The 57,671-nt window shown below is 31.5% G+C and carries 45 protein-coding genes and 1 pseudogene; 42 read left to right on the top strand and 4 right to left on the bottom strand.

Translation table 11 applies throughout. The annotated features are described in order from the left end of the window. Positions 1–291: 291 nt before the first annotated feature. The 19 genes from mutS to K324_RS0105545 all read left to right on the top strand — a co-directional run bounded on the left by mutS (position 292) and on the right by K324_RS0105545 (position 23,798). Positions 292–2,976: a DNA mismatch repair protein MutS gene (gene mutS / locus K324_RS0105635; RefSeq protein ID WP_026748297.1), complete on the top strand. Its 2,685-nt coding sequence runs from the start codon at positions 292–294 to the stop codon at positions 2,974–2,976. 24 nt (positions 2,977–3,000) lie between these two features. Next, positions 3,001–5,349, top strand: a complete 2,349-nt coding sequence (locus K324_RS0105630; protein ID WP_026748296.1) for an LptA/OstA family protein — start codon at positions 3,001–3,003, stop codon at positions 5,347–5,349. 105 nt (positions 5,350–5,454) lie between these two features. Continuing rightward, positions 5,455–6,231, top strand: coding sequence for a hypothetical protein (locus K324_RS15975; RefSeq protein WP_169720565.1), 777 nt, complete (start codon positions 5,455–5,457; stop codon positions 6,229–6,231). A gap of 126 nt (positions 6,232–6,357) precedes the next feature. Continuing rightward, entirely contained in the window at positions 6,358–7,092 is a 735-nt protein-coding gene (gene lptB / locus K324_RS0105620) for an LPS export ABC transporter ATP-binding protein (protein WP_026748294.1), read from the top strand. Positions 7,093–7,106: 14 nt separating this feature from the next. Next, positions 7,107–7,721 (top strand): Type 1 glutamine amidotransferase-like domain-containing protein, encoded by a 615-nt coding sequence (locus K324_RS0105615; RefSeq protein ID WP_026748293.1) that lies wholly within the window; start codon positions 7,107–7,109, stop codon positions 7,719–7,721. A gap of 49 nt (positions 7,722–7,770) precedes the next feature. Continuing rightward, on the top strand, positions 7,771–10,386 hold the full coding sequence (gene alaS, locus K324_RS0105610) for an alanine--tRNA ligase (protein ID WP_026748292.1): 2,616 nt from the start codon (positions 7,771–7,773) through the stop codon (positions 10,384–10,386). A 129-nt stretch (positions 10,387–10,515) separates the two neighbouring features. Further along, the gene (gene ruvX / locus K324_RS0105605; RefSeq protein WP_026748291.1) at positions 10,516–10,932 is read left to right on the top strand and encodes a Holliday junction resolvase RuvX; all 417 of its coding nucleotides are present in this window, start codon (positions 10,516–10,518) and stop codon (positions 10,930–10,932) included. A gap of 26 nt (positions 10,933–10,958) precedes the next feature. Beyond that, positions 10,959–12,173 carry a protein translocase subunit SecD gene (gene secD, locus K324_RS0105600; RefSeq protein ID WP_026748290.1) on the top strand — a complete coding sequence of 405 codons (1,215 nt, stop codon included), beginning with the start codon at positions 10,959–10,961 and terminating at the stop codon, positions 12,171–12,173. After that, positions 12,163–13,134 carry a protein translocase subunit SecF gene (secF, locus tag K324_RS0105595; RefSeq protein ID WP_026748289.1) on the top strand — a complete coding sequence of 324 codons (972 nt, stop codon included), beginning with the start codon at positions 12,163–12,165 and terminating at the stop codon, positions 13,132–13,134. Before secD ends, secF begins: the two co-directional genes overlap by 11 nt. Positions 13,135–13,208: 74 nt before the next feature. Further along, positions 13,209–14,312, top strand: coding sequence for an alanine racemase (alr, locus tag K324_RS0105590; protein ID WP_026748288.1), 1,104 nt, complete (start codon positions 13,209–13,211; stop codon positions 14,310–14,312). 5 nt (positions 14,313–14,317) lie between these two features. Beyond that, entirely contained in the window at positions 14,318–14,899 is a 582-nt protein-coding gene (locus tag K324_RS0105585; protein WP_026748287.1) for a CvpA family protein, read from the top strand. 89 nt (positions 14,900–14,988) lie between these two features. Further along, positions 14,989–16,086, top strand: a complete 1,098-nt coding sequence (locus K324_RS0105580) for an LptF/LptG family permease (RefSeq protein ID WP_026748286.1) — start codon at positions 14,989–14,991, stop codon at positions 16,084–16,086. Positions 16,087–16,099: 13 nt separating this feature from the next. Beyond that, a complete protein-coding gene (locus K324_RS0105575; RefSeq protein ID WP_026748285.1) occupies positions 16,100–17,176 on the top strand; it encodes an LptF/LptG family permease in 1,077 nt (358 codons plus the stop codon). A gap of 43 nt (positions 17,177–17,219) precedes the next feature. After that, positions 17,220–18,440: a M16 family metallopeptidase gene (locus tag K324_RS0105570; protein ID WP_026748284.1), complete on the top strand. Its 1,221-nt coding sequence runs from the start codon at positions 17,220–17,222 to the stop codon at positions 18,438–18,440. A gap of 131 nt (positions 18,441–18,571) precedes the next feature. Continuing rightward, positions 18,572–19,675 carry a rod shape-determining protein RodA gene (gene rodA / locus K324_RS0105565; RefSeq protein ID WP_026748283.1) on the top strand — a complete coding sequence of 368 codons (1,104 nt, stop codon included), beginning with the start codon at positions 18,572–18,574 and terminating at the stop codon, positions 19,673–19,675. A gap of 16 nt (positions 19,676–19,691) precedes the next feature. Continuing rightward, positions 19,692–20,648 (top strand): RluA family pseudouridine synthase, encoded by a 957-nt coding sequence (locus K324_RS0105560; RefSeq protein ID WP_026748282.1) that lies wholly within the window; start codon positions 19,692–19,694, stop codon positions 20,646–20,648. A gap of 97 nt (positions 20,649–20,745) precedes the next feature. Beyond that, positions 20,746–21,597, top strand: a complete 852-nt coding sequence (accD, locus tag K324_RS0105555; RefSeq protein ID WP_026748281.1) for an acetyl-CoA carboxylase, carboxyltransferase subunit beta — start codon at positions 20,746–20,748, stop codon at positions 21,595–21,597. A gap of 33 nt (positions 21,598–21,630) precedes the next feature. Next, on the top strand, positions 21,631–22,587 hold the full coding sequence (locus K324_RS0105550; protein WP_026748280.1) for an acetyl-CoA carboxylase carboxyltransferase subunit alpha: 957 nt from the start codon (positions 21,631–21,633) through the stop codon (positions 22,585–22,587). A 161-nt stretch (positions 22,588–22,748) separates the two neighbouring features. After that, complete coding sequence (locus tag K324_RS0105545; protein ID WP_084533563.1) at positions 22,749–23,798, top strand: 2,3-butanediol dehydrogenase; 1,050 nt, start codon at positions 22,749–22,751, stop codon at positions 23,796–23,798. Positions 23,799–23,874: 76 nt separating this feature from the next. Here the strand turns inward: K324_RS0105545 and K324_RS0105540 are convergent, their stop codons facing one another. Beyond that, complete coding sequence (locus tag K324_RS0105540; protein WP_026748278.1) at positions 23,875–24,522, bottom strand: hypothetical protein; 648 nt, start codon at positions 24,520–24,522, stop codon at positions 23,875–23,877. 122 nt (positions 24,523–24,644) lie between these two features. Here K324_RS0105540 and K324_RS0105535 point away from each other — a divergent pair, with 122 nt between their 5' ends. Both K324_RS0105535 and K324_RS14370 read left to right on the top strand, forming a co-directional pair. After that, the gene (locus K324_RS0105535) at positions 24,645–24,872 is read left to right on the top strand and encodes a DUF6290 family protein (RefSeq protein WP_026748277.1); all 228 of its coding nucleotides are present in this window, start codon (positions 24,645–24,647) and stop codon (positions 24,870–24,872) included. Further along, positions 24,872–25,195 carry a type II toxin-antitoxin system RelE family toxin gene (locus tag K324_RS14370; protein WP_084533561.1) on the top strand — a complete coding sequence of 108 codons (324 nt, stop codon included), beginning with the start codon at positions 24,872–24,874 and terminating at the stop codon, positions 25,193–25,195. Before K324_RS0105535 ends, K324_RS14370 begins: the two co-directional genes overlap by 1 nt. Positions 25,196–25,381: 186 nt before the next feature. Here the strand turns inward: K324_RS14370 and K324_RS16525 are convergent, their stop codons facing one another. The 3 genes and pseudogenes from K324_RS16525 to K324_RS0105520 form a co-directional block, all read right to left on the bottom strand. Further along, on the bottom strand, positions 25,382–25,507 hold the full coding sequence (locus K324_RS16525; RefSeq protein ID WP_269473198.1) for a winged helix-turn-helix transcriptional regulator: 126 nt from the start codon (positions 25,505–25,507) through the stop codon (positions 25,382–25,384). Between the two features lie 61 nt (positions 25,508–25,568). Then, positions 25,569–25,697: pseudogene (locus tag K324_RS16520) on the bottom strand (winged helix-turn-helix transcriptional regulator); the annotation flags it as partial. Positions 25,698–25,780: 83 nt separating this feature from the next. After that, positions 25,781–27,088 carry an MATE family efflux transporter gene (locus K324_RS0105520; protein ID WP_026748275.1) on the bottom strand — a complete coding sequence of 436 codons (1,308 nt, stop codon included), beginning with the start codon at positions 27,086–27,088 and terminating at the stop codon, positions 25,781–25,783. A 324-nt stretch (positions 27,089–27,412) separates the two neighbouring features. Between K324_RS0105520 and K324_RS0105515 the strand changes: the two genes are divergently transcribed. The 21 genes from K324_RS0105515 to K324_RS0105400 all read left to right on the top strand — a co-directional run bounded on the left by K324_RS0105515 (position 27,413) and on the right by K324_RS0105400 (position 57,296). After that, a complete protein-coding gene (locus K324_RS0105515) occupies positions 27,413–29,518 on the top strand; it encodes a glutamine synthetase III family protein (protein WP_026748274.1) in 2,106 nt (701 codons plus the stop codon). Positions 29,519–29,678: 160 nt separating this feature from the next. Further along, a complete protein-coding gene (locus K324_RS0105510; protein ID WP_026748273.1) occupies positions 29,679–30,641 on the top strand; it encodes an AEC family transporter in 963 nt (320 codons plus the stop codon). A 431-nt stretch (positions 30,642–31,072) separates the two neighbouring features. Next, positions 31,073–31,612 (top strand): hypothetical protein, encoded by a 540-nt coding sequence (locus tag K324_RS0105505; protein ID WP_026748272.1) that lies wholly within the window; start codon positions 31,073–31,075, stop codon positions 31,610–31,612. Positions 31,613–31,624: 12 nt separating this feature from the next. Continuing rightward, positions 31,625–32,497, top strand: coding sequence for a hypothetical protein (locus K324_RS0105500; RefSeq protein WP_026748271.1), 873 nt, complete (start codon positions 31,625–31,627; stop codon positions 32,495–32,497). Positions 32,498–32,756: 259 nt separating this feature from the next. Next, positions 32,757–33,620 carry an adenosylmethionine decarboxylase gene (gene speD / locus K324_RS0105495; protein WP_026748270.1) on the top strand — a complete coding sequence of 288 codons (864 nt, stop codon included), beginning with the start codon at positions 32,757–32,759 and terminating at the stop codon, positions 33,618–33,620. Positions 33,621–34,243: 623 nt separating this feature from the next. Then, positions 34,244–35,707 (top strand): aminotransferase class I/II-fold pyridoxal phosphate-dependent enzyme, encoded by a 1,464-nt coding sequence (locus K324_RS0105490; protein ID WP_026748269.1) that lies wholly within the window; start codon positions 34,244–34,246, stop codon positions 35,705–35,707. A gap of 70 nt (positions 35,708–35,777) precedes the next feature. Further along, entirely contained in the window at positions 35,778–36,308 is a 531-nt protein-coding gene (locus tag K324_RS0105485; RefSeq protein ID WP_026748268.1) for a glycoside hydrolase family 108 protein, read from the top strand. Positions 36,309–36,467: 159 nt separating this feature from the next. Continuing rightward, the gene (speE, locus tag K324_RS0105480; RefSeq protein WP_026748267.1) at positions 36,468–37,313 is read left to right on the top strand and encodes a polyamine aminopropyltransferase; all 846 of its coding nucleotides are present in this window, start codon (positions 36,468–36,470) and stop codon (positions 37,311–37,313) included. 28 nt (positions 37,314–37,341) lie between these two features. Further along, the gene (gene speB / locus K324_RS0105475) at positions 37,342–38,193 is read left to right on the top strand and encodes an agmatinase (protein ID WP_026748266.1); all 852 of its coding nucleotides are present in this window, start codon (positions 37,342–37,344) and stop codon (positions 38,191–38,193) included. 41 nt (positions 38,194–38,234) lie between these two features. Then, entirely contained in the window at positions 38,235–39,929 is a 1,695-nt protein-coding gene (locus tag K324_RS0105470) for an AAA family ATPase (protein ID WP_026748265.1), read from the top strand. 206 nt (positions 39,930–40,135) lie between these two features. Then, positions 40,136–42,727: a DUF2339 domain-containing protein gene (locus K324_RS0105465; protein WP_026748264.1), complete on the top strand. Its 2,592-nt coding sequence runs from the start codon at positions 40,136–40,138 to the stop codon at positions 42,725–42,727. Then, positions 42,711–43,883 carry a hypothetical protein gene (locus K324_RS0105460; RefSeq protein ID WP_026748263.1) on the top strand — a complete coding sequence of 391 codons (1,173 nt, stop codon included), beginning with the start codon at positions 42,711–42,713 and terminating at the stop codon, positions 43,881–43,883. Before K324_RS0105465 ends, K324_RS0105460 begins: the two co-directional genes overlap by 17 nt. Positions 43,884–43,899: 16 nt before the next feature. Further along, on the top strand, positions 43,900–44,466 hold the full coding sequence (locus K324_RS0105455; protein WP_026748262.1) for a LemA family protein: 567 nt from the start codon (positions 43,900–43,902) through the stop codon (positions 44,464–44,466). A 111-nt stretch (positions 44,467–44,577) separates the two neighbouring features. Further along, the gene (locus K324_RS0105450) at positions 44,578–45,621 is read left to right on the top strand and encodes a DUF2207 domain-containing protein (protein WP_026748261.1); all 1,044 of its coding nucleotides are present in this window, start codon (positions 44,578–44,580) and stop codon (positions 45,619–45,621) included. Between the two features lie 174 nt (positions 45,622–45,795). Next, entirely contained in the window at positions 45,796–47,748 is a 1,953-nt protein-coding gene (locus K324_RS0105440; protein WP_026748260.1) for a DUF2207 domain-containing protein, read from the top strand. 107 nt (positions 47,749–47,855) lie between these two features. Then, a complete protein-coding gene (locus K324_RS0105435) occupies positions 47,856–49,808 on the top strand; it encodes a DUF2207 domain-containing protein (protein WP_026748259.1) in 1,953 nt (650 codons plus the stop codon). A 109-nt stretch (positions 49,809–49,917) separates the two neighbouring features. Continuing rightward, a complete protein-coding gene (locus K324_RS0105430; protein ID WP_026748258.1) occupies positions 49,918–51,810 on the top strand; it encodes a DUF2207 domain-containing protein in 1,893 nt (630 codons plus the stop codon). Between the two features lie 593 nt (positions 51,811–52,403). Further along, positions 52,404–52,661 carry a SemiSWEET family transporter gene (locus K324_RS0105425; protein ID WP_026748257.1) on the top strand — a complete coding sequence of 86 codons (258 nt, stop codon included), beginning with the start codon at positions 52,404–52,406 and terminating at the stop codon, positions 52,659–52,661. Positions 52,662–52,853: 192 nt separating this feature from the next. Further along, positions 52,854–55,499, top strand: coding sequence for a valine--tRNA ligase (locus K324_RS0105420; RefSeq protein WP_026748256.1), 2,646 nt, complete (start codon positions 52,854–52,856; stop codon positions 55,497–55,499). Between the two features lie 428 nt (positions 55,500–55,927). Then, positions 55,928–56,353: an NfeD family protein gene (locus K324_RS0105405; protein WP_026748255.1), complete on the top strand. Its 426-nt coding sequence runs from the start codon at positions 55,928–55,930 to the stop codon at positions 56,351–56,353. Between the two features lie 28 nt (positions 56,354–56,381). Then, the gene (locus tag K324_RS0105400) at positions 56,382–57,296 is read left to right on the top strand and encodes an SPFH domain-containing protein (RefSeq protein WP_026748254.1); all 915 of its coding nucleotides are present in this window, start codon (positions 56,382–56,384) and stop codon (positions 57,294–57,296) included. Positions 57,297–57,671 lie beyond the last annotated feature (375 nt).

Genomic DNA, 57,671 nt, shown 5'->3' with positions numbered 1-57,671 from the left:
AATCGATTGTTTGAGCGAAGTTTTACGTAGCGAGTTTCGATTTTGTTTTCAAAAAATGCTTAGACGAGCGGGGATTGTAAAGGGGATGGCGATTGATCCCCTTTACGTATAGAAAAAGAAAAAAATATAAAATATAGAAAAAATGTTTATTAACAAAAATTTATTTTCAATAAATTTAATAAGAAATAAGTAGGGTATAATTTTTATTAATTTTTTAAAAAATTGAAAAAGAAAATAAACTATGATAAAATTTAAAGATAAAAAAATAAAGAGAACAGAGGTAAAATAACGATGGCAGATACACCGCTTATGAGGCAATATAAGGAGATAAAATCAAATTTTGAGGATTCTATATTGTTTTTTAGATTGGGTGATTTTTATGAAATGTTTTTTGAGGATGCGGTGAAGGCGTCACGGGAACTGGGGCTTACACTTACTTCGAGAAATAAGGAGAAGAATATGGATGTACCGCTTGCGGGGGTTCCGTTTCATTCGGCAGATTCATATATAACAAAACTTGTTTCAAAAGGGTATAAAGTTGCGATTTGTGAACAGACAGAAGATCCGAAGATGGCAAAGGGAATTGTAAAACGAGAAGTTGTGAAGATTATAACGCCTGGAACGGTTGTGGATGTGGAGGCACTTGATGCCAAGAGCAATAATTACTTGATGAGTATTTTGAAAATTGAAAATAAACTTGGAATTGCGTATATTGATATAACTACTGGAGAGTTTAAGGTAACGGAAGTTGAAAAGGATGATGATTTTGTAAAATTATTTAATGAGATTAATAAGATTGAGCCTAAGGAAGTGCTTGTTACAGAGGATTTTTACGGGGAAATAAAGGAAAAGTTAGATGATTTTTTACAAAAGAATGATTCGGTTGTAACTTTTGTGAGTAAAGTTCGGGACAGTGCGAAGTATCTTATGGACTATTTTGAGATTGTATCGCTGGAAAGTTATGGAATTAAGGATAAAAAGGGAATAATTGGGGCTGCTGCGATGGCGCTTGATTATGCAGCTACTATGCAGGTTGAACATGAGCTGACTGTAGAAAAGATTGAGTTTGTGAATATTTCCAATTACGCTGAAATAAATGCGATTACAAGCAGAAATCTGGAACTTTTGAAAAATCAGAGGGAAAAAACTGTTTATGGCTCGCTTCTGTGGGTGTTAGACGAGTGTAAAACTTCGATGGGAACACGGCTTTTAAAAAGATTTATAAATAATCCGCTTTTAAATGTTGATAAAATAAGAAAAAGACAGGAAGATGTACAGTATTTTATTGATAATATCTTAATTCGTGAAGATTTGAGGGAAAAACTTGAGGATATTTACGATTTAGAGCGGCTTTTGGGGAAAATAACCTTTGGGAGTGAAAATGGGAAAGATTTGACGGCATTGAAAAAGACGATAAAATCTGCTGTTGAAATAATGAAAATTTTGAAAAATACGGATTTTTTCCAGAATATTGATGTGAATATTTTGTTTGAATGTTATAAAATAATAGATGACAGTATAAATGAAGATGCACCGTTTTCAGTGCGTGAAGGCGGAATTATAAAATCTGGATACAATGCGGAACTGGATGAAATTAGAAATATTATGAATTCTGGGAAAGACTTTTTGCTGGATATTGAACAGCGGGAAAGGGAAGCAACTGGAATTCGAAATATGAAAATAAAGTTTAACAAGGTTTTTGGTTACTTCATCGAAATTACAAAAGCAAATCTGGATATGGTGCCAGAACATTACATAAGAAAACAGACTCTTTCAAATTCAGAGAGATACATTACGCCTGAGCTGAAAAAATATGAGGACACAATAATAAATTCCAAAGCGAAAATCGAAGATTTGGAGTACCATTTGTTTAAGGAAATTAGCGGGAAAATCAAGGAACATCGGAAAATTTTGTCAGAACTTGCGGAAAGACTGGCATACATTGATGTAATGGTATCTTTTGCTGTAAGTGCCATTGAAAATGATTACGTAAAACCTGAAATGAATGAGGAATATTCCTTTGAAATTGAGGGTGGAAGACATCCAGTTGTGGAAAAACTGATTGGAAGGACGGATTATGTTTCAAATGATACAGTTTTTACTGAAAAGGCAAGCTTTGTTGTGCTGACAGGGCCTAATATGTCGGGAAAATCAACGTATATGAAGCAAATTGCATTAATTTCCATAATGGCTCAGATTGGTTCGTTCGTGCCTGCCAGAAAGGCGAGTTTGTCGATTATAGATAAATATTTGACACGGATTGGGGCTTCTGATGATATTTTGACGGGACAAAGTACGTTTATGGTGGAAATGAGCGAAGTTTCCAACATTCTGAACAATGCAACTGAGAAAAGCTTGATAATACTGGATGAAGTTGGACGTGGAACTTCCACAACCGATGGAGTTTCCATTGCAACTGCTATTTCAATGTATATTCACGATAAAATCGGTGCTAAGACAGTTTTTGCAACACATTATCACGAGCTTACTGATTTGGAAAATAAATTTGCACATATTGTAAATTATCGGATAGAAGTGGATGAAAAGCAGGGAAAAGTGATGTTTTTACGGAATATTGTAAAAGGTGGGGCTGATAAGTCGTATGGGATTGAAGTGGCAAAATTGGCTGGACTTCCAAAGGAAATTTTGATTGAAAGTAAAAAAATATTGAAACGGCTGGAGCAGAAAAAAGAGCTGATTGAGAGAACTGTGGATGTTCACCAGCTTTCACTTTTTGGAGGAAATTTGGAATTTGAGAGTGATTTAGAAGAATTTGAAAATGAAACTGCAAATGATCTTGAAAATGCTGAAAATAATCAATTTTACGAGGAAAAGTTGGCACAAATTAAAGAAGAGAAGGAAAATTTGCAAGAAATTGTAAATAAAATAGAAAATTATGATATAAATAATATTACACCGATGGATGCAATGAAATTTTTGTTTGAACTTAAGGAAAATATGAAAAATGGGAATTAAAAACGGTAAAACAGGAGAAAAATAATGTGGAAAAAAATAGCTTATGGTGGGCTGGTATTAATATTGATATATTTCATATATGCGATATTCTTTAAAAAGATTCCAACACCGCTGGAACAGATGCAAAAGGATATGAAAGCCAAAAAAGTTGTGTATAGATTAAAGGATGATGCGATTATTTATGCGGATGAGCAGATTGGATCTGAGGGAGATGAAATTATCAGGTTCAAAAATGTAATCGTGGACTTGGTAAAGAAAAAGATGCTAATTTCTGGAAAAGAAGGGGAAGTTAATACCAAGACATCTGATGTTACGCTAATGAAAAAAGTTGTTGGAACAACAAAGGACAAAAAATGGGAAATTTACACAGAACGTGTTGAATATAAGAAGCAGGGAGATACGTTAATTTCACCAGTAAGGACAAAATTGATAAATACTGTTGATGATACAGTTTCTGAAGCGGACAGGGTTGAAACGACGACAAAATTTGAAACAATTGTGGCAATTGGGCATGCAAGCTATAATAATAAAAAAGATAAAAAGACTTTGACAGCAGATAAAATTACTTATAATGATCCAACGAAAGTATCATTTGCAGAAGGGCATACAGTTTACAAGGAAGAACAGACAAAAAGGGAACTGCGTGCAGACAAAATGCGTTATGATGACATAAATAAAATTGGAAATGCAGAAGGGAACGTAATTTATACGGATCCTGAAAATAAACTAACTGGTAATAAAGTTGACTATTATATGAAGGATGAGCGTATAGATGGGCAAGGAAATATTGTCTATACCGGTAAAAACAGCGTGATTTCAGCAGATACCGCTTCATACTTTGTAAAGAAAAAGCAAGTTGACGGAAGAGGACATGTAAAATATACGAGTCCAACGCTGATAGTAACAGGAGATCACGTATTCTACGATGAAATTGCCAGAATATTAAATGGTGATGGAAACGGGACTTATAACTATCTGCCAAGAAAAACGACAGGAACGTATCGAAGTGGAGTTTATGACTTAAAGACAGAAACACTCACAACAAATGACTACTATACTGCAAATTATGACGATTATAAAATGGATGGAACTGGACTTGTGTATGTATTTCCAACAGGAGATGCTACAATGAGTGGCCCATTTAACGTAAAAAAACAAAACTTTAATGTACATGGTGCAAATGGAACGATGAACACAATTTCAAAGGATATTTTTGCAAATAAAATGGAAATGACAAGTGTTCAGGGAGATAGAATTACATCTGACACAGGACGTGGAAGTTTTGAGAAAAAGGAATTTAGGTTTGATGGGCATGTTAAAGGTAAAATTCGTGGAAATGTAAAAGATCTTGTAAATGATCCAAGGCCGCTTGTGGAATCAGAAGCAGTAAACTTTATTGGAAATACTGCCAAAGTTTATTTCGTTTCGCATAAAAACGGAAGCAATATGAGTATTACACGTAGTGAAATTAAGGAAAATGTGCATATGACTTATAAGGAAGTTACGCTTGATTCCCAATATAATGAAATGGATTCGGCAAGAAACCTGATTCTGGCAAGAGATAAGGTTATGGTTGATTTCAAAAATAATACTAAAATGACTGCAAACTATTTGTATATGGATATGAACAAGGAAGAAGGATATGCCAGAAATAATGTAAAAATTGTAAGTACATTGCCACAATTCAGGGCGATTAACACAAGTGCGGATAAAGCTACAATTTATTTAAAGGATAAAAAAATAAAATTAAATGGAAATGTAGTAACTTATCAAGGGAAGACGCAAATTTCGTCTAAAAGTGCAATTTATGATATGGATAAGAGGATTCTTGAAAATGAAGGAAATATCCAGATGCAATATGAAATCCAGAATAACGAGGAACAGGGAAAATCTGATCCTAAAAATGCCGCAGCAACTCAGGAAGTAGTAGGCAAATTATCAATTCCTGAAGGGGAGGTAAGTACAAGAGGTGGAATTAACCTGCCAAAATCAATGACAGCCTCAAATGGAGTCCCAGTTACAATAAAATGGCGTTCCTCAAACTCAAGCCTGTTTTCAGTATCTGGAAGAATTAACAAACAGTTTTATGGTGGTGGAAGCAGAGGAGTAACATTAACTGCAATTGCAAAAGCTGGAATGGACACAGCTGAAAGAACCTTTAATGTAAGCGTTCCAACAGAATCGGCACACGAAATGCTCGTTAGAGCTGCAAGAAATATTTATGTTCCAGAAGACGGTGGAAATTTACCTTCATCAGTAAGAGTAAATGTAAGCAGGGGAACAATAGATGTACCAATTTCATGGAGCAAAAACGGAGATAGGAATGTGGCAACATTAAGATACGGTGGTGCATCTTACCAGAAACAATTTTAATAATACAAGAGAAAGTGGGTAGAGAATACTCACTTTTCTTTGCTATGAGAAACAGTATAAAAATTTTTGAAATTAAAATAGAGAGGATTATGGGATATTATGGATATGAAAGAGTTACAGGAAAAATTAACAGAAAAGAATTTAAATATTTTTCAGCAAATAAAATATACTTTTTTTGTTTTTAAAAGTTTACTTTTTGACAGGAATGGCGTGTGGTGGATATTATTTTTCTTTTTAATAGATTGTATTAGAATTATGGGAGGTTATCTTCTTCAGAATACTTCACTTTTTCCTGTGTTAAATTTATTTTCGATTTTTAACTTTTGTTATTATTTGGTACTTTTTTTGTTTTATCAAAAAGTAATTTTTAAAATAGAAGAAAAAAATTATTTAAGACTAGGACAGTCAGCTTCAAAATTTTTCTTTTTATATTTTATATACTATATAGTCAGTTATATTGGAAAATCTTTTTTCCCTTATCTAACGTTTTTTGATGAACTTCTTTTAATTTTTCTCGCAATATATTTGATAGCAATGGTAATTTTGTGGTTGTATATGTTTTATTTTATTCCGTTATTTTCTGCAAGGCCGTTTAATTTAAAGGAATCTTGGGATTATAATTTGCATTTGATGAAAAGAAACTGGCTGAAAATAATATTTTTCGTTATTACATATCTAATTTTTATTTTTTTTACTACAGAAAGTTTTTTAGGTTTAACATACCCAATGTTAGAAAGATTAAATGTTGGATATTTATTTTTTAGTACAATATTTGGTACAGTTTTTTTTGAATTTTTTGGAACTTTTATATTGATATTGTTTGTAATTTTACATTGTGTAATATATTTGAATGTGGAATATATGGATAGAAGAATAAAATAATAATCTGACTTTTTGCAAATTTTAAAAAAAAGTAGAAAAAAAAGTAAAAATGATTTATAATATAGCGAAGTGGTAACTTTCGATAAGTAAAGTTATTTGAATGATAATTTTAAAATGGGAGAAGATATGGCTAGAAAAATTAGTATAGAAGCCGATAGCTTGAAGAAAATATATAAAAACAGGGAAGTTGTAAAAAGTGTGAGCCTGTCGATGGAAAAGGGTGAAGTTGTGGGACTGCTTGGGCCTAATGGAGCTGGAAAAACGACTACCTTTTATATGATTACAGGAATTGTGAGGCCTAATCATGGCAGAGTTATGTACAATGGGGAGGAAATTACAAATTTGCCAATGTATAAGAGAGCTAGGCTTGGGCTTGGATATTTGCCTCAGGAGGCTTCTGTCTTTAGGAACTTGACTGTGGAGGAAAATATTGTATCGGTTCTTGAAATGCGAGGAGTTAATAAGAAAGAAAGAATTGCCACAATGGAAAATCTTATCGAGGAATTTAAATTGTCTCATGTAGCGAAAAGTTTGGGATATGCACTTTCTGGAGGGGAACGTAGACGTGTGGAAATTGCTAGAACTATTTCTACAAATCCAGATTTTATACTGCTGGATGAACCTTTTGCGGGAGTAGATCCGATTGCAGTTGAGGATATCCAGAATATAATAATGCAGTTAAAGGAACGTGGACTTGGAATACTAATTACCGATCATAACGTGCGTGAAACGTTGAGAATTACAGAAAGAGCATATATAATGGCGGAAGGCACAATTCTGATTGCAGGAACAGGACAGCAGATTGCAAATGATGAAACGGCTAGAAGAGTTTATCTAGGGGATAACTTCAAACTTGATTAGAGAGGATGATTTTTTTGAAAAATATGATTTTAACATCGTCTTTATACGAAAGCATAGAACTTGTAAAAAAATTTTTAGATAAAAATACTGAAAGTAAGAAAATATTATTTATTCCAACAGCAACTAATGTGGATGAATATAAAAAATACATACATCTTACACAGAAGGTATTTGAAGATTTTGGATATGAAGTGGAAAATTTTGATGTTTCTGTTTTTTCAGAAGAGATTGCAAAAGAAAAATTGTCAGAAGCAAAGATAATTTTTATTTCTGGCGGAAATACATTTTATTTATTGCAAGAATTAAAAAGAAAAAATTTAATACCTTATTTAAAGGAAAGAATAGAAAATGGACTGCTATATATTGGAGAATCAGCAGGTTCAGTAATAGCGGCTCCTGATATAGAGTATGCCTCTATAGTGGATGACAAGACATTGGCAACAGAATTAGATGATTATGCAGGATTAAATCTAGTAGATTTTTACATAGTTCCTCATTTTGAGGAAGAGCCTTTTGTGGAAGGTTCGAGAAATACTGTTGAACTGTATAAAGATAAATTGGATTTGAAACTGATTAATAATAAAGAAGCAATATTGGTTGAAAATAATAATTTTACAATAATAAAATAAAGATACAATAGGAAAGGAGCGGGATTGTTTCAACAATCTCAAACAAATAATGACAGGAAATGAAATAAGAAAAAGTTTTGTAGATTTTTTTAAATCAAAAGAGCATAAGCATTTTGAAAGTGCATCGCTTATACCAGATGATAAGAGTTTATTGCTGACTGTAGCAGGAATGGTACCGTTTAAACCGTTTTTCTTGGGAGAAAAGGAGGCACCATTTAAAAGAATTACTACTTATCAGAAATGTATTAGAACTAATGACTTGGAAAATGTAGGAAGAACGCCTAGACATCATACATTTTTTGAAATGTTAGGAAATTTCTCGTTTGGAGATTATTTTAAAAAGGAAGCTATTGAATGGTCTTGGGAGTATATAACGAAAGTATTGAAACTGGAAGAGGACAGACTTTGGGTGTCTGTGTATAAAACAGATGATGAGGCTTATGAAATTTGGAATAAGGAAATTGGAGTGCCGGCAGAAAGAATTGTTAAACTTGGAGAAGAGGACAACTGGTGGGCAGCAGGGCCTGTGGGATCTTGCGGGCCTTGCAGCGAGATTTATTACGATACTCAGAATATGGGGAAAAATAACGAAGAAGCTGACAGAAAGCCGGGAGACGATGGAGATAGATTTTTAGAAATCTGGAATCTGGTATTTACTGAATGGAACAGGCTTGAAGACGGTTCACTTGTGCCGCTTCCAGAAAAGAATATTGACACAGGGGCAGGACTTGAAAGAATTGCTTCTGTTGTGCAAAACAAGGATAACAACTTTGATACTGATTTGTTTACAAATATTATAAAAGGGATAAAATCTGTACTTGAAATTCAAGGAAATGAAAATGAGGAAGCAATAAAAATTATTGCCGATCACGTAAGAGCCTCAGTATTTTTGATTGGAGATGGAGTATTGCCGTCAAACGAAGGGCGTGGATATATTTTAAGAAAAATTATAAGACGTGCCTTTGGAGCTGGAAGTGCCGCAAAACAGAAGGTTTTTGAAAAAGAAGATATATTTCTTTATAAATTAGTACCTTATGTTCTTGAGACAATGAATGAAGCATATCCAGAGTTAGCTGAAAAGCAGGAATATATTGAAAAAGTTATAAGACTGGAAGAAGAAAGATTTGCAACAACTTTGAAAAATGGAACTGAAATGCTGGAAGAAGAAATTCAAAAATTAAAAGGGGCAAATCAGAAGGAATTGCCAGCTGAACTGACTTTCAAACTGTATGATACTTTTGGATTCCCATTTGAACTTACAAAATTAATCTTGGAAAATCAAGGATTTGAAGCATCAGAAGAAGAATTTGAGAAAAAACTGGCAGAACAGGTACAGCGTTCAAAAGACAGTAGAACAACAATTTCTGATATGATAAAAGATGAATTTATAGATGAATTTTTTGAAAAACATGGGAAAACAGAATTTACTGGATATTTAGAAAATTTTGAGGAAAAAAGCACGCTTTTACATATTGCCAAAAGTGAAGGAATTTCAGGATACGAGATGATTTTTGATAAAACGCCGTTTTATGCTGAATCTGGAGGGCAAGTTGCTGATACGGGAATTATTACTTCTGGAGAATTTGAAGGAAGAGTTGTAAATGTGGTTAAAAAACACGATGTCTTTATTCATCAGGTTGAAATTACAAGGGGAATTGCTCCAGCGGTAGGCGTAGAAGTGAAAATGCAAATTGATGTAAATCGTAGAAAAGATATTCAGAGAAATCATACAGCTACACATATTTTACACAAAGTTTTAAGAGAAAATCTTGGAACACACGTTGAGCAGTCTGGATCGCTTGTGGATGATGAAAAATTAAGATTTGACTTTTCACATTACGAGGCAATTAGTCCAGAAATGATTGAAAAAATTGAAAAAGGTGTAAATGACATTATTTTATCGAACTTACAGGTAAAAATTAATTATGAAAATATTGAAGATGCAAAGGCAAGAGGAGCAATGGCACTTTTCTCGGATAAATACGGAGATATAGTCCGTGTTGTTGAAATTGACGGATATTCCATTGAACTTTGCGGAGGAACGCACGTTAAATCGACTGGAGAAATCGGATTATTCAATATTGAATCTGAAAGCGGGATTGCTTCAGGAACACGTAGAATTACAGCCACAACAGGACACAAGAGTTTAAATTACGTAAATAGGCTTGAAGAAAAAATAAAGGAAATATCTGATATTTTCAGAACAGATGAAAAAAATGTTGTCGATATTATCGAAAAATATATTGGGGATATGAGAGCGGCAGTAAAAGTATACGAAGAAATGCAGACAAAACTTGTAAAATACGAAATCAATGAAATGCTTGAAAACGTTGAAACAGTAAATGGTGTGAAAGTGTTAAAAACATCATTTGAAAATAAAAATGTTGATGAATTGAAAGAGATTGTAGACAGAGGAAAAGAAAAAATGCAGTCTGGAATCATCATTTTGGGAACAAATAACAATGGAAAGGCAATTTTCGTAGTTGGAGTTACAAAAGACTTGATTTCAAAAGTGAAGGCTGGAGAAATAGTAAAAGTTGCAGCTCAAATCGCTGGTGGGAACGGTGGAGGACGTCCTGACTTTGCACAGGCTGGTGGAAAAGATGGAAGTGCTGTAAAAGAAGCTGTTGAAAAGGCATTTGAGTTTGTAACTGAAAAATTATAATAGTGGCTTATTTTGATTTAGTTGAAATTTTTAAAAAAATTGATTTGAATAATTTGCTTTGAAAATTGATTTTTTAAATTATAAAATATTAAACTTGTTGTGGAATATTTAAGAAATGAGAAATAAAAAATGAAAAAATTTATTGGATTAGATGTGGGAGATGTCAGAATTGGAGTTGCAAAATGTGATCCTTTGGGAATTTTAGCGACTGCTCTTGAAGTGATTGACAGGACAAAGACAAATCCCGTTGAAAGAATAAAGGAAATATTGGATGATGAAGGCACAAAAAAAGTTGTAGTGGGAATGCCAAAAAGCCTAGATGGCATGAAGAAACGTCAAGTGGAAAAAGTGGAAGAATTTGTGGAAGAATTAAAAAAAAGTATTCCAAATATTCAGATTATCTTTATGGATGAGCGTTACACTACGACAGAGGCTGAACATTATTTAAAAAACTATTCCAAAAAGAATGGAAAAGAACGTAGAAAAGTAGTAGATATGGTTGCAGCGTCAATCATTTTGCAAAAATATTTAGATACATTGAGTTAAAAAATAAAAAAAGAAAGGATGAAAAAATGCAGAATAAAAAATCACATTATGTTTGGTTACTTTTGGTAATTTTTGTTCCAGCTATTATTTTGTACTTTAACAAAGTAAAACTGGGACTTGATTTACGTGGTGGAACATCAGTTGTATTACAGGCACAGGGGAAAATTGAGCCTGATACAATGAGTAAGGTTAGAAATATTATTGAAAGACGGGTAAATAGTATTGGGGTAGCTGAGCCTGTTATTCAGCTTAGTGGAAATGATAAATTGATAGTGGAGCTTGCGGGGATAAAAGATCCTCAAAAGGCTATTGAACTGATTGGTACGACAGCAAAACTGGAATTTAGGATAAAAAACAAGGACGGTTCTTATGGGCCTGTTCTATTGGAAGGTTCCGCATTAAAATCAGCAGGAGTTTCAAGAGATCAGGTTGGGATGCCGTCTGTAAGTTTTGAGTTAAATTCACAAGGGGCAAATACTTTTGCCAAGATTACAAGGGAAAATATTGGGAAACAATTGGCAATAATGCTTGATAACAAGGAACAGTCAGCACCTACAATCAATAGTGAAATTAACGGTGGAAGTGGAATTATAACTGGAAGATTTTCAATGGAAGAAGCAAATAACCTTGCAAATCTATTAAAATCAGGGGCATTGCCTGTGGAAATTAAAATTGTTGAAAATAGAACAGTTGGAGCGACACTTGGTGTGGATTCGATAAGACAGACTGGAATTGCTGGATTAATTGCAATGGGTGTAATTTCAGTGTTTATGATTGCGATTTATAAACTGCCGGGAATTGTTGCAGATATTGCATTATTAATAAATGGAGTTCTAGTTTTAGGATTACTTAGTGGTATTGGTGCGGCTTTGACACTTCCGGGAATTGCTGGATTTATCTTGACGTTAGGAATGGCGGTTGACTCGAATGTAATTACTTATGAGAGAATAAAGGAGGAACTGCGGCTTGGAGAATCACTGCATGATGCCGTGGAAAAAGGATATGAAAATGCCTTTCCTGCGATAATTGATGGAAATATAACAACATTACTTGTTGCAACAGTGCTATTTTTCTTTGGAACTGGGCCAATTAAAGGATTTGCAGTAACATTGGCACTTGGGGTAGTCGCTACGGTAATTACAGGAGTATTTGTTTCAAAAGTAATATTAAAGTTACTTATAAAAACATTTAATATAAAAAGGGAACAACTGTTCTGGAAAGGAGCTTTGAATGAAGATTAATTTGAAAGTAATACAAAATAGAAAACTTTATTTGGGAATTTCAACAGTAATGGTTGTAATTTCGTTAATTTCACTGTTTGTATTAAAACTGAATCTAGGTGTGGATTTTAAAGGTGGAGAATTGTTGCAGCTAAAATATGAGAAAAAAATTGATCAGAATGCAGTAAATAGTACATTAGGAAGTCTAGTTGGAGAAATTCCCCAAATGAAAGCTAAAAGAGTGCAGTTTTCAGATACAGATAATACAGTTATCATAAGAACTGAACAATTAAATAATACACAAAAAGCAAAAGTAATGTCAGAATTGAGTCAAAAAACTGGAAAATACGAAGTTGTGAAAAATGAAACTGTAGGTGCAGTAATCGGTAAGGAATTGACGGCAAATGCAATTCAGGCATTGTTAATTGGAAGTATTTTAATTATTATTTATATTACGGTAAGATTTGAGTTTATTTATGCGGTGGCAGGAATTGTGGCATTAGTTCATGATGTTATTATTGCCTTTGGAGTTATTGCAATGCTCAGATATGAAATAGATACACCATTTATTGCGGCAATTCTTACAATTTTAGGATATTCCATTAACGATACAATCGTTGTATTTGATAGAATTCGTGAAAATATTAAAAAGAACAGGGAAGGCAGAAATAAAGTTACATTGTCGTTTGGAGAAGTAATAGAAAAATCTATAAATCAAGTATTTACAAGATCAATCTATACGTCAGTAACTACATTATTTTCTGTAATTGTATTGCTCATTCTTGGTGGAAGCACATTAAAGACATTTAGTATGACTCTATTTATAGGAATGCTTGTCGGAACTTATTCATCAGTATTTGTAGCAAGTCCTTTGGTTTATATAATGAAAAAAGGTAAAAATGAGCCAAAAGCTAAAGATGTTATAAAAAGTTCTGGTAAGACAGTAAATGGATATGATGAAAAAGATAAGGTTTTAGTTTAATTGAAAAAAGTGTATTGATGATACGTATATTAAAAAAATAAATAAAAAGATGAATTTAGAAGGTGAATTGAAAAATGCGATGCTGGGCAGAAATAAATATAAATAATTTATATGGCAATATTGATGAAATTGAAAAAATTGTGGCAAAGGATAAGATAATAGCAGTTATAAAGGCGGATGCCTATGGACATGGGATGCTTGAAATATGTGATGCCCTGATAAAAAAGGGAATTAAAAACTTCGCAGTTGCAACAAGTGATGAGGCACTTAAAATAAAAGAACTTCATGATGATATTATGGTGCTGATACTGGGGCCCGTGGAAAATGAGTACATGGATTTAATTGCAGATAAAAATATTTATTTTATGGTAACAGATTTTGAGGAAATAGAATATTTGGAAAAAACTGGGAAAGAAAAAGGGAAAACTACGGATGTGTTTATAAAGATAGATACTGGAATGGGGCGTGTAGGCTTCCAGGAAAGTGAAACTGAAAAACTGAATGAAATTCTTAAAAATTCCAGCCATATTAATCCAATAGGAATTTTCTCGCATTTTTCATCATCAGATAGCGACAAAGACTATACAAAATTGCAGGAAAGCAAATTTAAAGCAATGTGTGAAAAAATATCAAGTGAGATACAAACAATAAAATATAGACATCTGCACAACAGCTTTGGAACTCTGAAATTTCAGGATAGCATAGAGGATTTTGTAAGAGTGGGAATTATTCTTTATGGTGGAGTTACGGACGAAGAAACAGCTCCATATAAGTTTAAGCCGGTAATGTCCCTTTTGGCAAAGATAAGCTATATAAAAACATTGAAGGAAGATAGTTTTATAAGTTATGGAAATACGTATTTGGGAAAAGCCGGGAAAACTTATGCAACTGTTTCAATTGGTTATGCTGACGGGGTAAGACGTGATTTGTCAAATAAAGGCTATGTTTTTTACAAAGGGCATAAATGTGAAATTGTAGGGCGTATCTGTATGGATCAGCTTATGGTTTTGCTTCCTGAGGAATTGAAGAATATGGCTAAAAAAGGCGATGTTGTGGAATTTTTTGGAGAAAATATAAGTGTTGTGGAAGTTGCTGATCTGTGTAACACGATTTCATATGAAATTATGTGTGGAATAAGTCAAAGAGTGCCTAGAATTTATGTGGAAAAACAGGAGTAAGAAAAATGATATTGGATATTGGATTTATAGTGTTGTTAGTAATATTTATTATTCTTGGCTATAGAAGAGGTTTTTCTTTAGAATTTTTTAATATGTTTAAATATATTTTTATTATTTTTATAACAAATCATATTTATAAGTTTTTTTTAAACTCGAACAGGATTAATCCAAGAAATCAGTTAAAAATATTTATTATTATGGTTGTAATCCAATGTATTGTTTATTCTGCTATTCTAATAATTAATGGAAAATTTTTACAAAGTATAAAAATGAAAAAATTTGACAAATTTTATGGAATGATGTTTGGCATAATGAAAATATTTTTTGTTGCAATTATTGTGTATATAATCATTATTACAGGTTCTGGATATAGCAGAAGAATAAGGGAGTTAAGAGATAAAAGTTTTTCCATACAGTTTATGACAAAGCACGCATTAAAATTTGCAGATTCCTTTCCAAACTTCATAAAAAATGATGTGGAGGGGTATGTTATAAGTAAGAGGGAAAAACAGGTAATAAATGACGTATTGAGTAACTATGAGAATTTTAAGATGGATGAATTTGAAAAAAATAAAATTATTAATTAATATACAAAATTTATAGTAAAACTACTTTTAAACCAAACTTCAAAGTTTTGGTGAATAAAGGAAAAATAAAAAAAGGAAAATTGATAAGAATGAAAATAATTGACAGATATATTTACAATTCACTTATATTGCCGTCATTGTTTGGAATAAGCATATTTACATTCATTATGATGTTAAATGTGGTAATGGAAGTTATGGAGCGGCTGTTTGCAAGTGATTTGCCATTTATATCTATAATTGACTATTTGTTTTATGCAGTACCGGGTGTTCTTGTCCAGACAATTCCGATGGGGGCATTTTTAGGAGTAATGCTTGTTTATGGAGGGCTTTCGGAAACAAATGAGATTGTTGCGATGGAAGGTTCTGGGATAGGACTTTTTAGAATAATCCGTCCAGCATTTATCTTTGGAGTAATACTTACTCTTGTTGGGCTTGGACTTGAGCTTTATGTAAATCCACGTGCATTGAAAAATATAAATGCCCAGACAAAGCAAATTCTAGCTTCAAAGCCAAATTCATTGTCGGAGGAAAAAGTATTTTTGACAAATGAGGAAAAAGGATTTGGATTTTACATTGATGAAGTAAATAATGAAAAAGCCACGGCTAAAAACTTTCTGATTATAAATAAACGTGGAGATAATCAATATCCAATAATATTTCTTGCAGAAAATGCAAAATTTGATCCAGGAATCATAAGATTACGGAAAGTAAAGGGATATGCCTTTGATAAGGATGGTAACAGTCAAGTTTCAGCTGAGTATCAGGAGCAGGAAATACCGATCACTACTTTTTTCAGGGAGAATAAGCAGGAAGTGAAAAAAAGCCGTAAGGAAATGAACATAAAGGAATTAAAAGAATTTTACAGACAAAATATAAAAAATCCTGAAGAAAAAGAAACGGCATTAAAGGCACAGGTGGAAATTTACCAGAGGCTTATTGGGCCGCTTGCAAGTACGTTTTTATGTTGGCTGGGAGTATTGCTTTCGGTAGGGCATAGACGAAGCGGAAGAGGGATAAGCTTTGGGATAAGTTTAATCGTTATATTTGGTTATATAGGAATGGCAAGTTATGCAAAAATTATGGTGCTAAAAAATAATGTACCTGCAAACATTGCAATGTGGATTCCTAATTTTGTTTTATTTATATTGTGCATATATTATTCAATAAAAAAATATAAGGGAAATTAACGAGAGGAGGAGTATGAATAAATTAGACAAATATATAATTCTAAATTATGTAAAAAGTTTTATTTTAGGGATGATGATGTTTTTTTTGATATTTTTACTGGCTGAAAGTATAAGTCTTACAGGATGGCTTATGGATGGAAAACTTAAAGGACATGATGCCATAAAATATTTAAGATACGGGACACCTGAAATTATAACAAATACAGCTCCTCTTGGAGTTCTGCTTGGAAGCCTTCTATGTATAAGCAAGATGGCAAAGCAATTAGAAGTTGCGGCAATGAAGACAAGTGGAATCAGTTTCGCAAGAATAGCCCTATTTCCAATGATTTTTTCATTTCTTGTAAGTCTTGGTGTATTCTGGTTAAATTATGATACTTTAGGAAAATCAAATACTAAAAAGGAAAATTTAAAATCTTTAAAAATTGACAATAAGGAACCAGTCAAGTCGGAGAAAAAATTTATTTTTGTAAAAATTGACAAAAAAACAGTGCTTTTTAGTGAACATGCAAATAAAAATACTGGAACAATGGAGTTCATCGAAATATTAAAATTTGAAAAGGGATTTAAGGAAATAAGTAAAATATATACTTCCCCATTTGCAAAAATTAATCCTAAGACAAACGAATGGACTTTTAAGGACTTGAAGGAATATGATAACAAGACTAATTTAACAAAGCCTGCTGATACAAAAAAATTTAAGTTTGTTGCAAAAATGGAAGATGTTCTGGCAAGTCCAGTCAAGGCCAAAAATCTGACAATGCCTGAGCTGCGTGAAAAAGTAGTTTATTTTACAAGAGTTGGAGCAGATTCCTTAAATTTGAGAATTGAATTTTATTACAGAATATCGTTTGCGCTGGCTTCTTTCGTAATGTGCCTAATTGGGCTTTCGCTGGGGAGCAGATACGTAAGGGGAGGAGCGGCTGTAAATATCGGATTGTCCGTAATAATCGGTTATGCCTATTACGGTGTCAGTACGATTTTACGTTCAATGGCAGTAACTGGGGCAGTTCCAATTTATGCAGCTTGTTTTATTCCATTAATTATATTTTTGATAGTTGGAATAAAATTATTTAGGGATTCTGAATATTAATAAACATTTTTGATTTTTATAAAATGAAAAAGAAGGGAATGATATGATAGAGAAAATAAGGACAGATAGCAGAATAGAAGTTATTTTTGACAGACTTGAAAGCATTTCTACCTGTTCGGTTGGTGTGTTTGTAAAAACTGGCTCAAGGGATGAAAGTGATACGGAGGAAGGTATTTCACATGTGTTGGAGCATATGATTTTTAAAGGGACTCCTACTAGGAATTATTTTGAAATTTCTGATGAGATTGACTATCTTGGGGCAAATGTGAATGCACATACGACTAAGGAGGAAACGGTTTTTTATATTAACGCCTTGACACAGTTTCTAGGAAAATCTGTGGATATTTTGTTTGATATTGTTACAAATTCTACGATTGATGAAAAGGAACTGGAAAAAGAAAAAGATGTAATTGTGGAAGAAATTAAGATGTATAAGGACTCGCCAGATGATCTGGTTTTTGAAATGAATTATGCAGACAGTATAAATGGGCAGTATGGAAAGCCTATTATTGGGACAGAAGCCAGTGTGAAAGGCTTTACTGCTGATGAAATCAGAAAATATTACAAGGAAAGATATACAAAGGACAATATTTTGATTGTTGTTTCAGGGAATTTTGATAAAGAGGAAATTTTACAGAAAATTGATGAGTATTTTGGAAAATTGGCTGATACAAAGGTTAATAGACGTGAAAAAATTGATTTTTCGTTTAACAGCGGGAAAAAGACTGTTTCAAAGGAGATAAATCAGGTTAATATCTGTATTTCTCACCAAAGTGAAGATTATAACAGTAAAAATAAGATATATACAGATATTTTGGCAAATGTTATTGGCGGTTCAATGAGCTCGAGACTTTTTCAGGAAATCCGTGAGAAAAATGGACTAGCCTACTCTGTTTACACATACAATCAATACTATTTGTCAGGAGGCTTGACATCGACATACATTGGAACGAATCTGGAAAATTATGAAAAGGCAATAGAAATAACACTTTCAGAATTTAAGAAGTTACGGGAAAATGGAGTGACAGAAGTTGAACTTCAGAAGGCAAAAAATAAATATATGAGCAGAATTGCATTTGCAATGGAAAATCCACGTTCAAGAATGGGAATTCTGGGAAATTATTATATTAGAAAAAATGAAATTCTGGATGCGGAAAAAGTAAAAAATCAGGTAAATGCAGTAAAACTGGAAGATGTGAATAAATTTGCAAAAACTAGATATTTAACGGAAAATATTACGATTCTGGGAAATATTGATTTATAGTAAGACTGTTTTAAAACAAAATTCAAAAGTTGTGATCGTTTATTTAGTCACTTGATTTGTTTAGTTTTTATCAGTTTGAATTTAAAGGGGTTTGAGTATATTAAATAAAAAATAAAAATTAGGAGAAAAAAATGTTTCAAAGTCAAAGATTGATTGATCGTATAAAACATAGTGTCTTTCGGATGGATAAAATGATTTTATTAATAGTGTATGCCCTTGTAACAATTAGCACGGTATTCGTATACAGTGCGACAAGACAGAATGGAATGGTTATAAAAAATATCCTGTGGATTGGGATAGGTTCAGTATTGGTGTTTGTTCTGGCATCTATTGATTATAAAATTGTAAAAAGATATATTTGGCATATTTATGGGATTGGTGCAACTTTGTTGTTAATTGTGCGTTTTGCGGGGAAAAAGACGTTAGGGGCACAGCGATGGATTTCATTAGGGCCATTTCAGCTACAGCCGTCTGAATTTGTAAAAGTGTCAATTATTATGATTATAGCCTATTGGATTGTAACAAAATATAAAAATGGCATTAATAATTTAACAGAGATTGTTGGTGCGATTTTACCTGCGTTGCCGCTTATTTTATTAATTTTAATACAGCCTGATCTGGGAACAACATTAATAACAATTTGTGCATTTTTATTTATGATTTTTTTGTATGGTGCAAATATGAAGCCGATTTGGATAATAGGGATAGTAGTTATGTTGTCAGTTTATCCAGTTTACAGGTTTGTGCTGAGTGATTATCAGAGAACACGTGTGGAAACGTTTTTACATCCTGAAACTGATAGAAAAGGAAGCGGATGGCATGTAATCCAGTCAAAAATTTCTGTTGGGGCAGGAGGAGTAATGGGGAAGGGGGTATTGCAAGGTAGTCAAAGTAGATTGGAATTTCTTCCAGAAGCACAGACAGATTTTATTTTTTCAGTTTTATCTGAAGAATTGGGATTTGTAGGTTCTTCGTTGGTGTTACTTCTTTATTTTGGGTTGATTTACGAAATAATGCGGATAGCCCGGATTATACAGGATGACTTTGGAAAACTCATACTTTATGGACTCTCAGGAGTATTCTTTATGCATGTAATTGTAAATGTGGGAATGACAATCGGACTTGTACCTGTTACAGGAAAACCGCTATTGTTTATGAGTTATGGTGGAAGTTCCTTTTTAGCGTCATTTATAATGATTGGGATAATAGAAAGCATAAAAATTCATAGTAATTAAAAACAGGAGAAAATTTTTGGAAAAAAAGGAAATTGTTGTAGATTCTGAGCTGGAAGGGATGCGGCTGGACAGATATTTGAGAAAGAATTTTAAGGATGAACCCCTTAGCAGGATTTTTGGGGCAATAAGGGCTGGAGATGTGAAAGTTAATGGGAAAAAGTCGAAGGAAAACTACAGGCTCTTGCTAAATGATAAAATTCTTGTAAAAAATTTGTTTCAGTCAAATCTGGAACAGACGGAAGAAGCAAAGGATAAAGTAAAAAAATTTAAAATACAAAAAAATGAACTTGAAAAATATAAAAAAATGGTTATTTTTGAAAATGAAGATTTTTTTATTGTGAATAAACGGGAAAAAGTGCCAATGCATAAGGGGACAAGGCATAAATATGGACTTGCAGAAGTTTTTAAGGAAATTTATGTAAGTGAAAATATTAATTTTGCAAATAGACTGGATTTTGAAACATCGGGACTTGTTATTGGCTGTAAAAATTTAAAGTTTTTGAGGTATATTTCTCAGAAGATACGGAATAATGAGGTTCATAAAAAATATTTTGCGATTGTTCATAATAAAAATAAGATTGAAAATAATGAGAATTCTAATTTAAAAAATTTTACAATTGAAAACTATTTGACAACGATGGAAAGTAAAGTGGTAGTTTCTGAAAAAACAATTTCAAGAGAATCTAAAAAAAGCATTACGCATTTTGAACAGTTAAACTTTAATAAATTAAAAAATTCACAGCAAATATTAAATTTATTGGGAAAAAATAATAAAAATATTGTTCTCTTTGATATTGAACTGATAACAGGGCGAAAACACCAGATAAGAGCACAGTTGGCAAATCAAGGGCTTTTTATCGTGGGAGATAAAAAGTATGGAAAAAAAGATGGAAGTGACAGATTTTTCCTTTGCTGCTATTTCCTTTCTTTTGATAATTATAAGTTTTCAATTTTTGACAAGGCATTTTTTTAAAAGATATGTAATTAACAAAGTTATTTCTAATAGAAGTGAGGTATTATATAAAGTATTGTAATATCTGTTATTTAATTTTAAACACGAGGTGAATAAAATGGGATTATTTTCAAGTAGAAAATCGAAAAATAAATATGTAACGCTAACATCTAAATCAAAATTGACAGTTGATATTGTAGATGATAACAAGTGGAAAAAATGTAATCAATGTAACGAAATTATTTATAATGAGGATTTGAAAAATAATTTGAATATATGTCCAAAATGTGGGACTTATTTTAGATTGACAGCATTTGAGAGAATTGAGCTTTTAATTGATGAAGGTACATTTATAGAAGAGGATATGACTCTTAATTCTAAAAATGTATTAAATTTTCCTCAATATGAGGAAAAATTGGAAGTTGCACGTGAAAAGAGCAGAATGCTGGATGGAGTAATCAGTGGAACAGGGACAATTAACGGAATAGAAGTGAGCATTGCGGCAATGGAATTCAGCTTTATGGGTGGAAGTATGGGTTCTGTTGTCGGTGAGAGAATTACGAGGGCTTTGGAGCGAGGGCTTAAAAAGAAAATACCGGTTGTTGTTGTTTCCAGCTCTGGTGGTGCGAGAATGCAGGAAGGGATTTTGTCGCTTATGCAAATGGCAAAAACTTCAGGAGCGGTGAAAAGATTAAATGAAGCGGGAATACCATTTATCTCAGTTCCAGTTGATCCAACTACTGGGGGAGTGACTGCCTCCTTTGCAATGCTTGGAGATGTAATTATAACAGAGCCGAATACTTTAATTGCCTTTGCAGGGCCTAGAGTTATTGAACAGACTGTAAATCAGAAATTGCCAAAAGGTTTCCAGAGGGCAGAATTTTTATTGGAACACGGAATGATTGATATAATTTCAGAAAGAAAAGATTTGAAAACAACGATTTATAGAGTATTGGAAAAATTGGTGTAAATTTAAAAATTTTTCAAACGAAAGGATAAAAATATGAGTATAAAAGATGAAATTAAGGAATTGGAAGATAATATAGCCGAGTTAAAAAGATTTTCAGCTGAAAGAAACATTGATTTTTCTGCTCAAATAACAGAACTGGAAAAAAATCTGGAAGATAAATATAAAGATTTTGAAGAAAATGAAATGGATGCCTGGAATAGAATTCAAATTTCAAGAAATCCCAAAAGGCCGTATACTTTGGATTATATAAAGGCATTGACACAGGATTTTGTGGAGCTGCACGGGGATAGACTCTCAAAAGATGATAATGCCATTGTAGGCGGACTTGCGACAATTGATGGATATAAAATAATGATAATTGGACAGCAAAAAGGAAGAGATATTGATTCAAATATTTACAGAAACTTTGGTATGGCAAGCCCTGAAGGATATAGAAAGGCATTAAGATTAATGAGAATGGCAGAACGTTTTAAATTGCCGATTTTGACATTAATTGACACAGCTGGAGCATATCCTGGGATAGAAGCCGAAGAAAAAGGGCAAGGGGAAGCCATTGCTAAAAATCTGTCAGAAATGTTTGGATTCCGAGTGCCAATTGTAACAGTTGTAATTGGAGAAGGTGGAAGTGGAGGAGCCTTGGGAATTGGTGTGGCAGACTCAATTTTGATGCTTGAAAACAGTGTATATTCTGTTATTTCTCCGGAAGGATGTGCTTCAATCCTGTTTAACGACTCAACAAAAGCCGCAGAAGCAGCAAAAAGTCTGAAAATGGATGCAATTAGCCTAAAAAGTCTGGGAGTAATAGATGGAATTATAAAAGAGCCATTAGGTGGGGCTCATAGAAACTTTGAAGAAACAGCTAAAAACTTGAAAGAAGCAGTTGTAAAAGAATTTCAGAGAATAGATAAATATTCACTTCGTGAACTGTTAAAGAGAAGATATGAAAAATATAGAAAAATGGGAGATTTCTTTGAGGAAATTGAAGATTAGAACTAATTATTTTGGTAAGGCAAGAATTAACTTGTCTTATTTTTTTTCTAAATTTATAAATGAAAAATATTGCTTTTGAGAAAAAATGAGGTATACTATTAAAGTATCAAACAATAATTTTAAAAATATTATTAATAATTATAATTTTAGGAGGTAACAAAATGGCATTAATGAAAGCTGCAAGATGGCATAACAGAAAAGATGTGAGAGTGGAAGAAGTTGAAGTTCCTGAAATTACGAGGAAAAATCAAATCAAAATTGCAGTAAAATATGCAGGAATCTGTGGTAGTGATTTACACGAGTATTTGGGTGGACCAATCTTCATTCCTGCTACAACCCCTCATCCATATACAAATGAAAAAGCTCCTATCACAATGGGACATGAATTTTGTGGAGAAGTTGTAGAAATAGGAAGTGGAATTACAAAATTCAAAGTTGGAGATAGAGTTACAGTTGAACCAATTTTGGCAAAAAATGGATTAATTGGAAAATATAATTTGGATCCTAGCTTGAACTTTATCGGACTTGCTGGTGGAGGTGGAGGATTCTCTGAATTTGTAGTAGTAAATGAGGATCAGGCTCATAAATTGCCAGATGAAATTGACTATGAACAGGGAGCATTGACAGAACCTGCGGCAGTAGCAGTTTACGCAGTTAGACAAAGCAAATTCAATACAGGAGATACAGCGGCAGTCTTTGGTTGCGGGCCAATCGGGCTTCTTATCATCGACGCATTGAGAGCTTCTGGAGCAACAGAAATTTACGCTGTGGAAGTTTCACCTGAAAGACAGGAAATTGCTAAAAAATTAGGAGCAATAATCGTAGATCCTACAAAAGTAAATGCAGTTGAATTTATAAAAGAAAAAACAGATGGTGGAGTAAATGTTTCTTATGAAGTGACAGGTGTTCCCGCTGTATTGCAACAATCTTTGGAAGCCGCTGAAAAAGACGGAGAATTAATGGTTGTAAGTATCTGGGAAACAGAAGCCCCAATTCAGCCTAACGAAGTGGTAATTCAGGAAAGAACAATAAAAGGAGTTATCGCATACCGTGACGTATTCCCTAAAACACTAGAATTAATGAAACAGGGATACTTCTCAAAAGATTTATTAGTAACAAAAAGAATTAAACTTGAAAATATTGTAAATGAAGGATTTGACGCACTTGTAAAAGAAAAGAGCCAAGTTAAAATTTTAGTATCACCTAAATAATTGTAAAAAAGAGGGCTACCTGAAAATGGATAGCCCTTTTATAATAGAATTTCTATAATTTAGAGATTTTATTGAATTATTTTGTAATTTTATACATTTCCTTATAATTTTTCAACTTTTCGTCAAGTTCAGCAATCGCCCATTTTCCATTATCCTTTTCCAAGTAAATTGTTCCTTTTAAAGCCATATAGCTGTCTGTATTTTCGTACATTTTTTTCATATCCTTAAACATTTTTTTCATAAACTTATCCATAAATTCGTCTTCTGACATTTTTTCTAAATCGTTGTTAGTTAAAAAGTTAGTAATCATTGTTTGTGTATATTTTTGTAAATTTCCCGCTGTATTAGGCATCTTAAAATCTAAAGTAACCTCTACAATATCATTTGTGACATACCTGATTTTTTCAATATTAATCTTACTTTTCTTCATCATAGTATCAAATAAATCACTGTAAAACGCTTTCATTTTTATTTCAAATTTCTTATCAGATGAGTTTGGTAAAAGTTGTTGATTCAACATTCCTGAAATCATAGAATTTGCCCCTTGCATAGTAGCCTGCATAAGTAAATTATAATCCCTTTTAGCTGCAATCTCAATTTCACTGTTATTTTTTGCAATTTCCTGCTGTGATAAAGTAACACCTTTTTTGAGGACGACTTTGTAATTGGCTGAGAATAGCTGGATTGACAGTGTTAGTAAGAGAAAAGTTAGTAGTTTTTTCATGGGTAATCAACTCCTTTGGTAGTTTTGTTTGTGAATTTATTTTAACATATTTTTTATATATTGACAAATAGAATAAGAATTGATATAATTGTAATACAAATATTACAATTGGAGGAATAGAAATGCCAACATTGTCATTGAGAATAGAAAAAGAGGATCTAGAATTCCTGAAAGAGTATGCAAATATAAATCATCTTAATATGTCTTCTTTTGTCCGTAATTTGATTTTAGATAAAATATATGATGAAATAACTGAAGAAGATGAAAAAAGAATATTAAAAAGATGGGAAAATGCAAAATCTGAAAAAACTGCTTCTGCTGAAGAGGTTTTTAAAAGGTTAGAACTATAATGGAAAATCAAATTTATGAAGTTAAGTTTACTGAATCGGCAGAAAAGGATTTAAAAAAATTAAGTAAAACAAATAAAGCTATTGCTAAACTTATAAAAAAATGGATTTTAGAAAATTTAATAGGTACACAAAATCCAAAGCAAAGAGGAAAGGCATTAACTGGAAATTTAAAAGGATTATGGAGATACAGGGTAGGCTCTTATAGAATCGTGGCTGAAATAAAGGACGATGTTTTGCTAATATTAATTATAGAAATTTCAGATAGGAAAGAAACTTATAAAAATAAAAAGAGAAAAACATATAAAGATGGGAAAATAAAGTAAATATACAATCTGAATATAATTTTATTTATAAAAATAAGGTTATAAAGGAATTATTAAATAAAAAAAGCACATGAAAATATTCAAAGATTTGGAGTATATTTCATAAATAAAATTTATAGAAAAAGATGATATTAAATGGCCTAAACAACTAATTATTTATCATCTTTTTTGTATATAATCAAATTTTTATTTAGCATAATATTTTTTTCCATAACTTTGCATAAGTTCCAAAATAGGTAACAAATCTTTTCCCTTCTCTGTAAGAACATATTCTGTCTTTTTGGGATAAACATCGTATTCCTTTTTTTTCAATGAGTTTTTCTTCAATTAAATAGTTTAGGTGATTGATGATCATTTTTTCGTTGCTGCCTTTTATTTGATTTTTGAAATCTTTTGTTCTGACTTTTCCGTGTCTTAAAAGCCATAATATGATGACTGTCCATTTTTTTGATAATATTTTTTGAGTTAGTTCCAATGGACAAGTGTAAATTTTTCCTTCCATATAAATTTTCCTTTCAATGAAATTATTTGAAATTTTAAAAAATACCAAATAATCTTGATTTTACTATAATTTTTTTGTTTTTTCTATATTTTTTTAGAAATTTTTATAAAATACCATACTCGAATTAATAGTCCTCCTGTCCAGCCTATCGGTGCGGCGATCCAAATTCCGTTATAGCCTAACGATGTTTTGGAAAGTAAAATGGCTAGAGGTACTTGAAACATACAAAATGAAGTAATGGAGGCTATTAGTGGAACTAAGGATTTTCCGTAGCCTAGTAGTAATCCATTTAGTATTTGCATTGTGCAGAAAATTACGTAAAATGCTGAAATTATGCGTAAATATTGATTTCCTATAAAAATTACTTCAGGATTTCGGTTAAATATTGAAATAAAGAATGCTGGAAAGATAAAAATAATAATTGAGATTATGATGGAAAATGTGATTCCTAAAATTAGGCTATCTTTTCCACCTTTAATTATTCTATCCATTTTTTTTGCTCCATAATTTTGAGCTGTAAAAGTCATCAACGCCTGTCCTAAATTTATGGATGGCAATTCTGCGAAGGAATCAATTCGGGAAGCAGAAATAAAAGCTGCAATACAGTCTGTTCCAAATCCATTTACAAGAATTTGAATGACAATAAATCCTAGGCTGATTAAAACTTGCTGTAACATTGCTGGCATTCCAATAATCAGTATTTCTTTTAAAATATTAAAATTTAAGTTGAAATAATGTTTTTGAAAAATTAAATTTGGATATTTAAATTTTATGTAAAATAAGCAAAGAAAAAAAGAAACAAACTGTGAAATAACAGTTGCAATTGCAGCTCCTGCAACTCCAGAATTTAGTACTGCTACAAAAAATATATCTAGGATAATATTTAAAATCACTGCGGTAATTAAGATGTAAGTCGGCGTTTTTGAATCACCTACGCCTTTTAGCGTATTTGTGAGGGAGTTATAACCAAAAGTTGGTACAACTCCAATAAAAATAAATTTTAAATAGATATTTGCCTCCAGTAACAATTTTTGTGGGACATTAATTAAAATTAAGATATTGTTTGACAGTAAAAAACCTAATGTTGTAACAATAAGAGATAAAACTATGGAAAAAATAAATCCTGTATTTGCCGTGATTTTCAAATTTTCCATATCTTTTGCACCAAAATATTGGGAAATTAGAATGCTTGTACCTAATGAAATACCTATTATCAGCACATTAATCTGATAACTGGAACCTACAGCCGCAAGACTTTCCTTTCCTAAAAAATTTCCCACAATAATCGTATCTGAAATGTTATAAATTTGCTGAAATAGATTTCCTATCAAAATTGGTAAAGAAAAATAAATTATAGTTTTTAGTTCATTTCCTTTTGTTAAGTCTTTCATTTTTATTTTTTCTCCTTTTTTAGCTTCTTAATTAACATTTTAACATTTATTTTACTTGATATGAATAACATACTTTTTTGTGAGTATAGTCAATTCACTTAAAATAGAAGTAAAAATATGTAAAAATTAGATATAGATTAACCTCCTCCCTTCATTTTGAGCTAGAATTACTATATATTTTTTTATAAAAATGAAAAAAGTATAGGAAAAAATTTTTATTTGACTTATATTTTCCCACATTGTATAATAAAACATATTTAGAAAAATGGAGAGTGGAAAAACACTGTTCCATAATAAATTGATACGGAAAAGAGGTTAAAATTTATGGAAAACGCTATGAAAAGCTTTGGAGAAAATGTCTTTAGGGACAGTAATTTGAAAAAAAGAGTTTCCAAGGCTGTTTTTAAAGAGTTTAAGGCGTCGCAACTGGGTGAAACTGAATTGTCAAAGGAAGCTGCTGAAGTTATTGCAAATGCGATTAAGGACTGGGCGACTAAAAGAGGGGCTACTCACTTCTGTCACTGGTTTCAGCCATTAAATGACTTGACAGCGGAAAAGCATGATTCATTTTTGGAACCTACTGAGAATGAGGAACTTATTTACAAATTTTCTGGAAGCAACTTGATAAAAGGTGAATCTGATGCATCTTCATTTCCAAATGGAGGACTGCGTAGCACATTTGAAGCAAGAGGTTATACAATTTGGGATACAAGTTCATATCCATTTATAAGAGAAAATAAAAATGGAGTTACGTTGTATATTCCTACAGCCTTTATTTCATTTACTGGTGAAGCGTTGGACAAAAAAGTACCTTTATTAAGAACAATGAAATATATAAGTGAACAAGCATTAAGAGTTTTACGGGCTTTGGGAAATACTACGGCTAATCACGTATTTAACACTTTGGGAGTAGAGCAGGAATATTTTCTGGTAAAAAAAGATATGTTTGAAGCAAGAGATGATTTATTGCTTACAGGAAGAACATTATTTGGAGCTTCTGCACCTAAAGGACAGGAACTAAGTGATCACTATTACGGAAAAATTAAAGAAAAAGTAATTAATTTTATGAGTGATGTTGATGTTGAACTTTGGAAATTGGGGATTCCATCAAAAACAAGACATAATGAAGTGGCTCCTAACCAGTTTGAAGTAGCACCATTATTTTCAGTAGCAAATTTGGCATCGGATCAAAATCAGATAATAATGGAAACTATTGAAAAAACAGCATTAAGACACGATTTGGTGGCACTTCTTCACGAAAAGCCGTTCGCAGGGGTAAATGGTTCAGGGAAGCACAACAACTGGTCACTGGGAACTGATGACGGTAAAAACCTTTTCAGTCCTGGAAAAGATATGAAATCAAATACACAATTTTTAATCTTTGTGGCTGCGGTAATTGAAGCTGTTGACAGATATTACCCAATGTTAAGATACGCAACTGCAACTGCTACAAATGATCATAGACTTGGAGGACATGAAGCACCGCCTGCAATTATCTCAGTTTTCTTGGGAGATGAATTGACAACAGTTTTAAATAATATTGCATACAAAAAAGATGCACCTGTGTCAGAATCATCAAAAGTGAACTTATCAGTTGATGTATTGCCGACATTCAGTATGGACGCTGGAGATAGAAACAGAACTTCACCATTTGCATTTACTGGAAATAAATTTGAGTTTAGAATGCCGGGTTCAAGTTCTACACCTGCAACTTCTGCGGCCGTGATAAATGCGATGGTTGGAAAAGTGTTATCTGAATATGCAGATAAACTTGAAAAAGCAACTGAAAAATCTCTGTCAAAAGTAGCAAACGAAATTATTGCAAATGCTTATAAAAAACACCATAGAATAATTTTCAATGGAAACGGATACAGCGAAGAATGGGCAAAAGAAGCTAAAAAACGTGGACTTACAAACGAAGTGGCTTCAAATACAGCACTTAGAAAAATGATAGACAAAGATGTGCTTGAACTAACTCAGGAAATTGGAATGCTTTCTGAACAGGAATCAATTGCAAGATATAATGCCTACGCAGACAGGTATGTAACTCAGTTAAGCATAGAGTCAAGAACATTGATTGATATTGCGAATAAGAATATTTTGCCATCTGGATTAAAATATGCCAATTTATTAGCTGATCATATTGAAAAAAATTCAAAATATGGAAAGGCATTTATAAAAGAGCAGGAAGAAATATTAAAAGATGTGCTGGCAAATATTACAACTTTGAGAAAAGAAGTAAAATCGCTTGAAAAAGAAATAAATAGAGTAAGAAATGAAAAAGATTTAGGAAAACAGACTGATTTGGCAAAAGAAAAATTGGTAACAGGACTGGAAGCATTAAGAATCCCTTGTGATAACTTGGAAAAAGTTATTGATAAGGAATACTGGAGTTTCCCAACTTATACTGATTTGTTGTTTAAGTTATAATATGGATAAAGAGTGCAGGGACTTTAACGAGTCCTTGCTTTGTTTGTTTAAAAATAATATTTTTATAGTAAACTGTTTTAAAATCAAATTCAAAAATCACGAAATTATTAAGATTGATTTTGAAAGAGATGGAGTATAGTAAAGAAAGGAAAGTTTAGAAATGATTTTTTTGAAATCACTGGGAAGTATTTTCCCTATTATTGTTATGATTGCGATTGGATATATTTTGAAAAAAAGGCACTGGTTTCATCATACATTTAGTGAAAATGTGTCAAAACTTATTACAAATGTGGCTTTGCCTTGTTCGATATTTTATTCAGTCTTGAAATATTTGAATATGGATGCCTTGAAGGAAGTGTCAAATCGTTTGATTTTTACATTTGCTTCAGTTATTATTGGATATGTTGCAGCTTTTTTTGTAATAAAGCTGGTGAAGATGAGGGAAGGACGGCGTGGAGTCTTTTATAATGCAGTAGTCAATGCAAATACGATATTTATTGGACTGCCGTTAAATATGGCACTTTTTGGGGAAGCAGCTTCTAAATATTATTTAATGTATTATATCACAAATACTGTGTCAATCTGGACTTTAGGGTATATGCTTCTGGCAGGTGATTCACTGGATGGGAATGAGGATGAAAAAAGTGAATTTAATCTGAAAAAGTTGTTATCACCTCCACTTATTGCTTTTGTAATAGCCTTTATTGTACTTTTGTCAGGCATAAAAGTAATAACTCCGATTGTGGAAACTACAAAATATCTTGGAAGTGTTGTAACACCTCTTGCATTGCTTTATATTGGAATAGTGTTGGCAGATGCGGGACTTCACAGTATCCGGTTTGATTTGGATACGAACTTGGCTTTACTTGGAAGATTTGTATTTTCGTCAATTGTCATGATTGTGTTATTGAAAATTGCTGGACATTTTGTGCAGTTGAACGAGCTGGAAATAAAGACGTTTGTGATACAGTCGGCGGCGCCAGTGTTTGCAGCATTGCCAATTTTGACTAATGAAACTAATGGAGATATTGGATATTCCACAAATGTAGTTACAACAAGTACGATTTTATTTATATTAGTAGTACCTATCTTGATGAGTATTTTAAATATTATACATATATAAATCTGGAAAATCATTAATTTGATTTTCTTTTTTGTGTAAGAACTTAACTTTTTGTTATATCTTGAAATTAATAAAAAAATATGGTAAACTTTTATTGGTGATATATGTTAATAAAAATAAAAGAAAAAATAAAAGTTATAAAAATATTATTCTAATGAATTTAAAATGATTTTAAAATCGAAAAATATAAATTTGCAAATTAATTTATAAGTATATTTTTATAAAATATTTATATTAAATAAAACTATGAATAGGAAATTGTAAAGGTAAAGACTAAAAAATTGAATGATAATACTATTTATACACAAAAAAATGAGCTTTTTTTTCAGAAAGCAGAAAAAATAATAAAAATCAAAATTTAAGAATGCTGTATTAACAAAGTTTTATAGACTTTTACAAATGACTAGAAATTGTAAACATTAGGAGGAAAAGTGAAAAAATTAATAATATTACTTATTTTATTAGTATCAAATATTTCATTTTCAAAAACTTGCAATTGGATAAAAGAGCCGAATATATATGTAACTAAGGAAATTGAGCTGATAGGCCGTTCACGTCTGAAAGGGAATGTTTACTGTGATGTGGAACGTGATTTTATGACTTATTATGTCGGGATAGATAATCTTGAAGTGGGATTAGTTTATAATATGCGTGAAAGAAGAGAATTGACTTATGAAAATATTTTTAGAATATTAATTGATTTTGAAAATGATATTGCAAAATTAATTCCTACAAATATTCCAAAAAAAGATGAAAAGAAAAAACCAAGATATTATACTTTCAGACTTTATGCCTATGATGCAACTAAAAAAGATACTTTTATGCTATTTAAATATATTTTAGACACAAATAAGGTTGACGGGGACTGGAAAACGTATTATAACAATGAGATTTTCTCAAAAACAAGTGAGCAGATGCGGAAAACATTGAAGGATAGCGGATATAATCCGACTGAAGATATTGTGTATTAATTAAGGGGAAAAATGGAATTAATTTTAGAAGAAGATATTGTATACAGAACGAGAATAAATGACTTTGGCGTGGAACCAGTCAATAAACGTATTATAACGACTGGAGAAAAGCTGATATATTTTAATAAAAATAAATTTGAAAAGGAAAGTGGCGGGAAAGTAAAAAACTGTGAAATTATAAAATATATAAAAGAAAAAAATCAGTTATTTGTTTCAAGCATGTTTTTTGTTTCCACTCCGAATGGAAAAGTGTACAAGTGTGACGGGAATAAAAAGAAAATAGTTGAACTTGTATTTGATACGAACGATACTATAAAAGTAATGAATTTTATAACGAGCGGCAGGATTGTCTACATTGAAAAAAACTGCCTATTTTCCTATGATGTAGATACTGAGGAACTTATTTCAACAAGGCTTACAAGAACTAGAAAAAGTGGAAATTACAAAATTTTCACAAGTGGGGAAAATGTTATAATCAAATTCAGGGAAGACTATAAACATATAAACACCATAAGTATTTTTGAAAATAAATTAAAAAAAATATTTGAAGTGAAAACCGAAAATAATCACACTTATTCAAAAATAGTAGGACTCCAATATTTCGCAGGAACAGAAGATGGTGAAATCGAAATATGGAACATTCTGGATCAAGAACTTTATAATTCAATAAAAATTTCCGATAGAAAAGTAACATACATTGAAGAATTTGAAGGGAAATATTTTATTGGTTTGGAAAACGGAGAATTAGTAATTACGGATGGAAAATTCAATGTTTTAAAACAGGAAAAAATATTAAAGGAAAGAATTGTGAAAATTTGTGTGATTGAGGATGAAATTTATGTGATGGGGTGTGAGAATAGGATAGTGAAGTATAGGATGGTTTAAAATATTTTTGTTGTAATCACAGTTATTAATTTAGCTGTGATTTTTTTTGAAAATTCATTTTGCAATTTTAATTGTAAAAATTACGTATAAATGTTATAATTTGGCGAAAAAATAAATCCAAAAATGAATAAAAATATGGAAGAAATAAATAAATTTTTAAGACTGAAGCAGTAACATTTTAAAACTGAGTTCAAATCAAAGATTTATTTGGTTTTTAAAAGAATTTTTAGTGTAATATGAAGGAAAGGGAGAGGAAGTGATGAATGAGTTGGAAAACAATAAAATTAAGCTATATGGATTCAATAATTTAACAAAAACGTTAAGTTTTAATATTTATGATATTTGTTATGCAGAAACAGAGAGGGAGCAGAAGGATTATATTGCATATATTGATGAACAGTATAATTCAGAGAGACTTACAAAAATACTTATCCGTGTGGCAGAAATGATTGGAGCACAAGTCTTGAACATATCAAAGCAGGATTATGAACCACAGGGGGCATCTGTGAATGTTTTGATTGCGGAAGAAAGAATAAGCCCAGAAAATATTGATAAATCTTGTAATAGAGGAAAGCCATTTTTTGAGGAAATTGGGATGGATGAAAATAGTGTAAAAAAAAGTGGTGCAAGTCAGGATACTGATACAGTTCACGCTCATTTGGATAAGAGCCACATAACAGTGCATACTTTCCCAGAATACCATCCAGATAATTCAATTTCGACTTTCAGAGTAGACATTGACATCGCAACTTGTGGAGAAATTTCACCATTAAATACACTAAATTATCTGATAGACAGCTTTGATTCAGATATAATTACGATTGATTACAGAATACGTGGATTTACAAGGGATATTTCAGGAAAGAAATTTTTTACAGATCACAACATAACTTCAATTCAGGACTATATTGATCCTGAAAAGCTGAAAATATACGATGCTATTGATGTAAATGTATATCAGTCAAATATTTTTCATACAAAAATGCTTATAAAGGAAATTGAATTAAAAAATTATCTTTTTAATCAGGATGTCTATGAAATTGCACCAAAAAAAAGGCTGGAAATTACAGATAGGCTAAGGAAGGAAATGATTGAAATTTATAGCGGAATGAATATCTATTAAAATCATTCTACACTTAAATTAAATATCAAAAAAAATATTTTTTATATTTTGGTTTCTAAAGTATTTTGATTAATAATAGTTTTTTTCTTATTTTTATTTATATTAATTTTTTTAAAGCAGAGGTATCAAACGCCATACCTCTGCACTCCCGCTTCTCGAATTTCAATTTTACAGCAAAAGACAAAACTCGCTTTTAACAAAAGTTATTTTAATTTCATAAGGTTGTTATTTAATTTAAATATAACAGAAAAGCTCAAACATGTTGTCTTTTACTGAAAAATTAAAATCTCGGAAATTTATAAAAAATTTTTTATTATATTCATGAAAATAATAAGTAAAATAATTATTATAATTGAATCAGAAATGTCGTGATTTTTTGGAAATAAAAATTACTGTTTGAGCGAAGCAAGTTTAATTTTTGTTTTCAAAAAATGCTTAGACGAGCGGGGATTGCAAAGGGGATGGCGATTGTTCCCCTTTGCTTTAATAAAAAGAAAAAATATATAAATTATAAAAAAATAGTTACTAATCAAAATGTAAATGTAACTTGTCTAAATGTTTAATAAAAAATTTTGGAATTTAAAATTATAAATAAATTAAAAAATATGAAAGGAGTTGAAGAAATGGGGAAAAATATTGATAAAGATAGACAGAATAAGACAGTTCTTTTTGATGCGTTAAAAAATCATCTTTCTAACAGGGTTGTGAGATTTGATGTACCAGGGCATAAAGGAGGGCGTGGAAATAAGGAGTTTCGAGATTTTATTGGGCTGGATGCGATGCAGATGGATGTTAATTCGATGAAACCGCTTGATAATTTATGTCATCCAACTTCGGTTATTAAAGAGGCACAGGATATAGCGGCGGAGGCTTTTGGGGCAAAAGAGGCTTATTTTATGGTAAGTGGAACGACTGGGGCTGTGCAGGCTATGATTATGGCGACTTGTAAGGCTGGGGATAAAATCATTATTCCAAGAAATGTGCATAGAAGTGCTATTAATGCGATGGTAATCTGCGGGGCAATTCCAGTTTATATTAATCCTGGGCTTAACAAGAAACTGGGAATATCTCTTGGGATGTCAATTAATGATGTAAAAAAAGCAATTCATGAAAATCCTGACGCAAAAGCAATACTAGTGAATAATCCCACTTATTATGGGATTTGTTCGGATTTGAAATCTATTGTAAAATTGGCACATGAAAATAATATGCTTGTGTTAGTTGATGAGGCACATGGGGCACATTTTTACTTTGATGAAAATTTACCAATTTCAGCGATGGAAGCTGGAGCGGATATGGCGGCAATCAGTATGCACAAAACAGGCGGTTCTCTTACGCAAAGTTCGATTCTACTAAGTGGAGAGCGGATAAATGCTGATTATGTTCGGCAAGTTATAAACTTGACTCAAACTACGAGTGCATCGTACTTGCTTATGACTTCACTTGATGTGGCAAGAAAAAATTTGGCAATAAATGGAAGGGAACTTTTTGAAAAAACAGTTAAATTTGCAGAATATGCCAGAAATGAAATTAATAAACTAGGTGGATATTATGCGTATGGGAAGGAACTGATTGACGGGGATTCAGTTTATGACTTTGATACGACAAAGTTATCTGTGTATACAAAGGATATTGGGCTTGCTGGAATTGAAGTTTATGATATTTTGCGGGATGATTATGAAATTCAAATTGAATTTGGAGATTTGGGGAATATTTTGGCGATAATTTCGGCGGGGGACAGAGGTTTGGAAATAGAGCGGCTAATTTCTTCACTTGCTGAAATTAAAAGACTTTACTCAAAAGATTCAACGGGAATGTTTGATCACGAATATATAAATCCTGATGTTGTGCTTCCGCCGCAAAAAGCCTTTTATTCAGAAAAAGAAATGCTTCCTATAAAAGATAGTGCTGGTAAAATAAGCGGGGAATTTGTTATGGCTTATCCGCCAGGGATACCGATTTTGGCACCAGGAGAGCGAATTACAGAGGAAATTATAAGTTATATTGAATATGCAAAGGAAAAAGGATGTCTATTAACAGGAACTGAGGATATGCATGTTGAGAAGATAAATGTTGTTTTGGAGTGAAATTTTTGAAATAAAAATGCAGACATTGTCTGCGGAATCCACTTAAAATAAATGAAAGAAGGAAATAAAAATGGCTGACAGCAGATTTTTGAAATTTTTTAATTATATTTTACTAGTTGAAGGCAGTTACTCTAATGATGAAAATGATAGAGGCGGGGAAACAAAGTACGGAATTACGAAAGAGCGGGCAAGAGAATGTGGATATAAAGGGAATATGAGAGATTTGACAAAAGCGATGGCACAGAAAATTTATGAGGAAAAGTATTATAAGGCAAGAAAACTGGACAAAGTGAAAAATGATAAAATGGCACTCAGCATATTTGATTTTTCAGTAAATGCTGGAAGATATGGGATTAAAAAGGCTCAGGAAGCTGTGAATAAGGTTTATGGGAAAAATGTAATTAGTGTAGATGGAGCAGTTGGGCCTATGACATTGAAATACTTAAATGAAGTTAATTCTTCTAAATTTTTGACTGTTTATCATAATTTACAGCGTGAATATTACAAGTCTCTTGCTAAAAATAATGTAACTCAGAATGATTTTCTGACTGGATGGCTGAACAGGGTTAAGGTTAAGGAAAATTATTTGAGAAACGTTTAATGATTGTAAGAAAATAGAATAAAATTATAAACAATAAAAAATTTGAGGAATTTATAAAAAAAGCTTCAAAGAAAAAAACATTGAAATAAAATACTAGATATTTTTTATTGTAAGATTTTTATAAAAAATAGATAATACAAATCGAAAGGAGTATAGCAGATGGAATTATGGTATACAGAAGAGCATACGAAAAATGTTCGTTTTTCTATAAAAGTTGATAAACAGCTGGTTAGTACGAAAAGTGATTTTCAGAGAATTGATATTTTTGAGTCGCCAGAGTTTGGGCGGTTTTTGACATTGGATGGATTTATGATGCTGACAGAAAAGGATGAGTTTATTTACCATGAAATGATAACTCACGTTCCTATGGCTGTAAATCCGAAGGCTAAGAAAATATTGGTGATTGGTGCTGGAGATGGCGGTACTGTCCGTGAGCTTGTAAAGTATGGACATATTGAGAGAATTGATATGGTGGAAATTGACAAGATGGTTGTTGATCTTTGCCGTGAATATTTGCCTAGGACAGCGAATAAACTGGATGACGAAAGGGTTCATATTTATTATGAGGATGGATTGAAATTTGTACGTTCCAAGACAAATAAATATGATATTGTAATTGTGGATTCGACAGATCCATTCGGGCCTGGAGAAGATTTATTCACAAGGGAATTTTATGGAAATTGCTTTAACGCATTAAAAGAAGATGGAATTCTTGTAAATCAGCACGAAAGCCCATATTATGAGGCAGATGCTAAAGCAACGGCAAGAGCAAACAAACAGTTAAGGGCCGTTTTCCCATTTGCAACAGTTTATCAGCTACATATACCGACATATCCATCAGGACACTGGTTGTTCGGATTTGCTTCAAAAAAATATAATCCTGTGGAGGATTTGAAGGCTGATGAATGGAATCAGTTTGGGATAGAAACGAGATATTATAATACAGAATTGCATAAAGGGGCGTTTGCATTGCCAAATTATGTAAAAGACTTGATAAATAACTAGAATAAAAAACAATAAGGAGAATTAATTTATGAAAAATAAAAATATACATACATTTATAGGATGCGACAATGAGTATAATGAGAGTAAAATAGCTATTTTTGGAGCACCATTTGACAGTACAACTTCATTTAGGCCGGGGACTAGATTTGCTTCGGCGGTTATGAGAAATGAGAGTTTTGGGATAGAAACTTATAGCCCTTATCAGGATAAGGATTTGGAGGATATTAAGGTTTTTGATGGCGGAGATTTGGAGCTTTCGTTTGGAAATTCAGAAAGTACACTACAGGATATTCAGGATGAAACAGCAAGAATTTTAAAAGATGGGAAAATTCCGTTTATGATTGGTGGAGAGCATTCTGTTACACTGGGGGCTGTGAAAGCGGTTGCCGAGAAATATCCAGATTTGCACATTATCCAGTTTGACGCACATACAGACTTGAGAGATGAGTATTTAGGGCAGTATTATTCACATGCTTCTGTAATTAGAAGATGTTGGGACATTGTTGGAGATGACAGAATCTTTCAGTTTGGAATAAGAAGTGGAGAAAGAGATGAATGGAAATTTGCAAAGAAACATCTTCATACAACAAAATTTAATTTTGATGGACTTGATGAAGTTGTAGAAAAATTAAAAGGAAAACCTGTGTATTTTACATTGGATCTAGATGTACTTGATCCATCGGAATTTCCAGGAACTGGAACGCCTGAAGCTGGAGGAGTTACTTTTGTGGAACTACATAAGGCAATAGAAAAAATTTCGCAGTTAAATATTGTTGGGCTTGATATGAATGAATTATCTCCTGTGTATGATCAGTCTGGGCAATCTACGGCACTAGCTTGTAAACTGCTTAGGGAAATTTTGCTGTTTATTTATAAATAGTCTAGTTTGGTATTGACCAGGTAAAAAGGGAGGAATGTTAAATGAAGAAAAAACTGCCAATAGGAATATCAGATTTTAAAAAAGTGATTGAAGGGGATTACTATTATTTTGATAAAACAGAATTGATAAAAAGCATTATAGGAGAACCTGGCGAAGTTAAGCTGTTTACACGTCCGAGAAGATTTGGAAAAACACTTAATATGTCGATGATAAAATATTTTTTTGATATAGAAAATAAAGATAAAAATAAAAAGCTGTTTGAGAATTTAAAAATTTCTAAAAATGAGTATTTTGAAAAGCAGGGGACAGCTCCAGTTATTTCGATTTCATTCAGGAATTATGATGAAAGTAGCTGGGAAAATGGGTTTGAGATGATAAAAAATACAATTTCGGATTTATATGATGAATTTGAATTTGTAAAGGAAAATTTAAGTGCGAGAAAAAAAGAAAAATATGATTCGATTTTATTTAACAGAGCAACTGAAGCAACATGGAAATTATCCTTGCTGGATTTAACAAAATATCTATATGAATATTATGGAAAAAAAGTTGTGGTGCTGATAGATGAGTATGATCAGCCGATAATTGATTCATACGTGAAAGGTTATTACCAAGAAGCAATTAGCTTTTTTAAAACATTTTATGGAGTTGTCCTAAAGGATAATAATTATCTGGAAATGGGAATTATGACTGGGATTTTGAGAGTTGCAAAGGAAAATATATTTTCTGGATTGAATAATCTAAGAGTTCATACAATTTTAGACAATAGATTTACAGAATATTTTGGGATTACGGAAAGTGAAGTTGAAAAGGCTCTTAAAGATTTTAATTTGGAGTTTGAATTGCAAGATGTTCAGAAGTGGTACAATGGATATTTGTTTGGAGATATAAAAGTTTATAATCCGTGGTCGATTATTAATTTTCTGAATGATGAAAAATTAAAGCCGTACTGGGTAAATACGAGTGGAAATGAATTGATAAAATTATATTTAAAAAAACTGAAAAATGAGATTTTTGATGATTTTTCAAAACTTTTGAATAGAGAAGAAATTTATAAACGAATAAATGAAAATATGACTTTTTCAAATCTTGAGTCAAATTACAGTAAAAACATATGGAATTTATTTTTTCACAGCGGATATTTAACACTGGGAAAGAAAATCGAAGATGATGGAATGTGCTATTTAAAAATACCGAATGAAGAAATATTGAAAATGTTCTCAGAAATGTTTATAGAAATTTATTTTGAAGATTATGAGAAATTTTTGTATATGTCAAATGCTTTGAGAGAAGGAAATATAAGTGATTTTGAGAAATATTTAAAAGAAGTTTTATTGGAAAACGTGGGAATATTTGATGTAAGCGGAGTTTATAAAGAGCAGTTCTATCATGGCTTAATACTTGGAATAATTTTGATTTTGAAAAATGAATACGAGATAACTTCAAATAATTTTGCTGGGAAAGGCAGATATGATTTACTTTTGAAGCCTAAAAATCTGGAAAAGAGAAAAGAAGGTATTATTTTGGAATTGAAGGTTGTAAATGTAATGGAAAATTTGAGTGAAGATAAAATTTTTGAAAAATTAGAGAATGAGTGTGATATTGCATTACAGCAGATTGAAGAGAAAGAATATGCTTCTATATTAAAAAATTCTGGAGTTGAGAATGTATTGAAAATTGGGATAGTATTTTTTGGAAAAGAAGTAGCAGTTAAATTTGATAAAAATTACAGTTAATACTAAATTCGATTTATATTAAATCCTATTTAAATAAGAATTTGTTACGGACTTTTCTAACAAAAGATTTAAACCAATATTCTTATAATAGTTGAAAATTTATTAAATATTCACTATTTAAATAGGGAATAGTATAAAATTATAAATTATTTTGCAAATTAGAAATATATTTATAAAAAATTTGTGAGTTTTGAGGTGGTTTTACAATGATTGACAAACTAAAAGAATTAGAGAATCTTGAGAATAAGTATAAGGAAATTGGGAGAATAAATTCGGAGATAGAATCAATAATTGCAAATATAAAAAATGAGGCTGGAATAAGCAGGGAAAAGGAACTTTTGGAAGAGAATGAAAGACTGGCGAAGGATTTGAAGGCATTTCATGAAAAGATGAAAGTTAGGGAAGAGGAAATTGGAAGGCTTAAAAATAGTAATGCGGTGCTTATTGAGGAATTGAAGGAAGCGAAAAAGGTTAGAAGAAATAGTGAGATTGATAAGTTTCAGAATATTTTGGCGGAGAAAATGAATGTGGAATTGGAAAGTGGAGTGACTAGAAGGCTTTCTAATTATGCAGAGAAAATGAAGAGAAAAGTCAAAATGCTGGAAAGAAATCTTGCTAATGAATTTTCGGATGAAGCTGATTCTTTAAGAGAAGAATTAAAAAAAATTAATGAAAAAATTGGTGATTTTTTAAAGAAAAGTAATAGGAAAACTTTTGAAAATAAGGTATTTCTTCAAGAGGAATCTTCGGTGTTTCATAATAAGATAAAGGAAGAAACGGCTTTGAAGGAAGGGGAATTTCTTTTTGAAAGGGAGAAAAAAAGATTTATATTTGAAAAACTTATTGGTTTGAAGGGTTTTAACTTTTTAGGGATAATATCAATCTTTTTGGGAGTTTTTTTGGTATTTCGGACACAGTTTGCAAAAATTTTGGCAAATAATTATGTGAAAAGTTCGGCTTCGTATTTGCTTGGGATGTTTTTTCTTTTTGCTGGAGAAAAATTTTATCAGAAAAATAAAAAGCATTTTGCAGTTGGGCTGATTGGTGGTGGAATTGGGATTCTTTATTTGACTACACTTCTTTCCACGCTTTATCTCAAACTTTATCCAATGACAGCAGGACTTTTTATATCGGTAACACTGACAGGGCTGGTTGTGATTCTTTCATTGCGATATGATAGCCAGATAATTGGAGTATTGTCACTAATTGGTGGATATTTACCTTACGGAGCTTATATTTGGGTGAATAGGAGCAATGTCCAAATTTATTATGTTTTGGCATATTCTTTGATTTTGCAGGGAATTGTGCTTGGAGTTTCTTGGAAAAAAGACTGGATATACAGCAAGATTTTTGGATTTGTTACGGGTGTAGTGAATATGACGGGGTTAGTTTATTATTTAAATTACAGTATTCACGACAAGATTACGGCATTTTTCTACATCGTAATTTTTACAACAGCATACAGTTTCATTTTCCTAAATTCACACAAAAAAGAAAATCGTCAAAGCAACATAATCGACTATATATTTCTAAGTTTAAATCTAATTATAAAATTTTTATTGATTTACAGCCTGTTTGACAATACAACGCCAAGTTGGCTAAAAGCAATATTAGTTGGAACAGTTGGAGTAATTTATGGATTTTTTGGCGACAGGCTCAAGGACAATAAAGTTGCAAAAATATTTTATATCGTGGCATTAGGAAGTTTTATCCTAATTATCCCGTTAATTGTACCAGAAAAATTTGTTGTGATTGCATGGGGTGCTGAAACTGCACTATTGTATTTCTTTTATAGAAAATATAAAAACAAAGAAATGCGATATGGGACAATTGCGATTTATCTAGTTTCACTAGTGAGTAATTTAATTGTGCGGGAAGAAAAATACTTGCTTGTGTATATTCAGGATTTGATGATAATATCTTTTTCATTTGTGCTTTATTTCCTGATAAAACAAAAAAGCTACAAGACGGAAGTTAGAATTTTAAATGGAATATTTAAATATCTGATTTTTGTTTATTCAATATTTTTTATAAATAAAGTTGTTATTAATGCTGTTACTTCATTTAAAGTGATAAATTATGGTGAAGATATATTTTTGAGTTTATTAGTTTCGCTTTTTGTTTTAAGAACAGTAACATATAAAGTGAAAAAATTACAAGACAGTTTTAGTTTGAAATTCTTGATAATAATTGAAATAATTTATTTGTTATTCATAAATATGATTAATCTTATCCTGTATTTTTTTGGTTGGAGTTCAGATATATTAAAAGAAAGAATACCAATAAGTTATATATTTCCGTTCTTTTTACCAATTTTAATAAATATATATTTATTTATGGTTGCTAAAAATGATATTCATTTATGCTTTTTCAAAAAAAATGAGAAAAAACCATTGTGGATACTCGGAGAATCAATATATTTCCTTTGTGTAGCAAATATTATTTTACGGATATATGAATATTCAGGTGTATTAATTTTAGGAGCTGGATTGGCTTTGGATATAGTTGGACTGTTATTGTGCGGATATTTAGTCTGGAAAGGATTTAGAGTGCCAAATAGGAATGTTAGAAGAATTGGGCTTGGAATAGGAATATTTTTTGTGGCGAAAAGTTTCCTTTGGGATTTCTTACGATTTGATAATTCCTATAAGTTGATTGCTTACTTTAGTATGGGGGCTATTTTGATTGGAACTTCCTATATTTATCAGACGGCTTTGAAGACATTGGAGCAGGAAGTGAAAGAGAGCTTGAGTGACAAGGATTTTGGAAAAGGTGAGAAAAATGAAGAAAATAAATAAAATAATATTGTTTTTATTTTTATTGACAATTGTTCAACTTTTTTCCAGCCAGTATTTTAAAACTATAAAAATAACAGGAAAGTCGGCATACAAGCAATTTTTTTTAACAGAGGATATTTATGAGAACAGTAAAAATAATCTTGGAGATATACGGATAATTGATAAAAATGGGAAGGAAGTTCCTTATGTTATCGAAACTGGAAAAGAGCAGGAAAAGCACAGTGAAAAAATTGTGGCAAGGGCAAAAATAGATGAAGTATTGACGAAAAAGGATAAAATGGAATTTATTGTAAAATTTAATTCTGATAGTTCGTTAAAGGATATAATTGGAAACAGGCTTGCGCTGATTTCTTCCAAAAATTTTTACAGCGAATATACTTTGCTTGGAAGTAATAACGGTACAGATTGGGAACAGATAGCTTCGGGAGAAATTTATAAAACACCTGATAAGTCAAACTTGACAATAGAATTTTCGGAAAAAAGATATGAATTTTATAAAGTTGTAACGCCGTTAGATAAAGGGAATATCTTTAGTGAAGCAATTTTGAAATTGTCAAGTAGTGAGGCTGGAAAACTTAAAACCGTAGAAACAAAATTGGATTATAAAGTTGAGCAGGAAGGGAAAAGTACAATTTTGAAAATCAAGAGCAAGTTTTTGCCGTTAAAAAATATTGTTCTAGATGTAAATGATGAGTTTCAGAGAAATTATGCTGTGAGAAGCGGAGATAATTTTTATGCGGAAGGGGTAATTTCTAAAGTTGGAGAAAAGTCAAATTTGATGATAAATTTAGAAACTGTTCCAAAATTGTCTGAAATAATCGTTGAAATACAAAATGGAGATAATTCACCGCTCAAAATAAATGGAGTAACAGGAAACTATGTTCCAGACAGAATTGTGTTTAGGGCTACAGAAGGGGAAGATTATAAAATAACCTTTGGAGATGAGAACTTGAATAAGCCTGAATACGATATTGCAGAATTTGTCGATTCAATAAAGGAACGGGATGAAGTTTTGGTAGGAAAATTGGAAAAAATAAATGCTAAAAGTGTTTCAAAGCCAAAAGATTATACGGTTTATTATAATATTTTTATAGGAAGCGTTGTGGTAATATTAATTGGATTTATGGTAAAGAAAATAGCTAAAAATAAAAAATAGAAGAGGAGAATGAATTATGAATATTGTATTTGTTTTTATAGGAATTTTGGTAATTTTGATTCTGATGGCAATGGGGATTTACAATAAATATATCAAATTGAAGAATTTGAATGAGGAAGGTTGGAGCGGAATAGGTGTTTATTTGCAAAAAAGGCTGGATTTGATACCTAATCTTGTGAATACAGTTAAAGGGTATGCAACACATGAAAAGGAAACGCTGGAAAATGTGGTAAAATTGAGAAGTCAAATGATGTCAATTGATACAAAAGATATTGATAATATTGAAAAAATTCAAAAACTTGAAAATGAGCTGACAAAAACATTAAGATCAATAATGATGCTACAAGAAAATTATCCAGACTTGAAGGCAAATGAAAATTTTTTGAGATTACAGTCACAACTGACTCAAATAGAAACAGAAATTCAAAGTTCAAGAAAATATTATAATGGCACAACAAGAGATAGAAATACTTTTGTGGAAACTTTTCCAAATAATATAATAGGTGGATTTTTAGGATTTAAAAAAGCTGAGTTCTTTAATGCTGTAGAAGGAGCAGAAAAGGTTCCAGAAGTTAAGTTTTAAAAAATTTTAGTAAAATTATCGTAAAGGAAATAACTTTATGGAAATAAGTTTGACTCAAATAATAATTTTATTGATAATGCTAATAACATTGGCGATTTATAGCTATATTACGTGGAAAAATTTGGGAAGGATTCTGTCGATGAAATTACTTCGGTGTCAGAGCCACCTAAAGAAATTTCGGCAATGATGGCTGCTTATATAAATAGTTCTCAGAAAGAAACATCAAATTATTTGGTATATATTGGATTGCTGGAGTTGATAAGCAAAGGATTTGTAATAATTGAAGATTATGTTGACTTGAAAAAATATAATAAAGTTAAGAAAAATTCAAAAATGACAGAAGATGAATACGAAATAAAAAAAGATAAAAAAACTGTTGAAATTATTGACATTGAAAAATATTATAGACAGATAACCAAGAAGAAATATGGGTTTAATATGCAAAAAGTCAATGATTATGGGTGCAGGCAGTGGGAACTTTCGGAAGAGGAGAGAATGGTTCTGGAATTTTTAATTGAATATGATAAGGACAGTATTCTTGGGCATAAAAAGCCTATTATGGAGCAATTTTTTAAAATTCTTGGAGTTTTGAAGGAAAAATTTGATGGAAGAGGAAACTACACTTTCTTGTATTTAATTGGAATAAAGTCTATAAAAAAGGAAAGATGGGATAAAAGGCTTTATAATTCAAATTGGAAGTTTAAAATACTTTACATAATTATAATATTTTTGTTTGGAATTTTACTTTTTATTTTTGAAGGAATGAAAGCGATTGTGTCATTAGTTGTTCTTTTTCCAATATTTTTCTGGGTAATACTTTTGTCAAATATACTTTTTTTAATTTTAAAAACTAAAGCATTTCCAGTGCTGATAAAACTTATGATTTCTCTTTTAATAGGAGCGTTCTGTGGAATTATATATTTTTGGGTAGGACTTATGTTATTTGCTTTTGGAATAACGGGTGTGCTTGTAACTTTGACGACAATTCTACTTGTATTTTATTTTAAGAATATTGGAAAATATACAGATAGAGGAATTGAAGTTAAAAGAAATCTAGAAGGATTAAAGAAATACATAAAAAGTGGTGAAACTAGAAAATTTGAGAATATAGAAGAGATGATTTTGTATTTTAAAAAAATTTTACCATTTTCGTAGGCTTTGGAAGTACAGAAGCATGTTGTAGAGATGGTGGAAAAATCTATAGAAACGTCAAGATTAAAAAGGAACATATTGAAAATATGCTTAATATATTTATTTATAAAAATGATAAATTTATGAAATCGTTTGGGAATGAGATATTTACAAACGAGATATTGGAAGGAAATTACTATGAAAAGTTTTAGCAACCGAGAATGGAAGAGTATTTTTTCTAAATTTTTTGTATTTTTCACGTTATTTTTTCTGAATGTCAGTTTGTTAATCGCTGAGGCAATAAAAAAATATGATGTCTCAATACAGATTAATAAAAATGGAACATTGACAATAAATGAAATAATAGATTACGATTTTGGTGATAAACTTGATAGGCGTGGGATTATTAGAAGGATTCCCCTGCGCTCAAAAAAAAGCGGAATAGATATTTATAAATCCCATGTAAAGATGAATTCTGTAAAAAGAAATGGTGAACCTGAAAAATATAAAACTAAAAAATCTTCTGGAGAAATAGCTTATAAGATAGGTTCTGAAGATAAATATGTGGATTCAGGTGTAAGCAAATATGAGTTTAATTATACAATGTATAATGCGGTATTTGAAAAGGACGGAATTTATCAGGTATATTTCAATCCGATAGGACAGTTCTGGAAAGTTCCCATTGAAAGTGGAGACGTTATTATAAGTTTTGAAAATAATCAACCTATAGAAGAAAATGAAATTCAGCAGCTGAAAGTATTTACAGGGAAATATGGAGAAACTGGAGAAAATTATACTATAGTTCAGAAAAGCGGGATTATAAAAATAAAAACTAATGAAGTTCTGGAACCGCTTAACGGAATGACTTTCCGTCTGAATTTAAAGACAGATAAAATAAATCCTACATGGCTTGATAAACTGAAAGTTCTTTACTATGCAGTCCCTCTTGTTGCAGTAGGCTCTGTAGTAATTTTAGTGCTCTTCATATATGGATTTGTAACATGGTTACTGTTTAGACCGGTTTCTTTAAGAAAAGCGATTGTTCCTGAATTTAATATACCGAAGAATATTTCTGCCATGTATGCCGGATATATCAAAGGTGTGAAAAATCCTAAAGAAATCCTGACGATAGGAATGCTGTCACTTCTTTCAAAAGGCTATGTAACAGCGGAGGACAAAGAAGGAAACGGAAAGAATGTAAAATACAGGCTCGTAGCAAATACTGAAGGAAATCCTGAACTTTCAACTGAAGAGGCGACTCTTCTTAATGCACTTTCAGATGATGAAGAGAATATATTTAAAAAAGATAAAAGTTATTTCAGTTATCAAAAAGATAGAAAGAGTGGATTTGAAGATGAAAAGAATCTTTATGAAGCTTCACAAAATATAATGAGTATGCTTGAAAGTAAATATAAGTCGAGGGCATATGAAACTAATGATAAATTCTCATATCCTTTTATTTTGGGAATGGTTTTAGTTATTACTGTAGGAATGATTAACAGAGGAACAAATTCCCGGGCAAATGGATTATTTGATGATATAGCTTTTGTAGCATTTAATTTTCTTATTTCGTGTGGTATTGCAGCAGTTATTTATATTTTTATAGAGAACCTGTTTTCAGAAAGAAAAATATTTCTTGCCATTTTAAAAGGAGGGATAGCAATACTTCTGCTAATAAAAACAGGGATAATAGGTGTTATTATAGGAATCATTCCGGCAATGTATATAATTTATTCTAAACTTATGAAAAAATACATGGAGAAAAGTCTAAGACAGGAAGAGCATCTTGATGGAATGAAAATGTATATAAAAACTGCCGAAGCAAATCAGATTATGAAATTTAATGATGTAGATGAACTTGTGGAATATTTCAAAGGGATTTTACCTTATGCAGTTGCTCTCGGAGTCAAGAATAAAGCGATAAAATTGTTAAAAAATACGATAAACCTATATAATTTTGATGAAAATATACAGGAGGAAATAAACAGAAGAGTTTACTATGATTCGTATGATAGCAAATTCCTGTTAAATACAATTTCAAGAGAGTATGATAAAGTAAGAGAAGAAATGGGTGCAAGTGAAGGCGGATTCTCAAGTGATGGTGGCTTCTCCGGTGGTGGTTCCGGGGGAGGAGGTGGAGAAAGCTGGTAGGGATATTGGCTTTTTATGATTTTTACATAAATTTTAAATTTGTATAATTTTTAAAGTTTGATACTGAAAAAGTTTTAGAATAACTAAAAAATAAGGATAGATAAGATATGATATTTCAAAATAAAAAATTTTCAATATTATTTATATTTATGGTGATGTTTTTATTTAATTCAAGCAGGCTTGATGCAGTAATATTGCATAGTGAAAAAATAAGAAATTATGAAGTTACAGTGCAAATTAATAGAAATGGGACACTGACTGTAAATGAAGTGATTGACTATGAATTTGACGGTGCGGCAAAACATGGGATTTATAGGGATATTCCAGTACGTTCAAAGAAAAATGGTGTGGATATTTACAAATCTTATATAAAAATGAATTCGATAAAGAGAAATGGTTTTTCTGAAGAATACTCTACAAAACTTTTTGATGAAGGGATTAGATATAGAGTTGGTTCTGCAGACAGGTTTGTGGAAAATGGCATAAATAGATACGAATTTAATTATGTGATTTATAATGCAGTATTTGAAAAAAATGGAATTTATCAGGTTTACTTTAATGCGATTGGTCAATTTTGGCAAGTTCCTATTGAAAAAGCTACGGTAAATATAAAATTTGGGAATGGAGAACCTGTTTTAAAAAATGAAATTAGGCAATTAGATATTTTTACAGGTGAATATGGACAAAGTGGGAAAGATTATATTACAAATTTGAATAATGGAACTGTTGAAATTAAAACAAATAAGGTTTTAGAGGCATATAATGGATTAAGTTTTCGTCTGAATTTAAAGACGGATAATATAAGCCCAACATTTTGGGATAAGTTACAAACACTTTATTATGCTTATCCTTTAATTGCTGTAGGGCCTCTTGTAATAATACTTCTGGCAATTTATGGATTTATAACGTGGTATATATTTGGAAGAGATGTGGGTAAAAAGGCAATTGTTCCTGAATTTAACATACCAAAGGATATTTCTGCCATGTATGCGGCTTACATCAATGGAGAAAGAGGACCAAAAGAAATATTAACAATCGGAGTGCTTTCATTGCTTTCTAAAAGTTATGTTGAAGCTGATGATGAGGAAGGTAATGGAAAAAATGTAAAATATACATTGTCTAACAGTAAAAGGAGCAAGCTTGAACTAGCAGAAGAGGAAAAGATTGTTTTTAACGCTCTTTCTGATACTGGGTATATATTCAAAAGAGAAAGAAGCCTTTACGATGCCTCAAATAAAATATTGGGATTATTTGAAAAAGAGTATAAAAAGAAAGTTTACAGGGATAACAGCATTTTTAATATCGCATTTATTATCGGTATAATTGTAGTTTTTATGGTTTCATCAACAGCAAGCAGTGGAACGACAAGAGTATCTGATAGCGATTTTGGAGTAGTTTCGTTAATTATGATTGCTAGTTTCTTTGGTATACTTTTAAATATGATTTTTTCAATTATAAAGAATATTTACGGGAATAACAGTACATTTTTGAAAGTTATTAAATGGATAACAATATTGTTTATTTCAGTAATATATGGAGTTTTAAATTTCATTGTAATTGGAATAATTATGGCAATGTATACTGTTTATTCAAAAATAATTGGAAAATATACTGTTGATGGAATGAGAAAAAAAGAATACTTGGATGGCATGAAAATGTACATAAAGACTGCTGAAGCTAATCAGATTATGAAATTTAACGATGTAGATGAGCTGGTAGCCTATTTTAAAGGGATATTGCCTTATGCGGTAGCTCTTGGAGTAAAAAATGAAGCAGTAAAACTTATGAAGAATACAATAAAACTTTATGATTTTGATGAAAGTACATATTCTTACATAAATAGAGGAGTGCATTTTAATACATACAATAATTTCTTTTTGTCAAACATGGTTTCAAGAGGATACGAAAATGCATATAATAAAATAACAGAAGAAAGATTCAGCACTTTGAGAGAAAATTCCAGAAATTCAAGCGGAAGCGGTTTTGGCGGAGGCGGATTCTCAAGTGGTGGTGGCTTCTCTGGTGGAGGTTCCGGCGGGGGAGGTGGAGGAAGCTGGTAGGGATATTGGTTTTTTCTGATTTTTAAATAAATTTTAAATATATATATAATTTTTAAAGTTTGTTATTGAAAGAGTTTGAGAATAACTAAAAAATAAGGATAGATAAGATATGATATTTCAAAATAAAAAATTTTCAATATTATTTATATTCATGGTGATGTTTTTATTTAATTCAAGCAGGCTTGCTGCAGTAATATTGCATAGTGAAAAAATAAGAAATTATGAAGTTACAGTGCAAATTAATAAAAATGGGACTTTGACAGTAAATGAAGTGATTGATTACCAGTTTGGCGAAGAGCCTAAGCACGGAATTTATAGAGATATTCCTTTGCGTTCAAAAAGGTTTGGATTTGATGTTCATAAGTCTTTTATCAAAATGAATTGGATAAAAAGAGATGGAGAGGACGAAGAGTATACGAAAAATCATTTCTATGAAGGGATAAGGTACAGAATAGGTTCCAAAACAAAGCTTGTAAATTTGGACAGGATTGGGAGCAGATATGAGCTGAATTACGATATTTATAATGCTGTGTTTGAAAAGGATGGAATTTATCAGATTTACTACAATGCAATTGGACAGTTCTGGAATGTTCCGATTGAAGAGGCAAACGTTACTATAAGGTTTCCTGATGGACAGGAAATCAAAAAAAATGAAATTGAAAAATTGGAAGTTTATACTGGAAGTTATGGAGAAAAAGACGAAAATTATGGCGTTTCAGAAAATAACGGGGAAATAAATATTGGAACTAGAGAATTGGAGGCTAATAATGGACTTACATTTATGCTAAATTTAAAAACAGATAAGATAAGTCCGACTTTGGCAGATAAGCTGCAAATTGTATATCTTTCCAATCCTGCAGTAATAATTTTGCCATTTTTGTTATTATTTCTTACAATTTATTCAATCATAACGTGGAATCTTTTTGGAAGGGATCCGCAAGGAAAATCTATAATTCCAGAATTTAATTTGCCGAAAGACATTTCTCCGATGTTTGCAGCATATATAAATGGTGAAAGGGACATAGCGGAAATATTAAATGCAGGAATATTTACATTACTGTCAAAAGGTTTTATAGTAGCCAAAAAAATTAATGGTGAAATTAAATATAACAAGGAATCTAAGACAGTGTATACACAGAAAACAGAACTGTCGGAAGAGGAAAGAATGCTATTTGATGCTCTTTCTTCAAAAAAGAATAATATTTTTGATAATGAAAAACAGCTTTATAATACTGGAAATAGCATTATTAAAATTTTGAAGGGAAAATATCATAGACTAATTTATAAAAACAATGGCAGTTTTTTAGTTCCATTTTATTTTGTAATTCCTATTTTTATGATTTTTATATTTTCACAGACAAATTTTGAGATTTTCAATCCTTTTATAATATTGTATGTGTTTATAGTGTTAGGATCATTTTTTCATAGAATTTGGATAACTGTTAGTAAAAAACTGTTAATGGGAGTAATAATTATAGCGGTTTTAGGGATGGCTTTTTATCAGGGAATTGAAATTTTTGTTTTTGTAACATATTTTGTAGCATTATTTATTATTTATGCAAAATTAATTGGAAAATATACAAATGAAGGGCTGAGAAAAAAAGAATACCTGAAAGGTATGAAAATGTATATAAAAACAGCGGAAGAGAATCAGATAAGAAAATTTGACAATGTAAAGGAATTAATCGAATATTTTAATGGAATTTTGCCTTTTGCAGTAGCACTTGGAGTAAAAAATGAGGCGATAAAATTAATGAAAAAAACAATAAAATTATACAACTTCGACATAAATGAATCTTATATAAATAGCCACACTCATATGCACGCCTATAACAACTACAGTTTTACGAACGCATTTTCAAGAAGTTACAGCAGTGGAAAATCGCAAATAATGAGTGAAAAATTTAGTTCATCCAAGAGTGGCTCAGGCGGAGGCGGCTTCTTTAGTGGGGGCGGTTTCTCTGGCGGAGGTTCCGGCGGGGGAGGTGGAGGAAGCTGGTAGAAATACTGGCTTTTTTCTTATTAGACTTGTTAGAAAACTATATGCATTTAGAATTTGATAAAACCAATCTTCTGAAGCAAGGGATCTTGACCCCTTGTGAAAATAAAAAAACTTAGGTTGTTGAACAGGTCTATTGTAAAGTAGTCTTTTTTATACTAAACCCCGTTTAAAAATGAGAATAAATTTTTATAATAGAATTGTTCAATAGCTAATTCATAATCATTCAACTTTTTTATTTTTTATATTCGTAGGATTGCTCATTGCCACAAATCCTACAACCTATGGCTAGTCTACGACATTTTTCTGCACTGACAAAAGACTCGCTATGCTCAAACAGTTTTGCCAGCACAGAAAAATGCTCCGACGGATTAATTATACTAAACTCTGTTTAAAAAATAAAAATTATATCTTAAATTACTTGAAAATATTAGGTTTATATCCTTTATTAGAAAAATTTGTAATAAATTCGTTATTTAAATGGGGTTTAGTATAAGGTAAAAAAATTTTATTTTAAATATTGACTTTCTAAAATTTTGTGATATACTACTAAATCATACAAGTTAATTGAACTTACAAAGAAGGGAGAGAGCAAAATGAGTGAAAAAAATTTAAAAATTTTAGGATGGCTTGGAACATTACTTTCTGTAATAATGTACGTGTCTTATGTTCCACAAATAATGGGAAACTTGCATGGGAATAAAACATTTTTCCTGCAGCCGCTGGCAGCGACGATTAACTGTACAATATGGACAAGTTACGGACTTTTAAAAGAAAAAAAGGACTATCCCTTGTCAGCAGCAAACTTGCCGGGAGTAATTTTTGGATTGCTTGCAACAATTACAGCATTTTAAACAATTTAATTTTAAAGATTTGTTATAAAAAGTTCATTTGAGTGATGGTTAGTCATTTTAGTGAGCTTTTTTTGTTAATTTTTTTATAAAAGTAGAAAAAAAGTCAGCTTTGTGATAAAATATACAATATGATTTATGAAATGAAAAAAATTAAATAAAAAATATATATAATTAAAACAGGAGGAAAAAATAATGCCAAATGAACTGAACAAAGTTTATTCACCAAACGAGATAGAAGATAAATGGTATAAAATATGGGAAGAAAAAGGATATTTTAATGCACAGCACAATGCAGAAAAGCCAGGATATTCAATTGCGATTCCGCCACCAAATGTTACGGGAATTCTGCATATGGGTCATATGCTTAACAACTCAATACAGGATGCGATTATTAGATATAAAAGAATGAGCGGGTTTGATACGCTTTGGATTCCAGGGATGGATCATGCTGGAATTGCTACGCAAAATAAGGTTGAGAGAATGCTGGCTGATGAAGGGACTTCCAAGGAAGAAATAGGATATGATGAGTTTTTGAGAAGAACTTGGGAGTGGAAGGAAAAACACGGCGGGCTGATTACAAAGCAGCTTAGAAAACTGGGAGTCTCGCTAGACTGGTCAAGAGAAAGATTTACTATGGATGAAGGGCTTTCAGAAGCTGTAAAGGAAGTGTTCATCAAGCTTTACAATGACGGGCTCATTTATCGTGGGGAATACATTGTAAACTGGTGTCCGCATGACAAAACAGCGCTTGCTGATGACGAGGTAAATCATGAGGATAAAAATGGAAAAATCTGGGAAATTAGATACCCAATCAAGGATAGTGACGAAGAATTGATAATTGCAACAACTCGTCCTGAAACAATGCTCGGAGATACAGGAGTTGCAGTGAATCCAAATGATGAAAGATACAAGCACTTAATTGGGAAAACTGTCATTTTGCCGCTTATGAACAGGGAAATTCCAATTGTGGCAGATGAATATGTGGATATGGAATTTGGGACTGGAGTAGTTAAGATGACTCCGTCACACGATCCTAACGACTTTGAAGTGGCAAAAAGAACTGGACTTGCATTTTTAAATATTTTTACAGAAGATGCGCATGTAAATGAAAATGGTGGGAAATATCAAGGGCTAGAAAGATTTGCTGCTAGAAAGGCTATACTTGCCGATTTGGAAGAGCAGGGACTGCTAGTTGGAGTAAAAGATCATAAAAATGCTGTGGGGCATTGCTACAGATGTAATTCAGTTATTGAGCCAAGAGTTTCGACACAGTGGTTTGTAAAAATGGAGCCGCTTGCAAAAAGAGCGCTGGAAGTTGTAAAAAATGGAAAAATTCAAATTACACCAAAAAGATGGGAAAAAGTTTATTACAACTGGTTGGAAAACATAAGGGACTGGACAATTTCACGTCAAATCTGGTGGGGACATAGAATACCTGCCTATTATGCAGAAGACGGAACAGTTTTTGTGGCAAAAAGTCTGGAAGAGGCAAAAATTCAGGCACGTGAAAAATTTGGAAAAGATGTGAACTTGACAGAAGAAACTGATGTGCTTGATACTTGGTTTTCATCAGCATTATGGCCATTTTCAACATTGGGCTGGCCAAATGAAACTGAGGACTTGAAAAAATTTTTTCCGACAGATGCACTTGTTACAGGGGCGGACATATTATTCTTCTGGGTTGCAAGAATGGTAATGATGAGCCTTTATATAAAAGATGAAATTCCATTTAATTATGTTTATTTGCACGGAATTATAAGAGATGAAAAAGGTAGAAAGATGAGTAAATCTCTAGGAAATTCACCTGATCCACTTGACTTAATAGCAAAATACGGTGCAGATGCAATAAGATTCAGCTTTTTATACAATACTTCACAAGGGCAGGACATCCATTTTTCAGAAAAATTGCTTGAAATGGGTTCAGCTTTTGCAAATAAAGTTTGGAATGCGTCAAGATTTGTATTGTCAAATTTGGAAGATTTCGATGTTTCAACAACTGTGAATAATTCGGAATTTAAACTTGAAGATAAATGGATTTTATCCAAATTACAGACTGCTTCAAAATTAATTAATGAAAATATGGAAAAATACGAATTGGACGCTGCTGCAAAATTGGCATACGAATTTTTCCGTGGAGATTTCTGTGACTGGTATGTGGAAATTGCCAAAACACGTGTTTATGGACAGGAAGGCAGTGATAAAGTTATGGCACAATGGGTGTTAAGACACGTTCTTGACAAAGGGCTGAAAATGCTACATCCGTTTATGCCATTTATTACTGAGGAAATTTGGCAAAAATTGCAGACTGGCGAAGAAACAATTATGTTATCAGACTTTCCAAAAGAGGAAAAAGAGTTTGTAAATATTGAAGCTGAAAAGGAATTTGACTATCTGAAGGAAATTGTTTCGGCAATTAGAAATATTCGTGGAGAAGCAAATGTGTCGCCATCTAAGAAAATTGAAGTTATTTTCAAGACAGCTGATGAAAATGCAAGGAATATTTTACAAAATAATGCCAAAATATTAGATAGACTGGCAAATGTTGAAAAATATGAATTTAATGTGGAAATTCCGAAACTTGTAGGATTCAGATTAGTTGATACAACTGAAATTTATATACCGCTTGCTGATTTAATTGATTTGGATAAGGAAATTGAAAAACTGGAAAAAAGCATTGAAAAAACTCAAGTTGAGCTGGATAAGGTGTTAAAAAAATTATCTAATGAAAATTTTGTAAACAAGGCGAAACCTGAAGCTGTGGAAAAAGAAAGAAGAATAAAGGAGGAGCTTGAAAATAAAATTGCCAAATTTAAGGAGTCAATGAATTTGTATAGATAATATTGAAATTTAGGTTATCAAACAAGTTTAATGAATAAAAAAACTTGCAAAATTAAAATTATGTTGTAAAATATATTAAGTAAAATAAATTTAAAATGGAGGAAATATGAAAAAGCTGCTGATATTAGTTTTGCTAGCTTTGGCTTTAAGTTCGTGTTTATCAGCCAATGTAGGTGTTGGGCCTGGCGGACTGCATGGTGGAGTTGGAGTGTATTTTTAAATTCCAAGTCGCTTAAATAGGAAAACTTTGAAAAAGAGGTGAGATGAAATGAAAAAGTTAATTATTTCAGTTATGATTATATTTACTATTACAGCTTGTAGCAGTACAGGTGGAAAAGGGACAAATTCAATTAATGTTGGTGTAGGTTTTTCAGGACTTTAAGATTTTGTAATTAAAGTATTTATAAAATAAAAAAGGAGATAGTGAAATGGGAGCATTATTTTGGGCAATTTTGTCAGGAACAGCAGCAATTCTGGAAATAATTATTCCAGGACTTGTAACAATCTGGTTTGCACTTTCAGCTTTAATTGTAATGTTTCTTGCAAATTTTATAGAAGATTCGCTAATACAGTTTTTAATATTTGCTGTACTTACGATAATTTTCCTAATTTTTACACGTCCAGTCTTGAGAAGATACATTGAATTACAAAGAAAGACAAATTTTGATGCAAGCATGAAAGGGACTGATGTAAAAATTGAAAAAGTAGTGGATACTAAAAAGACTGAAAAGGAATATGAAGTAAAATTTAAAGGTTCCATTTGGACAGGTGTAAGTGAGGAAATATTGTCAAATGGGGAAATAGTTAAAATTAAAGGCTTTAAAGGTAACAAAATAATTTTAGAAAGAAAATAATATAAAAAAAATAGGAGGTAATATTATTATGGTTTGGACTTTGCCGTTTATAGTTGTTCTTATTGTAATTGCATTAATTTACATTTTTAAATCAGTAAAGATTGTGCCAGAATCACGTGTACTTATTATTGAAAAATTGGGGAAATATGACAGATCCCTAAGTTCAGGGCTTAGTTTTCTGAATCCATTTTTTGACAGAGTTGCAAGAAGTGTGTCGTTAAAGGAACAAGTTGTGGATTTTCCTCCTCAGCCTGTTATTACAAAGGATAACGCCACAATGCAAATTGATACAGTTGTTTATTTTCAAATAACTGATCCAAAGCTGTACACTTATGGAGTAGAACGTCCACTTTCAGCAATTGAAAATTTGACAGCAACAACTTTGAGAAATATTATTGGAGATATGACAGTCGATCAGACATTGACTTCGAGAGATATTATCAACACAAAAATGCGTCAGGAACTGGATGATGCTACAGATCCTTGGGGAATAAAAGTAAACCGTGTGGAATTGAAAAGCATCTTGCCACCAGCCGATATTCGTGTAGCAATGGAAAAGGAAATGAAGGCGGAACGTGAAAAAAGGGCAAACATTCTGGAAGCACAGGCAAAAAGAGAAGCAGCAATCTTGGTTGCGGAAGGAGAAAAACAGGCTGCAATTTTAAGAGCAGAAGCCAAAAAGGAACAACAGATAAAAGAAGCGGAAGGACGTGCGGAAGCAATTTTATCAATTCAAAAAGCACAAGCGGAAGCATTAAAATTATTAAATGAAGCTGCACCAACAAAAGAGGTATTGTCATTAAAAGGAATGGAAACATTTGAAAAAGTGGCAGACGGAAAATCAACAAAAATTATTATTCCAAGTGAGCTGCAAAATCTGGCTGGAATGGTTACAGCATTTTCGGAACTTGCTAAAAAAGATAAAGATGTGGAACAAAAATAGGATATATGGGACTGGACAAAATGTTCAGTCTTTTTTTGTTTATAAGGAAATTAAATTCATATTTTTTAGGTATTTACTGATATATTTGATAATTTTAAAAGAGGCATCAGCCTCTTTTCCTTTTCTTTTGTCAAATAAATATACAAATGTCTACGACAAAATATCCAACCTAGTTGGATTAATAAAATATTAATAGTATTTTTTGAGGGGCGGATATCTGTAATGATAAAATTCCCATACAATCATTTTAACCTTGCATGCTGGACAGTAAAAAGGATTCATCCCGAAAGTCCTGTACATCTGCCTTTGATAAAATGAATATCTTGACACGGCAATGTTTTTCCTGAAAGCATCAATTGCCTCTTTAAGCCTGCC

This window comes from Leptotrichia trevisanii DSM 22070, from assembly GCF_000482505.1.
GTDB lineage: Bacteria > Fusobacteriota > Fusobacteriia > Fusobacteriales > Leptotrichiaceae > Leptotrichia > Leptotrichia trevisanii.
This window is presented reverse-complemented; position numbering and strand designations above follow the sequence as displayed.

What these genes read in the sequence shown, in the direction of transcription:
- mutS (WP_026748297.1), top strand. Translation starts at nt 292, where the DNA reads ATGGCAGATACACCGCTTATGAGGCAATATAAGGAGATAAAATCAAAT.
- K324_RS0105630 (WP_026748296.1), top strand. Translation starts at nt 3,001, where the DNA reads ATGTGGAAAAAAATAGCTTATGGTGGGCTGGTATTAATATTGATATAT.
- K324_RS15975 (WP_169720565.1), top strand. Translation starts at nt 5,455, where the DNA reads ATGAAAGAGTTACAGGAAAAATTAACAGAAAAGAATTTAAATATTTTT.
- lptB (WP_026748294.1), top strand. Translation starts at nt 6,358, where the DNA reads ATGGCTAGAAAAATTAGTATAGAAGCCGATAGCTTGAAGAAAATATAT.
- alaS (WP_026748292.1), top strand. Translation starts at nt 7,771, where the DNA reads ATGACAGGAAATGAAATAAGAAAAAGTTTTGTAGATTTTTTTAAATCA.
- ruvX (WP_026748291.1), top strand. Translation starts at nt 10,516, where the DNA reads ATGAAAAAATTTATTGGATTAGATGTGGGAGATGTCAGAATTGGAGTT.
- secD (WP_026748290.1), top strand. Translation starts at nt 10,959, where the DNA reads ATGCAGAATAAAAAATCACATTATGTTTGGTTACTTTTGGTAATTTTT.
- secF (WP_026748289.1), top strand. Translation starts at nt 12,163, where the DNA reads ATGAAGATTAATTTGAAAGTAATACAAAATAGAAAACTTTATTTGGGA.
- alr (WP_026748288.1), top strand. Translation starts at nt 13,209, where the DNA reads ATGCGATGCTGGGCAGAAATAAATATAAATAATTTATATGGCAATATT.
- K324_RS0105585 (WP_026748287.1), top strand. Translation starts at nt 14,318, where the DNA reads ATGATATTGGATATTGGATTTATAGTGTTGTTAGTAATATTTATTATT.
- K324_RS0105580 (WP_026748286.1), top strand. Translation starts at nt 14,989, where the DNA reads ATGAAAATAATTGACAGATATATTTACAATTCACTTATATTGCCGTCA.
- K324_RS0105575 (WP_026748285.1), top strand. Translation starts at nt 16,100, where the DNA reads ATGAATAAATTAGACAAATATATAATTCTAAATTATGTAAAAAGTTTT.
- K324_RS0105570 (WP_026748284.1), top strand. Translation starts at nt 17,220, where the DNA reads ATGATAGAGAAAATAAGGACAGATAGCAGAATAGAAGTTATTTTTGAC.
- rodA (WP_026748283.1), top strand. Translation starts at nt 18,572, where the DNA reads ATGTTTCAAAGTCAAAGATTGATTGATCGTATAAAACATAGTGTCTTT.
- accD (WP_026748281.1), top strand. Translation starts at nt 20,746, where the DNA reads ATGGGATTATTTTCAAGTAGAAAATCGAAAAATAAATATGTAACGCTA.
- K324_RS0105550 (WP_026748280.1), top strand. Translation starts at nt 21,631, where the DNA reads ATGAGTATAAAAGATGAAATTAAGGAATTGGAAGATAATATAGCCGAG.
- K324_RS0105545 (WP_084533563.1), top strand. Translation starts at nt 22,749, where the DNA reads ATGGCATTAATGAAAGCTGCAAGATGGCATAACAGAAAAGATGTGAGA.
- K324_RS0105540 (WP_026748278.1), bottom strand. Translation starts at nt 24,522, where the DNA reads ATGAAAAAACTACTAACTTTTCTCTTACTAACACTGTCAATCCAGCTA.
- K324_RS0105535 (WP_026748277.1), top strand. Translation starts at nt 24,645, where the DNA reads ATGCCAACATTGTCATTGAGAATAGAAAAAGAGGATCTAGAATTCCTG.
- K324_RS14370 (WP_084533561.1), top strand. Translation starts at nt 24,872, where the DNA reads ATGGAAAATCAAATTTATGAAGTTAAGTTTACTGAATCGGCAGAAAAG.
- K324_RS0105520 (WP_026748275.1), bottom strand. Translation starts at nt 27,088, where the DNA reads ATGAAAGACTTAACAAAAGGAAATGAACTAAAAACTATAATTTATTTT.
- K324_RS0105515 (WP_026748274.1), top strand. Translation starts at nt 27,413, where the DNA reads ATGGAAAACGCTATGAAAAGCTTTGGAGAAAATGTCTTTAGGGACAGT.
- K324_RS0105510 (WP_026748273.1), top strand. Translation starts at nt 29,679, where the DNA reads ATGATTTTTTTGAAATCACTGGGAAGTATTTTCCCTATTATTGTTATG.
- K324_RS0105500 (WP_026748271.1), top strand. Translation starts at nt 31,625, where the DNA reads ATGGAATTAATTTTAGAAGAAGATATTGTATACAGAACGAGAATAAAT.
- speD (WP_026748270.1), top strand. Translation starts at nt 32,757, where the DNA reads ATGAATGAGTTGGAAAACAATAAAATTAAGCTATATGGATTCAATAAT.
- K324_RS0105490 (WP_026748269.1), top strand. Translation starts at nt 34,244, where the DNA reads ATGGGGAAAAATATTGATAAAGATAGACAGAATAAGACAGTTCTTTTT.
- K324_RS0105485 (WP_026748268.1), top strand. Translation starts at nt 35,778, where the DNA reads ATGGCTGACAGCAGATTTTTGAAATTTTTTAATTATATTTTACTAGTT.
- speE (WP_026748267.1), top strand. Translation starts at nt 36,468, where the DNA reads ATGGAATTATGGTATACAGAAGAGCATACGAAAAATGTTCGTTTTTCT.
- speB (WP_026748266.1), top strand. Translation starts at nt 37,342, where the DNA reads ATGAAAAATAAAAATATACATACATTTATAGGATGCGACAATGAGTAT.
- K324_RS0105470 (WP_026748265.1), top strand. Translation starts at nt 38,235, where the DNA reads ATGAAGAAAAAACTGCCAATAGGAATATCAGATTTTAAAAAAGTGATT.
- K324_RS0105465 (WP_026748264.1), top strand. Translation starts at nt 40,136, where the DNA reads ATGATTGACAAACTAAAAGAATTAGAGAATCTTGAGAATAAGTATAAG.
- K324_RS0105460 (WP_026748263.1), top strand. Translation starts at nt 42,711, where the DNA reads ATGAAGAAAATAAATAAAATAATATTGTTTTTATTTTTATTGACAATT.
- K324_RS0105455 (WP_026748262.1), top strand. Translation starts at nt 43,900, where the DNA reads ATGAATATTGTATTTGTTTTTATAGGAATTTTGGTAATTTTGATTCTG.
- K324_RS0105440 (WP_026748260.1), top strand. Translation starts at nt 45,796, where the DNA reads ATGAAAAGTTTTAGCAACCGAGAATGGAAGAGTATTTTTTCTAAATTT.
- K324_RS0105435 (WP_026748259.1), top strand. Translation starts at nt 47,856, where the DNA reads ATGATATTTCAAAATAAAAAATTTTCAATATTATTTATATTTATGGTG.
- K324_RS0105430 (WP_026748258.1), top strand. Translation starts at nt 49,918, where the DNA reads ATGATATTTCAAAATAAAAAATTTTCAATATTATTTATATTCATGGTG.
- K324_RS0105425 (WP_026748257.1), top strand. Translation starts at nt 52,404, where the DNA reads ATGAGTGAAAAAAATTTAAAAATTTTAGGATGGCTTGGAACATTACTT.
- K324_RS0105420 (WP_026748256.1), top strand. Translation starts at nt 52,854, where the DNA reads ATGCCAAATGAACTGAACAAAGTTTATTCACCAAACGAGATAGAAGAT.
- K324_RS0105405 (WP_026748255.1), top strand. Translation starts at nt 55,928, where the DNA reads ATGGGAGCATTATTTTGGGCAATTTTGTCAGGAACAGCAGCAATTCTG.
- K324_RS0105400 (WP_026748254.1), top strand. Translation starts at nt 56,382, where the DNA reads ATGGTTTGGACTTTGCCGTTTATAGTTGTTCTTATTGTAATTGCATTA.